Annotated in this window: 40 protein-coding genes (2 of these 40 only partly in view); 25 read left to right on the top strand and 15 right to left on the bottom strand. The window is 72.5% G+C overall.

From position 1 onward, the window contains the following. From ACIO3R_RS06275 to ACIO3R_RS06295, 5 genes are all read left to right on the top strand, one after another. Nucleotides 1-141: the end of a heme ABC transporter ATP-binding protein gene (locus ACIO3R_RS06275; RefSeq protein WP_402103794.1), read on the top strand. The gene continues 699 nt to the left of window position 1, outside the view; the window shows 141 of its 840 coding nt (coding positions 700-840); its start codon lies off the left edge, out of view; it ends in the stop codon at nt 139-141. 244 nt (nt 142-385) lie between these two features. Next, nucleotides 386-1,522: an iron uptake system protein EfeO gene (gene efeO / locus ACIO3R_RS06280; protein WP_385039684.1), complete on the top strand. Its 1,137-nt coding sequence runs from the start codon at nt 386-388 to the stop codon at nt 1,520-1,522. A 23-nt stretch (nt 1,523-1,545) separates the two neighbouring features. After that, on the top strand, nt 1,546-2,850 hold the full coding sequence (efeB, locus tag ACIO3R_RS06285) for an iron uptake transporter deferrochelatase/peroxidase subunit (protein WP_402103798.1): 1,305 nt from the start codon (nt 1,546-1,548) through the stop codon (nt 2,848-2,850). A 39-nt stretch (nt 2,851-2,889) separates the two neighbouring features. After that, entirely contained in the window at nt 2,890-3,861 is a 972-nt protein-coding gene (gene efeU, locus ACIO3R_RS06290) for an iron uptake transporter permease EfeU (RefSeq protein ID WP_385346550.1), read from the top strand. Continuing rightward, entirely contained in the window at nt 3,794-4,726 is a 933-nt protein-coding gene (locus ACIO3R_RS06295; protein WP_402104231.1) for a hypothetical protein, read from the top strand. Before efeU ends, ACIO3R_RS06295 begins: the two co-directional genes overlap by 68 nt. A 161-nt stretch (nt 4,727-4,887) precedes the next feature. Here the strand turns inward: ACIO3R_RS06295 and ACIO3R_RS06300 are convergent, their stop codons facing one another. Then, on the bottom strand, nt 4,888-5,634 hold the full coding sequence (locus ACIO3R_RS06300) for a bifunctional DNA primase/polymerase (RefSeq protein ID WP_385025433.1): 747 nt from the start codon (nt 5,632-5,634) through the stop codon (nt 4,888-4,890). Between the two features lie 309 nt (nt 5,635-5,943). Between ACIO3R_RS06300 and ddaH the strand changes: the two genes are divergently transcribed. Then, nucleotides 5,944-6,840 (top strand): dimethylargininase, encoded by an 897-nt coding sequence (gene ddaH, locus ACIO3R_RS06305; RefSeq protein WP_402103802.1) that lies wholly within the window; start codon nt 5,944-5,946, stop codon nt 6,838-6,840. Here the strand turns inward: ddaH and ACIO3R_RS06310 are convergent. Beyond that, the gene (locus tag ACIO3R_RS06310) at nt 6,837-7,835 is read right to left on the bottom strand and encodes a small ribosomal subunit Rsm22 family protein (protein ID WP_385025439.1); all 999 of its coding nucleotides are present in this window, start codon (nt 7,833-7,835) and stop codon (nt 6,837-6,839) included. The two genes, ddaH and ACIO3R_RS06310, sit on opposite strands and share 4 nt — an antisense overlap. A 153-nt stretch (nt 7,836-7,988) precedes the next feature. Between ACIO3R_RS06310 and ACIO3R_RS06315 the strand changes: the two genes are divergently transcribed. Beyond that, nucleotides 7,989-9,308, top strand: a complete 1,320-nt coding sequence (locus tag ACIO3R_RS06315; protein WP_402103805.1) for a hypothetical protein — start codon at nt 7,989-7,991, stop codon at nt 9,306-9,308. Nucleotides 9,309-9,348: 40 nt separating this feature from the next. Here ACIO3R_RS06315 and ACIO3R_RS06320 read toward each other — a convergent pair whose 3' ends face one another. Then, nucleotides 9,349-10,674 carry a multidrug effflux MFS transporter gene (locus ACIO3R_RS06320; RefSeq protein ID WP_402103807.1) on the bottom strand — a complete coding sequence of 442 codons (1,326 nt, stop codon included), beginning with the start codon at nt 10,672-10,674 and terminating at the stop codon, nt 9,349-9,351. A gap of 78 nt (nt 10,675-10,752) precedes the next feature. On the opposite strand from ACIO3R_RS06320, the gene ACIO3R_RS06325 reads away from it, so the two are divergent. Then, nucleotides 10,753-11,760 carry a Gfo/Idh/MocA family protein gene (locus ACIO3R_RS06325; RefSeq protein ID WP_402103813.1) on the top strand — a complete coding sequence of 336 codons (1,008 nt, stop codon included), beginning with the start codon at nt 10,753-10,755 and terminating at the stop codon, nt 11,758-11,760. 18 nt (nt 11,761-11,778) lie between these two features. On the opposite strand, the gene ACIO3R_RS06330 is transcribed toward ACIO3R_RS06325, so the two are convergent. Beyond that, entirely contained in the window at nt 11,779-13,413 is a 1,635-nt protein-coding gene (locus ACIO3R_RS06330; protein ID WP_402103815.1) for an alkaline phosphatase D family protein, read from the bottom strand. A gap of 319 nt (nt 13,414-13,732) precedes the next feature. On the opposite strand from ACIO3R_RS06330, the gene ACIO3R_RS06335 reads away from it, so the two are divergent. The 3 genes from ACIO3R_RS06335 (at nt 13,733) to ACIO3R_RS06345 (ending at nt 16,078) form a co-directional block, all read left to right on the top strand. After that, nucleotides 13,733-14,506 carry an SDR family oxidoreductase gene (locus tag ACIO3R_RS06335; protein WP_402103817.1) on the top strand — a complete coding sequence of 258 codons (774 nt, stop codon included), beginning with the start codon at nt 13,733-13,735 and terminating at the stop codon, nt 14,504-14,506. A 170-nt stretch (nt 14,507-14,676) separates the two neighbouring features. Further along, the gene (locus ACIO3R_RS06340) at nt 14,677-15,144 is read left to right on the top strand and encodes a lamin tail domain-containing protein (RefSeq protein WP_402103820.1); all 468 of its coding nucleotides are present in this window, start codon (nt 14,677-14,679) and stop codon (nt 15,142-15,144) included. A 61-nt stretch (nt 15,145-15,205) separates the two neighbouring features. Continuing rightward, the gene (locus ACIO3R_RS06345) at nt 15,206-16,078 is read left to right on the top strand and encodes a PhzF family phenazine biosynthesis protein (protein ID WP_385025460.1); all 873 of its coding nucleotides are present in this window, start codon (nt 15,206-15,208) and stop codon (nt 16,076-16,078) included. Here the strand turns inward: ACIO3R_RS06345 and ACIO3R_RS06350 are convergent. Both ACIO3R_RS06350 and ACIO3R_RS06355 read right to left on the bottom strand, forming a co-directional pair. Next, nucleotides 16,068-17,003, bottom strand: a complete 936-nt coding sequence (locus ACIO3R_RS06350) for an NAD-dependent epimerase/dehydratase family protein (protein WP_385025463.1) — start codon at nt 17,001-17,003, stop codon at nt 16,068-16,070. The two genes, ACIO3R_RS06345 and ACIO3R_RS06350, sit on opposite strands and share 11 nt — an antisense overlap. Beyond that, nucleotides 17,000-18,064 carry a ScbA/BarX family gamma-butyrolactone biosynthesis protein gene (locus ACIO3R_RS06355; RefSeq protein WP_385025466.1) on the bottom strand — a complete coding sequence of 355 codons (1,065 nt, stop codon included), beginning with the start codon at nt 18,062-18,064 and terminating at the stop codon, nt 17,000-17,002. Before ACIO3R_RS06355 ends, ACIO3R_RS06350 begins: the two co-directional genes overlap by 4 nt. Nucleotides 18,065-18,189: 125 nt before the next feature. Here ACIO3R_RS06355 and ACIO3R_RS06360 point away from each other — a divergent pair, with 125 nt between their 5' ends. The 3 genes from ACIO3R_RS06360 (at nt 18,190) to ACIO3R_RS06370 (ending at nt 20,320) form a co-directional block, all read left to right on the top strand. Then, entirely contained in the window at nt 18,190-18,852 is a 663-nt protein-coding gene (locus ACIO3R_RS06360; protein WP_363029180.1) for a ScbR family autoregulator-binding transcription factor, read from the top strand. Between the two features lie 147 nt (nt 18,853-18,999). Beyond that, nucleotides 19,000-19,389, top strand: a complete 390-nt coding sequence (locus tag ACIO3R_RS06365) for a VOC family protein (RefSeq protein ID WP_385025470.1) — start codon at nt 19,000-19,002, stop codon at nt 19,387-19,389. Nucleotides 19,390-19,558: 169 nt separating this feature from the next. Beyond that, the gene (locus ACIO3R_RS06370) at nt 19,559-20,320 is read left to right on the top strand and encodes a nucleotidyltransferase domain-containing protein (protein WP_385025474.1); all 762 of its coding nucleotides are present in this window, start codon (nt 19,559-19,561) and stop codon (nt 20,318-20,320) included. 77 nt (nt 20,321-20,397) lie between these two features. Here ACIO3R_RS06370 and ACIO3R_RS06375 read toward each other — a convergent pair whose 3' ends face one another. Further along, complete coding sequence (locus ACIO3R_RS06375) at nt 20,398-21,408, bottom strand: Ku protein (protein WP_385025477.1); 1,011 nt, start codon at nt 21,406-21,408, stop codon at nt 20,398-20,400. A gap of 571 nt (nt 21,409-21,979) precedes the next feature. On the opposite strand from ACIO3R_RS06375, the gene ACIO3R_RS06380 reads away from it, so the two are divergent. After that, the gene (locus ACIO3R_RS06380; protein WP_402103827.1) at nt 21,980-22,744 is read left to right on the top strand and encodes a LuxR C-terminal-related transcriptional regulator; all 765 of its coding nucleotides are present in this window, start codon (nt 21,980-21,982) and stop codon (nt 22,742-22,744) included. On the opposite strand, the gene ACIO3R_RS06385 is transcribed toward ACIO3R_RS06380, so the two are convergent. Beyond that, nucleotides 22,671-23,705 carry a threonine aldolase family protein gene (locus tag ACIO3R_RS06385; protein WP_402103830.1) on the bottom strand — a complete coding sequence of 345 codons (1,035 nt, stop codon included), beginning with the start codon at nt 23,703-23,705 and terminating at the stop codon, nt 22,671-22,673. The two genes, ACIO3R_RS06380 and ACIO3R_RS06385, sit on opposite strands and share 74 nt — an antisense overlap. Before the next feature lie 232 nt (nt 23,706-23,937). Between ACIO3R_RS06385 and ACIO3R_RS06390 the strand changes: the two genes are divergently transcribed. The 8 genes from ACIO3R_RS06390 to ACIO3R_RS06425 all read left to right on the top strand — a co-directional run bounded on the left by ACIO3R_RS06390 (nt 23,938) and on the right by ACIO3R_RS06425 (nt 35,438). Further along, nucleotides 23,938-24,792 (top strand): BTAD domain-containing putative transcriptional regulator, encoded by an 855-nt coding sequence (locus ACIO3R_RS06390; RefSeq protein WP_402103834.1) that lies wholly within the window; start codon nt 23,938-23,940, stop codon nt 24,790-24,792. After that, entirely contained in the window at nt 24,789-26,549 is a 1,761-nt protein-coding gene (locus ACIO3R_RS06395) for an AMP-binding protein (RefSeq protein ID WP_402103837.1), read from the top strand. Before ACIO3R_RS06390 ends, ACIO3R_RS06395 begins: the two co-directional genes overlap by 4 nt. Continuing rightward, nucleotides 26,546-27,286: a thioesterase II family protein gene (locus ACIO3R_RS06400; RefSeq protein WP_402103839.1), complete on the top strand. Its 741-nt coding sequence runs from the start codon at nt 26,546-26,548 to the stop codon at nt 27,284-27,286. The genes ACIO3R_RS06395 and ACIO3R_RS06400 overlap by 4 nt, the downstream gene beginning before the upstream one ends. Then, entirely contained in the window at nt 27,283-28,479 is a 1,197-nt protein-coding gene (locus ACIO3R_RS06405) for a cytochrome P450 (RefSeq protein WP_385025499.1), read from the top strand. The genes ACIO3R_RS06400 and ACIO3R_RS06405 overlap by 4 nt, the downstream gene beginning before the upstream one ends. 60 nt (nt 28,480-28,539) lie before the next feature. Then, nucleotides 28,540-30,165, top strand: a complete 1,626-nt coding sequence (locus tag ACIO3R_RS06410) for a tryptophan halogenase family protein (protein WP_402103842.1) — start codon at nt 28,540-28,542, stop codon at nt 30,163-30,165. Continuing rightward, complete coding sequence (locus ACIO3R_RS06415) at nt 30,162-30,695, top strand: flavin reductase family protein (RefSeq protein ID WP_385025505.1); 534 nt, start codon at nt 30,162-30,164, stop codon at nt 30,693-30,695. Before ACIO3R_RS06410 ends, ACIO3R_RS06415 begins: the two co-directional genes overlap by 4 nt. Next, the gene (locus ACIO3R_RS06420; protein ID WP_402103846.1) at nt 30,695-35,185 is read left to right on the top strand and encodes an amino acid adenylation domain-containing protein; all 4,491 of its coding nucleotides are present in this window, start codon (nt 30,695-30,697) and stop codon (nt 35,183-35,185) included. The genes ACIO3R_RS06415 and ACIO3R_RS06420 overlap by 1 nt, the downstream gene beginning before the upstream one ends. A 106-nt stretch (nt 35,186-35,291) precedes the next feature. Then, a complete protein-coding gene (locus tag ACIO3R_RS06425; RefSeq protein ID WP_385025511.1) occupies nt 35,292-35,438 on the top strand; it encodes a hypothetical protein in 147 nt (48 codons plus the stop codon). 11 nt (nt 35,439-35,449) lie between these two features. Here ACIO3R_RS06425 and ACIO3R_RS06430 read toward each other — a convergent pair whose 3' ends face one another. Further along, nucleotides 35,450-36,721 carry a cation:proton antiporter gene (locus tag ACIO3R_RS06430; protein ID WP_402103849.1) on the bottom strand — a complete coding sequence of 424 codons (1,272 nt, stop codon included), beginning with the start codon at nt 36,719-36,721 and terminating at the stop codon, nt 35,450-35,452. Between the two features lie 24 nt (nt 36,722-36,745). Continuing rightward, a complete protein-coding gene (locus ACIO3R_RS06435; RefSeq protein ID WP_402103852.1) occupies nt 36,746-41,542 on the bottom strand; it encodes a serine hydroxymethyltransferase in 4,797 nt (1,598 codons plus the stop codon). 107 nt (nt 41,543-41,649) lie between these two features. On the opposite strand from ACIO3R_RS06435, the gene ACIO3R_RS06440 reads away from it, so the two are divergent. Beyond that, nucleotides 41,650-43,152, top strand: coding sequence for an aldehyde dehydrogenase family protein (locus ACIO3R_RS06440; RefSeq protein ID WP_402103855.1), 1,503 nt, complete (start codon nt 41,650-41,652; stop codon nt 43,150-43,152). A 28-nt stretch (nt 43,153-43,180) separates the two neighbouring features. Here the strand turns inward: ACIO3R_RS06440 and ACIO3R_RS06445 are convergent, their stop codons facing one another. After that, entirely contained in the window at nt 43,181-43,921 is a 741-nt protein-coding gene (locus tag ACIO3R_RS06445) for an alpha/beta fold hydrolase (RefSeq protein WP_402103858.1), read from the bottom strand. Between the two features lie 93 nt (nt 43,922-44,014). Here ACIO3R_RS06445 and ACIO3R_RS06450 point away from each other — a divergent pair, with 93 nt between their 5' ends. Further along, a complete protein-coding gene (locus ACIO3R_RS06450; RefSeq protein WP_402103861.1) occupies nt 44,015-44,992 on the top strand; it encodes a helix-turn-helix transcriptional regulator in 978 nt (325 codons plus the stop codon). A 16-nt stretch (nt 44,993-45,008) separates the two neighbouring features. Here ACIO3R_RS06450 and ACIO3R_RS06455 read toward each other — a convergent pair whose 3' ends face one another. The 4 genes from ACIO3R_RS06455 to ACIO3R_RS06470 form a co-directional block, all read right to left on the bottom strand. Continuing rightward, complete coding sequence (locus tag ACIO3R_RS06455; protein ID WP_402103863.1) at nt 45,009-49,367, bottom strand: amino acid adenylation domain-containing protein; 4,359 nt, start codon at nt 49,365-49,367, stop codon at nt 45,009-45,011. Nucleotides 49,368-49,420: 53 nt separating this feature from the next. After that, nucleotides 49,421-50,890, bottom strand: coding sequence for an MFS transporter (locus tag ACIO3R_RS06460; protein WP_385025535.1), 1,470 nt, complete (start codon nt 50,888-50,890; stop codon nt 49,421-49,423). Between the two features lie 69 nt (nt 50,891-50,959). Then, nucleotides 50,960-56,680, bottom strand: coding sequence for an amino acid adenylation domain-containing protein (locus ACIO3R_RS06465; protein ID WP_402103866.1), 5,721 nt, complete (start codon nt 56,678-56,680; stop codon nt 50,960-50,962). A 60-nt stretch (nt 56,681-56,740) separates the two neighbouring features. Continuing rightward, nucleotides 56,741-57,671, bottom strand: partial view of a winged helix DNA-binding domain-containing protein gene (locus tag ACIO3R_RS06470; RefSeq protein WP_402103869.1) — the 3' portion only. The gene runs 251 nt beyond the window's last position; the window shows 931 of its 1,182 coding nt (coding positions 252-1,182); the start codon falls outside the window, past its right edge — the gene reads right to left on this strand; it ends in the stop codon at nt 56,741-56,743.

The following is a 57,671-nucleotide window of genomic DNA, read 5'->3' on the forward strand; positions in this document are numbered from 1 at the left end:
GAGGGGCGGATCGCAGTGGCGGGCCCGCCCGCGGCGGTCTTCACGAGTACGTTGCTCGGCGAGGTCTACCGGCAGCCGGTCGAGGTGTTCCCGCACCCGCGGACCGGGGTGCCGCTCGTCGTGCCGGACCGGACCGCTTGACCATCGCTTTACCATTGCCGGGCTCGCCCATGGGTCGGTCGTGATCACCCCGTTCCCGTGCCCGCGCAGTGAGAGCTGAATCACTGCGCGAGTGGGTATCGGTCAGGTAAGGCTCGGTTAAGTTAGGTCCGCCTCACCAGCCTTTGTCCGGCCTTACCCTTCTTCTCCTTCAGTCCTCTTCTCCTTCAGTCCTCTTCTCCTCCCTCACCCTCGTCCTTCTCCTTCATCCTCATGTGGAGCCCGTATGCGAGCCGTTCGTCTCTCCGTCGTCACCGCTGCCGCCACCGTGGCCGCTCTGACCGCCGTCACGGGCTGCGCCGAGAAGAGTGACGGGAAGGGTGACGGCGCCGTCCAGGTCGTCGCGAAGGACGACTCCTGCGAGGTGTCGAAGAAGAAGCTGCCGGCCGGGCACGTGGAACTGGCCGTGCAGAACAAGGGTTCCAAGGTCACCGAGGTCTACGTCCTGTTCCCGGACGACCGCATCGTCGCCGAGCGCGAGAACATCGGCCCCGGCACCAAGGCCACCATCACGGCGGAGATCAAGGCCGGTTCGTACGAGATCGCCTGCAAGCCCGGCATGAAGGGCCACGGCATCCGGCAGAAGCTGGAGGTCAGCGGAGGCACCGCGGCCAAGCGCAGCCCCGAGATGGACAAGGCCGTCGCCGCCTACCGCACCTACGTCCAGGACCAGGCCGACGAGACGCTGCCGAAGGCCAAGCTCTTCACGGACGCGGTCGCCGCCGGGGACATCGAGGCCGCGAAGAAGGTCTACGCCGACTCCCGGCTCGGCTGGGAGCGGACCGAGCCCGTCGCCGAGTCCTTCGGTGACATCGACCCGAAGGTCGACGTCCGCGCGGACGGCCTGGAGGACGGCCAGAAGTGGACCGGCTGGCACCGCCTGGAGAAGGCGCTGTGGCAGGACAAGAAGCTGGGCACCGAGGAGAAGGCCCTCGCGCCGGCCCTCTACAAGGACCTGCTCGACTGGCAGAAGCGGGTCGGCACGGCGGAGATCACCCCGACCTCGATGGCCAACGGCGCCAAGGAACTCCTCGACGAGGTCGCGACCGGCAAGGTCACCGGTGAGGAAGAGCGCTACAGCCACACCGACCTGGTCGACTTCAAGGCCAACGTCGAGGGCGCCGAGAAGTCCTACGAACTGCTGAAGCCGATCGCCTCGAAGAACGACGCGGCGCTGTCGGCCACCCTGGACAAGCGGTTCGCGGAGCTGAACAAGCTGCTGGACACCTACCGCAAGGACAAGTCCTCCTACGCGTTCACCTCCTACGAGAAGGTCGGCAAGGCGGACCGCAAGGACCTGTCCGACGCGGTCAACGCACTGGCCGAGCCGCTCTCCAGGCTCGCCGCCGCGGTGACCAAGTAGCGATACGGAGAGGGGTTCCGGGCATGTCAGAGGAGACGCAGAACACGGCCGACGCCGCCGGGAGCCCGGATTCCGGAGCTCCGGCCGCGCGGGGCCCCGGCGGCGCCCCCTCCAGGCGGGCACTGCTCGGCTGGGGCGGCGCCGGACTCGCGCTCGGTGCGGTGGCGGCCGGAGGCACCGTGGCCGCGGTCCGCTCCGACGACGCGCCGGTCCCGGCCGCGGACAGCGGCGCGGCGGTGCCGTTCCACGGTGCGCACCAGGCCGGGATCGCCACCGCCGTCCAGGACCGGCTGCACTTCGCCGCGTTCGACGTGACCACGAAGGACCGGTCCGAACTCGTCGCGCTGCTCAAGGAGTGGACCCGGGCCGCCGAGCGGATGACGGCCGGTCACGCGGTCGGCGACGGGGCGTACGGGGGCCTGGCCGAGGCCCCGCCGGACGACACGGGCGAGGCGCTGGGGCTCAAGCCGTCCCGGCTGACGCTGACGATCGGCTTCGGTCCCTCGCTGTTCGCCAAGGGGCGGTTCGGCCTGGAGGACAAGCGGCCCGACGCGCTCGTCGATCTGCCCAGGTTCCCCGGCGACAACCTCGACGCGGCCCGCAGCGGCGGCGACCTGTGCGTCCAGGCCTGCGCGGACGACCCGCAGGTGGCGGTGCACGCCATCCGCAACCTGGCCAGGATCGGCATGGGCCGCACCGCGATCCGCTGGTCCCAGCTGGGCTTCGGCAAGACGTCCTCGACGACGCCCGGCGCACAGACCCCCCGCAACATGATGGGCTTCAAGGACGGCACCCGGAACATCGCCGGCAGCGACACCGCGGCCCTGGACGAGCACGTCTGGGTCGGCGGGAAGGACCGGGCGGGCTGGATGACCGGTGGCTCCTACCTGGTGGCCCGTCGCATCCGGATGCACATCGAGACCTGGGACCGCGCCCCGCTCCAGGAGCAGGAGGACGTCTTCGGCCGCGACAAGGGCGAGGGCGCCCCGGTCGGCAAGGCCAAGGAGCGCGACGAGCCGTTCCTGAAGGCGATGCTGCCGAGTGCCCATGTACGGCTCGCCCACCCGGACAGCAACGCCGGGGCGACGATCCTGCGGCGCGGCTACTCCTTCACCGACGGCACGGACGGGCTGGGCCGGCTCGACGCCGGGCTGTTCTTCCTCGCCTACCAGCGCGACACCCGCAAGGGGTTCGTCCCGCTCCAGCGCCGCCTGGCGGCACACGACGCACTCAACGAGTACATCCAGCACGTGGGTTCCGCGCACTTCGCCGTCCCGCCGGGCGTCCGCGACAAGGACGACTGGTGGGGCCGTGCGCTGTTCTCGTAGTCGTTCTCAAGTACCCCGAAGCGGAAAGGGACCCGAATCGTGTTCAGCAACTTCCTGATCGGCCTGCGCGAGGGCCTTGAGGCCAGCCTGGTCGTCTGCATCCTCATCGCCTATCTGGTCAAGACGGGCAACCGGAACAAGCTGCTGCCGATCTGGATCGGTGTCGGCATCGCGATCGTCGTCAGCCTGGCGTTCGGCGCGGGGCTCGAGTTCGGCTCCCAGGAGATGACGTTCAAGGCGCAGGAGGCGCTGGGCGGTTCGCTGTCGATCCTCTCGGTCGGCCTGGTCACCTGGATGGTCTTCTGGATGCGGCGCACCGCCCGGCACCTGAAGGCGGAGCTGCACGGCAAGCTCGACGCGGCGCTCGCGATGGGTACCGGCGCACTCGTCGCCACGGCGCTCCTCGCGGTGGGCCGGGAGGGCCTGGAGACCTCGCTGTTCGTGTGGCGTGCGGTGCACGCGGCGGACGACGGCTGGCATCCGATGATCGGCGCGGTGCTGGGCATCGCCGCCGCGGTGGTGCTGGGCTGGCTGTTCTACCGCGGTGCGCTGAAGATCAACCTGGCGAAGTTCTTCACCTGGACCGGCGGGATGCTGGTGGTCGTCGCGGCGGGTGTGCTCGCCTACGGTGTGCACGACCTCCAGGAGGCCGAGTTCCTCGGCGGTCTCCAGAATCGGGCGTTCGACATCAGCTCCGCGATTCCGCCGGACAGCTGGTACGGCACGCTGCTGAAGGGCACCTTCAACTTCCAGCCCGATCCGACGGTCCTTCAGATCACGGTGTGGGCGCTGTATCTGATCCCCACGCTCGCACTGTTCCTCGCCCCGGTAGGGTTCGCACGGTCAGTGGGGGCGACGGATCAGAAGGCGCAGAAAGCAACGGATGAGAAGTCTGAGGCCGGTTCGGGCGGCGACGGGGCTCGTGGTGGCGACGGCGCTGAGCATGACGGCGAGCGGGTGCGTGACGGTGCACGGCGAGCTGGAAGTCGTGCCGGCGGCGACGAGAGCTGAGGCCGCGCAGGCGCTGAAGGACTTCACCACCGCGTACAACGCGGCGGACAAGGCCTACGATCCGGCGCTGGACGAGGACCAAGTCGGCGGCTCGCTCGGGGCGATCAACCAGGCAGGTCTGACGGCCCGGCGGAAGAACAGCCCGAACGGCAACGCGAACCACCGGTCGCTGGAGCTGACCGACGCGACCTACGTCATCCCCAAGAAGGCCGGCTGGCCTCGGTGGTTCCTCGCGGACACCGACTCCAACCGGGATCAGGACAGCGGCAAGCAGGACACCCGCTGGCTGCTCGTCTTCGTCAAGTCCGGTCCCGGAGCCGGGTGGAAGGCCGTCTACCTGTCGGTCGTCGCCCCGTCGCGGCTGCCGCGCTTCGCGAAGGACGGCGACGGCCGGGCCAGGCCGGTACCGGCGGACAGCACCGGCCTTGTGGTGTCCCCGGAGGAGTTGAGCGAGCAGTACACGGGCTACCTCCAGAAGGGGACGCCTGACGTGTTCACCCCCGGGCCGTCCACCTCGGTGTGGCGCACCGCCCGCCAGAACACCCGGCGGGCGGGGTTCTCGTACCAGTACATCGACCAGCCGCTGGACAGCGGCGCGTTCGGCCCGCTCGGCCTGGAGACGGCGGACGGCGGGGCGCTGGTCTTCTTCAGCAGCAAGCACTTCGAGCGCCAGACCGCGGCGAAGGGGCTGCGTCCGGCGGTCACCCCGGACGTGCGCGCGCTGCTCTCCGGCGAGGTGAGGAGCACCCTCACGAAGGAGCGAATCTCCAGCCAGCTGGTGTACGTCCCGAAGAAGGGCGCCGGCACGGGCAAGGTCACCCTGCTGAACCGCCTCCCGGGCCTGACCTCGGCCAAGGGCTCGTAACCCCCACCCAGAACCGAGCCCGGCCATTTCTCATCCGCCCCCGGCACAACCAAGCCCGCCCGGCGATTGAGGGCATCTTTCAGCCCGTCCGGCGTTTGAGGACGAAACCGGCCGTCGGACGAACGCGGCACCCGGTCACCCGGTCACGCCCAGGCCACCGCCTACCGGCTCAGCGGCCAGGCCACCGACTCGTGGTCGACATCACTCTGCTCCGCGGACCCCACGAACCGCGCACACGCGTCCGTCAGCGTCTCCAGCAGCGTCAGCGGATCCGGCAGCGGGTTCTCCGGACCCCGCAGCCACCGCACGTCCAGCTCGCCCGGAAGCCGCGCGGGCGGCAGCAGGACGTAGCTGCCGCGGCAGTGCCACCGCAGACCGGGGTGCTCGTCCATCGTCTCGGGGTGGCAGTCCAGCTCGCACGGCCACCACTCGTCCTCGTCCTCCGGCGTACCCCGCGTCGCGGTGAAGAAGAGCATCCGGTCGTCGCCGGAGGTGGCCACCGGGCCCACCTCGATACCGGCGGCGAGCAGCCGTTCGAGCGCCTGCGCCCCCGCCGACAGCGGGACGTCGAGGACGTCGTGGATCATGCCGGTGGCCGTGATGAAGTTGGCCTGCGGCTGGCTGCGGGCCCAGCGCTCGATCTGGGGGAGGTCGGTGGTGGACTGCGTCTGCCAGGCGAAGGAGATCGGATGCCGGGCGGGGGTGGGGCAGCCCATGCGTTCGCACGAACATCGGTAGCCCACCGGATGGGCCGCGGGTGCGATCGGCATTCCGGCCTCTGCGACAGCCAGGAGCAGTGCCTCCCGTGCGGTGTCGTCGACCTCGCTCTGCTGCGCTTTGGGTCGTCGGCGCAGCCAGTGGGAAAACTTGCTCTCTGAGCCGCGACTACGGCCGAAATCGGCGCCCATCTATCCCCTTACCTCAGCGTTGCCCCTGTCCATCGTCCCACCATCCTGCGCCTCGGGTGGCCAGAGTCCCGAAGCGGGGTGCGGAGATCGGCGGCACGAGGTGAGCCCTATCACATCCCTTGTCGGGAAATGACGGATGTGATTCAGGGCGTCGCGCGCCCGTGCGGGGCTGAGGGCGGGGCGCGGTGCGGGGCGTGGCCGACGACGGCGTCCGTGGACGCGTGGGTGGGCGGCGGGAGCCCTTCGTCCCGGTACTCCGCGGGAACCACCCGATCGGTTCACTGCGCGACGGGCCCCGGACGGCGCACCATGGGCTCACGCACACACCCGTGCGACGCACCGGCCGCAGCGGCCACCAATGCCGCCGCGACGATTCGTGAGGAGCCCTCGTTGCCTCGTGAAGCCACACCCCGCCGCTACCTGATGTGCGCCCCGGCCCACTTCAGGGTGACGTATTCCATCAATCCGTGGATGGACCCCACCAAGCCCGTGGACCTCCCCCTGGCGCAGACCCAGTGGGAGGACCTGCGCGACCGCTACCGTGCGCTGGGCCACACCGTCGACCTGCTCACCCCCCACCCCGAGCTGCCCGACATGGTCTTCGCCGCCAACGGGGCCACCGTGGTCGACGGCCGGGTGCTGGGCGCCCGGTTCGCGTATCAGGAGCGGTTCGCCGAGGCGGCCGCCCACCGCGACTGGTTCCGCGACAACGGGTTCACCGAGATCCATGAGCCCGCCCATGTCAACGAGGGCGAGGGCGACTTCGCGGTGACCTCCTCGTATCTGCTGGCCGGGCGCGGCTTCCGGTCGAGTCCGCTCTCGCACGACGAGGCCCAGGAGTTCTTCGGGCGGCCGGTGATCGGCCTGGACCTGGTCGATCCGCGCTACTACCACCTGGACACGGCACTGAGCGTGCTCGACGAGGCGGCCGACGAGATCATGTACTACCCGGCCGCCTTCTCACCGGGCAGCCGGGCGGTACTGGCCCGGCTCTTCCCCGACGCGCTGATCGCTCAGGAGGCGGACGCCGCCGCGCTCGGGCTGAACGCGGTGAGTGACGGGCGCCATGTGCTGCTGCCGCAGGCGGCGACGGGCCTGTTCGACCCGCTGCGGGCGCGCGGCCTCGAGCCGGTGCCGATGGACCTGAGCGAGCTGCTCAAGGGCGGCGGCAGCGTGAAGTGCTGCACCCAGGAGCTCCGCGGCTAGCCGGCCTGCTCCGGGGGCGGCCAGGCGTCGCCCCAGTCGGTGTCCCGGGCGGCCCGGTACAGCCCGCCGTGCCGCTTGGTGACCGTGGCCCGCTGGAGGGCCTCGTCGCGGGTGCACAGCTCCAGCAGCACCTGGCCCTTGCGGATCTGCGGTCTGCGGATGACCCGGGCGTCCACGGGCGACGGGGTGAAGCGGGTGGCCGCGACGTAGCTGAACTTCTCGTCCTCGTACGGCAGTGAGCCGCCCTTCACCTTGCGGTGCAGCGAGGAGCGGCTCACCCGGGCCGAGAAGTGGCACCAGTCCGTGCCCGGCTCGATGGGGCAGGCGTCGCTGTGCGGGCAGGGCGCGGCGACGGTGAACCCGGCGGTGATCAGCCGGTCCCTGGCCTCGATGACGCGGGCGTAGCCGTCGGGGGTGCCGGGCTCGACGATCACCACGGCCTGTGCCGCCCGGCCCGCGGCGTCGACGAGTGCGGTGCGGGCCTGCGGCGTCAGCTCGTTGAGCACGTAGGAGACGGTCACCAGGTCCGTGGCGGCGAGATCGAGGTCCTCGCCGATGCGGGCCCGCTGCCACTGGACGGAGTCCAGCGCGGGGACGCCGGAGGCGGCGGCCAGTTCGCGGCCGAGCGCGAGGGCGGGTTCGGCCCAGTCCAGGACGGTGGTCCGGGGCCCTTCCCAGGCCCCGGCGACCGCCCAGCTCGCCGATCCGGTGCCGCCGCCGACGTCGGTGTGGGTGGCGGGCACCCAGTCGGGGGCGGCCTCGCGCAGGGCGTGGAGGGCGGACCGTGCCGCCTCGAAGGTGGCGGGCATCCGGTACGCGGCGTACGCGGCGACGTCCGAGCGGTCGCGGAGCAGCGGGGCGTCGGTGGGGGTGGTCCCCCGGTAGCTGGCGATGAGCCGGTCGACGGCCTGGACCGCCTGCTTGGGCGGCAGCCCGTCGAGGAGTCCGGCCAGTGCCGCACGCAGGGAGTCCGCGGTGGGGAGGGTGACGTTCACCGACGAAGTGTAGGCGGAGCCGGGCCGGGCTCCACCGGCCCCTCACTCCGTGCGGGACGGGGACGGAACGTCCGCGGAACCGAACTTCGGACCGTCACCGGCCAGTTGCTACGCTGACCGGCGCGACGTCGGGGATTGCGCATCGGGGGGACCATGAGACAGAAGATCGTGCGCCTGACGCTGGTCGCCGGAGTGCTGGTGCTCGCTCTGCTGCTCCTGCTGGCCACCTGCGGTGGCGGCAAGGATGACGGCAAGGCGAAGGAGCCGGTGAGGAAGAGCACCGGTCCCGCGACGCGGCTGCCCGTCCCGTCCGCGTACACGACACAGCGTGGCTGGGAGCTCGTCGGCACCTCGCCCGACTACGCGGTCTCCCGGACGACGGGGCGGCTGGCGTACCTGGTGCGGGCCGCCGGGTACCAGTTCCGGCTGCGGACCATCGACTCGGACACCGGGCGGGCCGGCTGGAGCGGTGAGGCGTGGCGGCCGCCGGCCGCGAACCACTTCCCGAAGCTGCTCACGGTCACCGCGGACGACCACGAGTACTTCGTGACCTGGTCGTACGGGAAGATCGGCGAGAACGCGCTGACCCCGCCCGCCACGATCGTCTCGCTCGACGTGTACAGCGTGGAGGACGGCTCCCGGCAGCGCGTCGAGGTGCCGTGGAACACGGTTCCGACCGTCACCGCCACCGGCCCCGGCATCGTGATCAGCGACGGCCGGAGCAACAGCGTGGTGGTGTCCCCGAAGACCGGCCGGATCAGCAAGGTCCCCGCCGGGTCACTGAAGTACCCGAAGGACTGCCCGTCCTGCAAGCAGCTCACCGAGGTGCGCGGGCTGACCTCGAAGGGCCTGCTGGTGAGCGGTGCGCGGGAGTTCTGGGTGCAGGGCGGCTGGTTCAGCCGGAACGTCGCGCCCAAGGGCACCGACCGGCAGAGCGGCATCCCGACGTCCGTGGCCCCCGGCATGGTGCTCGCGAAGTGGAAGCCCGACAAGAAGTCGAAGAACGCCGCGACCCATGATCTGTGGACGGTGCACGACGCGGAGTCGGGCAAGCCCCTGGTCTCGGTGGCGTGCCACAAACCCGCGATAGAACCGGGCCAGTACCCGCAGGCCGTCGTCGCGCCCTCGGGCGGCTATCTGGTGGCCGGGAACCTCGCGTTCGACCTGAGCGCCAGGAAGGGCTACTGCTTCGAGGACGGCGCGGGCGCGAAGGCGCTGACGCTGGCGTCGGTGACCGACGACGGCACGGCGTACGGGGCGACGAGCGTGCGCAACGCGGCGGACGTGCTGGCCGGCGGCGGATACCCGGTCAAGGTCGAGGTCACCTCCGGCACCACGGACCCGCTGTCCTCGAACGTGCGGGTGCCCTCCGCGGAGGGCACGGAGGGGGTCGGCCTGTTCCGCTGGACGGACGAGAAGGACCGGCTGCACCTGATCGGCTACCCGCGGACGAAGTCGGTCCCGGAGGACTGACGGCCGTGCGCCTCACGCGCTCCGGCCGCCCGCTGCCCCGTCACGGCCTCGCGGCCACCTGCTGCCAGGGCCGGCACAGCCCCAGGAAGCACGCCATCGCGCCCACCGCGCACACGAGCTGCACGACGGCCATCGGTATGGCCGTCGCCTCCCCCGCGATCCCGACGAGCGGCGAGGCGATGGCACCGATCAGGAACGACGAGGTGCCGAGCAGCGCGGAGGCGGAGCCGGCGGCGTGCTTGGTGCGCATCAGGGCCTGCGCGTTGGTGTTCGGCATCGCGAGTCCCATCGCGGACATCAGGACGAAGAGCCCGGTCGCCACCGGTACGAGTCCGACGTCGCCGAAGACACCTGACGTCATCAGCAGCAGCGCCGTCGCGGCCAGCACGATGACGGAGAGCCCGAAGCCGAGTGCCTTGTCGAGGCTGATCCGGCCGACGAGGATCTTGCCGTTGATCTGGCCCACGGCGATCAGGCCGACCGAGTTGATGCCGAAGAGCAGGCTGAAGGTCTGCGGCGAGGCGCCGTAGATCTCCTGCACGACGAACGGCGAGGCGCTCACGTAGGCGAAGAGCGCGGCGAAGGCGAGGCTGCCCGCGATCATGTAGCCGCTGAAGACGCGGTCGGCGAGCAGTCCGCGCATGGTGCGCAGCGCGTCGCCGATGCCGCCGGTGTGGCGTTCCTCGGCCGGCAGGGTCTCCTGGAGCCACTTCCAGACGACCAGGGTGAGCAGGATGCCGACCACGGTGAGGACGGCGAAGATGCCCCGCCAGTCGGTGATCCGCAGGACCTGTCCGCCGATGACGGGGGCGATGACCGGTGCGACGCCGGAGATCAGCATCAGGGTGGAGAAGAACCTCGCCATCTCCATGCCGTCGTACATGTCACGCACCACCGCACGGGCGATGACGATGCCGGCCGCGCCCGCGAGGCCCTGGAGCAGCCGGAAGCCGATGAGGAGTTCGACGGTCGGGGCGAAGACGCAGATCGCGGTGGCGAGGACGTAGACGACCATGCCGAGGAGCAGCGGACGGCGCCTGCCCCAGCGGTCGCTCATCGGTCCGACGACGACCTGGCCGAGCGCCATGCCGGTGAGGCAGGCGGTGAGGGTGAGCTGGACGGTCGACGCGGGGGCGTGCAGTGCGTCGGTGACGGCGGGCAGCGCCGGGAGGTACATGTCCATGGACAGCGGCGGCAGCGCGGTCAGGCCGCCGAGGACCAGGGTGACGAGAAGTCCGGTGCGCCGGGCCGCCGCCGTGGCGGCCGGCCGGGGTGGAGAGGTGACGGGCCCGGCGGGAATTCCGGTCCCGGCGCCGGTGTCGGTTATGTGTGCTCGCTGGGCCCGGCTGACGCCGCTCTCCGGCATTCTCATCTCCATTGTTGTTGAATCCGCCTCTATGCTCTCAGCTCAGCCGGAATGGTCGATACCTTTTTGGGAGCATGCATGAGCAAAACTGTCCGTTGGGGCGTGCTGGCGACCGGTGGCATCGCGGCGACTTTCACCGCTGACCTGCTGGCGATGCCCGATGCGGAGGTGGTGGCCGTCGCCTCCCGTACGGATGCCTCGGCCAAGGCCTTCGCCGAGCGGTTCGGGATACCGAGGGCGTACGGCAGCTGGGCCGAGCTCGTGGCCGACGACGAGGTCGACGTGGTGTACGTGGCCACGCCGCACTCGGCGCACCGGGAGGCGGCCGCGCTCGCGCTGGAAGCCGGAAAGCACGTGCTGTGCGAGAAGGCGTTCACGCTCAACGAGCGTGAGGCGCGGGAGCTGGTGAAGCTCGCCCGGGACCGCGGCCTCTTCCTGATGGAGGCGATGTGGACGTACTGCAACCCGGTCATCCGGCGGATGACCGAGCTGGTGCGGGACGGGGCGATCGGCGAGATCCGTACCGTGCAGGCCGACTTCGGCTTCGCCGGTGACTTCGGCGCCGAGCACCGGCTGCGCGATCCCGCGCTGGGCGGCGGTGCGCTGCTTGACCTCGGGGTCTACCCGGTGTCGTTCGCGCATCTGCTGCTGGGTGAGCCGGACCGGGTGCGGGCGGACGCGCTGCTGTCCCCGGAGGGCGTCGACCTGAACACCGGGATGCTGCTGGGCTGGGACTCGGGCGCCACCGCGCTGCTCGCCTGCTCGATCGTCGGGCACCACCCGACGGCCGCCACGGTCATCGGGACGGCCGGGCGGATCGACTTCCCGGACAGCTTCTTCTATCCGCGGAGCTTCGTGCTGCACCGGGCGGGCGGCGAGCCCGAGGAGATCACCTCCGGGCCGGGTCCGCAGGGCCTGTCGGGGATGCAGTTCGAGGCGGCGGAGGTGATGCGGGCGGTCCGGGCGGGCGAGACGGAGTCCCCGCTGGTACCGCTGGACGGCTCACTCGCCGTGATGCGGACGCTCGACGCGGTACGTGACCGCATCGGCGTCCGCTACCCGGTGGACGCGCTCCAGGTGTACTGACCCGGGGCGCTGCCGGCCCTACGCCGGGGTGAGGCCCTGGTTGCCCACCTCCGTGACGAGGGAGGCGGCCGTCGTGACGGGGGAGCCGGGCGTGGTGACGGCGGCCACCGTGCGGTAGTCGGCCCGCGCCTGCCGCTCCTGGAGGGTGATGACGGCGTACCCGCGGCGCCCGTTGTAGAACTTCAGGTGCGGGTTGGCCCGCATCAGGTTGTTCCAGTTGGCCGGCTTCTCCGAGCCGTCCTTGCCGCTGGTGACGGACGTGGCGACGATCTCGGTGCCGACGGTGCGGGACGAGGGGTCGTCGAAGTCCCGCTTCAGGTCGAAGGCGTAGCCGACGTGGACGTCGCCGGTCAGCACCATCAGGTTGGCCACCCCGGCGGCCTCCGCACCCTTCAGGATCCGGTCGCGGGACGCCGGGTAGCCGTCCCAGGAGTCCATCGAGAGCTTGAAGGCGTCGGTCGGTACGTCGCGGCGCTGGGCGAAGGTGACCTGCTGCGGCACGACGTTCCAGGTGGCCCGCGAGTGGCGCCAGCCGTCGATCAGCCAGCGCTCCTGGGCGGCGCCGGTCAGGGTGCGCGCGGGGTCCTCGGACTCGGGTCCGGGAGTCTGCCAGCCGTCGCCGTACGCCTGGTCGCTGCGGTACTGGCGGGTGTCGAGGATGTCGAACTGGGCGAGCCGGCCGAACTGCAGGCGCCGGTAGAGCCTCATGTCCGGGCCGGTCGGCCGCTGCGGGGCGCGCAGCGGCTGGTTCTCCCAGTACGCGCGGTAGGCGGCGGCCCGGCGGATCAGGAACTCCTCCGGCGGCACGTCGTTCTCGGGGGTGTCCCCCGCGTAGTTGTTCTCGGTCTCGTGGTCGTCCCAGGTGACGACGAAGGGGTGCGCGGCGTGGGCGGCGCGCAGGTCGGGGTCGGACTTGTAGAGGGCGTACCGCAGCCGGTAGTCCTCCAGCGTGGCCGTCTCCCGGTTGAAGAGGGCGGGCAGGGTGCGGTCGGTGTAGTTGCGGGACCCGCCGGTCGCGCTCACGGCGTACTCGTAGAGGTAGTCGCCGAGGTGGAAGACGACGTCGACGTCCTCCTGGGCGAGGTGCTTGTAGGCGGTGAAGTAGCCGTCGTGGTAGGCCTGGCAGGACACGGCGGCCAGCCGCAGTCGGCTGTTGCGAGCCCCGTTGGCGGGGGCGGTACGGGTCCGGCCCACGGGGCTGGTCCACTTGCCGGCGCGGAAGCGGTAGTAGAGGACGCGGCCGGCGTCCAGCCCCTTGACCTCCACGTGGACGCTGTGGTGGAACTCCGGGTGGGCGGTGGCGGAGCCGCGCCGGACGACCCGGGTGAAGCGCTCGTCGCGGGCCAGCTCCCAGAGCACCTCGACGCGGGCACGGGGCAGTCCGCTGTCGGGCTCGTACGGGCGGGGCGCGAGCCTCGTCCACAGCAGGACGGAGTCGGGCAGCGGGTCGCCGGAGGCGACGCCGAGGGTGAACGGGTCCTCGCCGATCCGCCGGGTGTCCAGCTCGGCGGCGGCCGCTGCTCCCGCGGCCGGCAGGCCGACCGAGAAGGCGAGCGCGGCGGCGGCACCGGTGACGGTGAGAAAGCGGCGGCGGCCCGTGTGCCGGGCGGCGTCGCGCAGCTCCTGCTCCTGCTGGTGCGATGAGTGCGTCATCTGTCCCTCCCCTGACTGGTGTGGTGAGGGGAAGTCCACCGGTCCAGCACATCCGGCGGTTGTCGTGCTCGCGTCGCGCGGGCATCGCCGGGATGAGGAGTACGACAGGAATGGGTCCCCAGGGGCAAACTCCGCATATGCGGCCAGGACCATGATCATTACCTCTGGGCCGGATGGCCCGGGAATCGCCGGAACCCGGTGCCGGAATCACCCTCGGGAGTGCGAACCCGCCACCCGGAGGCACCTTTTGGGAGGGCCGGCGGGTTGGACGGCCGGCGCTCCTCGCCCCGCCGGACCCCTGGGCGTACGCTGCCGCACCATGAGCAACAATCTGTTGAACTCCGCGACGAAGACGGCTGTGGTCACGGGCGCGGGCTCCGGGATCGGCCGTGCGGTGGCTCTCGCCCTGACCGGCGCCGGCTGGTCGGTGGCGCTGGCGGGCCGCCGCCCCGAACCGCTCGCCGAAACCGCCGCGCTGGCCGGGGAGCACGCCCGGGTGATCACCGTCCCCACCGACGTCTCGCGCCCCGGGGAGGTGGACGCGCTCTTCTCCTCGGTGCGCGAGTCCTTCGGCCGCCTCGACCTCCTCTTCAACAACGCGGGCACCTTCGGTCCGGGCGGCGTGCCGGTCGAGGACCTCGCGTACGACGACTGGCGCACGGTGGTCGACGTGAACCTGACGGGGGCGTTCCTGTGCGCGCAGGCGGCGTTCCGCCGGATGAAGGAGCAGGACCCGCAGGGCGGCCGGATCATCAACAACGGCTCGGTCTCCGCGCACGCGCCCCGCCCGCACTCGGTCGCCTACACCGCGACCAAGCACGCGCTGACCGGCCTGACGAAGTCGCTGTCGCTGGACGGGCGCCCGTACCGGATCGCCTGCGGGCAGATCGACATCGGCAACGCGGCGACCGAGATGACGGAGCGGATGCGGACCGGGATCCTCCAGGCCAACGGCGAGCTGGCCGTGGAGCCGGTGATGGCGGCCGCGGACGTCGCGAGGACCGTGGTCCACATGGCGGAGCTGCCGCTGGAGGCGAACGTCCAGTTCGCCACGGTGCTCGCGACGGCCATGCCGTACGTGGGCCGAGGCTGACAAGAAGCGCCGGGAATCCGGTCGGAATCGATCTGTAGACAGACAGAACTGATCAGACATCACATCGGAACGGCCAACGTCTGCCGGAAGGGCACCCCGGCCGGTCCGGCAAGCGCGTGCTGCCCTTATGCTCACTGCTCTTCACCGGAACTCCATATAAGGAACACAGCATGCGCATACGCACGGCGGTGCCTCTCGCCCTGGCCGCAACCACCGCCCTCGCCGGTTCGCTGCTCGTCGGGGCACCGGCCTCGGCCGCCTCGCACCAGGGCGGAGTGCACCTCGGCAAGATCCAGTACGACAGCCCCGGCAAGGACACCCGCTCCAATGCCTCGCTCAACGCCGAGTGGGTCGAGATCCACAACAACACCAAGGCGAAGGTGCAGCTCAAGGGCTACAAGCTCAAGGACAACACCGGCTACACCTTCACCTTCGGCAGCTACAACGTCAGCGCGGGCAAGACCGTGAAGGTCCACACCGGCACGGGCAAGGTCAGCTCCGGCCATGTGTACTGGAACCGCGGTTCGTACGTCTGGAACAACACCGGTGACAAGGCGCGGCTGATCAAGCCGAACGGCAAGCTGCTGGACTCCTGCTCCTGGACGAAGTCGGGCAAGGGCACCAAGAACTGCCACTGACCGGCCGTCGCGGTCCGGGACCTGCGGGAATGTCCCGGACCGCGGCACGGTTGTGCGGCACATGAACGAGTTCGCCCGGCCCGGGATCCTGCGCTACACCGCCTTCTCCGCCGACCCGGAGGGCGGTAATCCGGCCGGTGTCGTACTGGACGCCTCCGGTCTGGACGCGACCGCGATGCTCGCCGTGGCGGCGGAGCTGGGGTACAGCGAGTCGGCCTTCCTGACCGGGCGGACCGAGGCGGCGGCGCCGGGCGCACGCGGCTACGCGATCCGCTACTTCAGCCCGAAGGCCGAGGTCCCCTTCTGCGGGCACGCCACCGTCGCGACGGCCCTGGCCCTCGCCGAACGAGACGGCCCCGGCGACCTGGAGTTCACCACCGCCGCCGGACCGGTGCCGGTCACCGTCGTCCGCGCGGGCGCCGAGCTGCGGGCCACCCTCACCAGCGTGGAACCGCACGTCACGGACATCGCCCCGGACGATCTGACGGAGGCGCTGGCCGCCCTGGACTGGCCGGCCACCGATCTCGACCCGGCCCTGCCGCCCCGTATCGCCTACGCCGGTGCCCGGCACCTGGTGCTGGCCGCCGCGACCCGTGAGCGGCTGGCCGCGCTCGACTACGACTTCGCGCGCCTGGAAGCACTCATGCACCGGCTGGACCTGACCACGCTGCAACTGGTGTGGCGCGCGTCGGACACCGTCTTCCACGTCCGCGACCCGTTCCCGGTCGGCGGTGTGGTCGAGGACCCGGCGACGGGCGCGGCGGCCGCCGCCTTCGGCGCGTACCTGCGCGCCCTCTCCCTGGTCCCGGACACCGCCGGGCTGACCCTGCACCAGGGCGAGGACATGGGCAGGCCCGGCACGCTCACCGTCACCCTGCGGGCGGGCGACGCCCGGGTACGGGTGAGCGGGACGGGCACCCGGATCAGCGGCTGAGGAACTTCCGGTACCAGGGGGCGTGCCCGGCGAAGGACGTACGGAAGTCCGGACCCGGTTCGCAGCCGAAGTCCCCCCAGACCCGCTCGTCGGCGAACCAGTGGTCCACGGTGAGCATCTCGAAATGGTGCTTGGCGTACGGGACACCGACCAGCCGGGCGCGGGCCTCGTCCAGTGCGATCTCCGTCCCCGCCCACGGCAGCTCCAGCTCGGTGAGGACCGCGGACAGCAGCTCAGAACACGTCACCGGCTCCGGATGGTTCACGTGGTAGACGCCGGCCGGGCGCTTCGGGGCGAGCGCCGCCCCGAGCAGCGCCCGGCCCAGCGTCCCCACGTCGATCATCGAGTGGCGGGCGTCGCAGCCGGCCGGCCCGGCCGACAGGTACCGCAGCAGGGCGACCAGTCCGGGGATCGCCCACCGGTCCCCTTCCCCGTGGACGATGTGCGGGCGCAGGACGGCTCCCCCGGCTTCGAGGACGTGCTGTTCGGCGGCTGCCCGGGTCAGGCTGGTGGCCGAGGCGGGGGCCGGTTCGGCCGTACCGGGGAGCAGCCCCGTGAAGGGGCCCCGGCCGTAGACGGACGCGGTGCTCAGCTGGACGATCCGGCCGACGTCGCCGCGTACGGCCTCGTCGACCAGGGCCCGGGTGCCGTGGTCGTTGACGGTCCGGGCGGTCCGTTCGCCTGAGCCGATGTGCGACGCGCAGTGGATCACGGCGTCGACGCCCTCGCAGACGCCGCGCAGCGTCCCGGGGTCGGCGAGGTCCCCGTACACCGTCTCGACGCCGGCGGCGGTCGCGGCCGAGGCGTCGAGCTCGGTGCGGTGGGTCATCAGCCGGAGGCTGACACCGGGTGTGGCGCGGGCGGCGGCGGCCACCCGGCTGCCGACGAATCCGGCCGCGCCGGTGATGAGGATGCGCGTGGTCATGAGCGGCGGCTCCGGGCGTCGCTGAGGCCGGTCTGGCGGAGATCCGGCGTGCGGAGAGTGCAGGTGAAGGCGGGTTCGTCGTCCTGGACGGCCCGTATGCGTACCCCGGCCGGCAAGGTGCCGTCGGCGGGGACGGGCAGGGCCTCGATCCAGCAGGGCCGGTCGAGTTCCACGTACTGGAGGAAGTCGGCCTGTATCGATGTCGGGAGGAAGGTGCGGCCGGGAGAGGCCGCCTGAGCGGCCTGCCGGGCGGCCTCCAGCAGGAGAATGCCCGGTACGTGGTCGTTGGCGTGGCTGAACAGGGTCGGATGGCCGGTGTCGAGCCGCAGCTCCCAGGTGCCGGGGGCCGCCGCGGGCGCGAGGACGACGTCCTGCTCGGAGGTCCTGCCCACCGTGCGCGGTGCGACGGCGGGCAGGAGGGGTATGCGCGCGTCGGGCGTCGCGCTGTGGTGACCGCGTACCCGCTGGTAGGCCCTGGCCGAGGTGCAGCTGATCCGCCCGCCGCCGGAGGCCAGCACGGTGCCGCGGCGGTGCAGGAGGAGTTCCAGCTGCATGGAGCCGAGGCTCCGGCCGCGGCGCTGTATCCGGGAGCAGGACACGTCCACCGTGATGTCCCAGGGGTCCTCGCCCAGAACGAGGCGCTCGGCCTCGGAGAAGTACCGCAGTTCCCACATCACGAAGGCGTCTCCGAGGGGTACGCCGAACTCGGCGTGTGCGATCAGCATGGTGGTCTGCCGCATGGTCTCCGCGATCAGCAGGGGGTCCTGGTGGCGGCCCGCGACCGGGGCGAAGAAGCGGTGGGACCGGGGCCAGTGGGCCGAGACCGAGAACTGGGAGTCGGTCAGCCGGGTCAGTCCGGTGGGGAACACGTCCTGCGCGTCGGGCCGGTGGACCAGCTGTCTCAGGTGCTCCGGCGAGCTCCCTCTTCGCACCGGTTGCTCCATTCCGGCGGCGGTGGCGGAGCCGGGGGCTCCGCAGGACGTCTCGGCGTGTCCGGTGTTCCCCTCGGCTCCGACATCCTCGACCGACACCGAAGCGCTGCGTGAGGTGATCTGAACCATGAAGTTCCCCCAGGAGGATCCGAGTCATAGAGCCGAGCCGCCCCGCAGTAAGATACTGACAGCCCGGTTTTACTTTCCAGCCAACCCCATGTGGCACCGACCCCGCCACCACTAGAGAGAAGCTGATGGCACAACAGGCGCGCGCGATCCAGACCCGCCGGTCGATCCTGGTGGCGGCCGCCGAGGTGTTCGACGAGCGCGGCTACAGCAGCGCCACCATCAGCGAGATCCTGGCGCGGGCGGGGGTGACCAAGGGCGCGCTGTACTTCCACTTCGCCTCGAAGGAGGATCTCGCGCTCGGGGTGATGGACATACAGCTGCACAGCGACCCGTTGCCTCCTCAGCTGACCAAGCTCCAGGAACTGGTGGACCAGGGGATGATTCTCTCCTACCGCCTGCGCCACGAGCCGCTGGTACGGGCCAGCGTCGGCCTGGCCATGGACCAGGCCGTGGAGGGCCTCGACCGTGGCACACCGTTCCGCGCCTGGATAGACCGGCTGGAGCACCTGCTGCGGGCCGCGAAGGGCCAGGGTGAGCTGCTGCCGCACGTCGACCCGGGCGAGACCGCGGAGATGCTGGCCGGATCCTTCTCGGGGATCCAGGTGATGTCCCAGGTCCTCTCCAACCGCGAGGACCTCGGCCGGCGCATCTCGGTCCTGCTCCACTACGTTCTGCCGAGCATCTCGACGCCGGCCGTTCTGGCCACTCTGGATATGGCCGAAGATCGCGGTGAGCGTCTGCTCCGCTCCCTCGAAACCGTACCCAGCCAGGTCGGCAGCCCCAACTGACCTTCTGAACCGGTCGCTTGGCGGCCGAAAGCAGACCGCATGGTCGGGAATGGGCCGCACGATCCTGCCGGTGCGGCCGGATCCACGGCTGTCCGAGCGGCCCGTATGGTCGGTGACACGAAGTCAGTTACGTGACAGGAGCAGCCGATGTCCGTCCACCGCGTCGTGCCGAACATCCCCGTCCGCGCGGACTCGGGCCCCGACGGCGAGGCCGGCGCCATGCGGGCGAATGCCGCGTTCTACGGGCTGCTGGGGTTGGAGGAGGTCATGAACCAGGGCTGGATCATGACCCTCGCCTCTCCCTCCCGACCCACCGCCCAGGTCAGCGTGATGACCGCCGACAGGACGGCACCGGTCACCCCGGACATGAGCGTGGAGGTGACGGACGTGGACGCGGTGCACGCGGCGCTGGTGCACGCCGGCGCGGAGATCGTGTACGGCCCGCAGGACGAGGAATGGGGCGTGCGCCGCTTCTTCGTACGTGACCCGAACGGCCGCGTCGTCAATGTCCTGAGCCACGCCGCGAGCGGTCACTGACCCCGTCGGCATGAACCCCGGGCATGGCGATCCCGGGCGGCGATTCGACGACGACGCGAACTCCAGCCGTGCCAGGCCGGGTTCATGCATCGGAGGCCCTCCGGCAGCGGGTCGTGAACACGCGGGAATTCCCCGGCGTACGGCGGGGCGCTCTGCGAAAATCCTGGCCATGACAGCGACCGAAACGGATCAGGTGCTGAAGCGGTTCGTCACCGAGGTGCGGCATTCCGTGCCCACGGTGGCCGTCTGGGCGCACGGCTCACTCGCGCTCGGTGACTTCCAGGAGGGGCGGAGCGATCTCGACCTCATCGCCGTGGTCGAGAGCCCGCCGGACGCGGCCAGGAGGGAGCGGCTGGCGGAGGTTCACCAGCGGCTGCTGGACGAGGAGCCGGCCGCGGCCCGGCTGCACTGCTCGTACATGTCCGGGGAATCACTCGCCGAGGCCGAGGCGGACCATGCCACCTGGGCACACGCCACGATCCTGGAGCGCCCGGTCACACCGGTCACCCGCCGGGAACTGCTCGACGGCGGACTCGTCCTGCACGGCCCGCCGCCCGCAGAACTGCTCCCGCCGCTCCTCCCGGGACAGCTGGAGGACTACATCCGGCGCAACCTGAGGGAGTACTGGCTCCCGGCCACCGCCAGACCTGACCTCTGGCTCCAGGACATCTGGGTGGACCTCGGCCCGCTGGTCCTGGCCCGCTCCGCGGTCACGCTGCGCGACGGGCGGATGATCACGAAGGGCGAGGCCCTGACGGAACTGCTGGACCTCGGCGCGCCCGAGGACCTGGTCCACGACATCCGCGAGCGCCGGTACGCGGTTCCCGTGCCGATCGGCGATGCGGAGCGCGTCCGACGGGGGGAACGGGCACGCGCTTTCGTGCGGGACGGCATCAGGAGCGTGCTCGCGACGGACGAAGGGTCCCCGTAGGACCTTGTCCGGGCCTGTACGGGCCCGTACGGGCCCGTAGGGGACTCTGGCGGGCCCCCGTCCGGGCCCTTGTCCGGTCAGGACGCGCTGCGCTTCTCGGCGGCGGTCTCCCCGGCCGCGGCCTTCTTCGCGTGGGACTTCTTCGTCGCGGACCCCTTCGCCCGCGTCTCCTCGGCCGTGGACTTCTTGGCGGTGGACTTCTTGGCGGTGGCTCGCTTCCCCGTGGCTCGCTTCGCCGAGGCCCGCTTCGCCGGGGTCTTCTTGCGCGACCGCATCGTGTGCACGGTCGCGTCGCCGTCGTCCTTGCCGCGGCTGTCCTTCGCGGCCTCGACGGAGGCGTTCAGGGCCGCCATCAGGTCCATGACCTTTCCGGATTCCTGCTCCGCGCCCTCGGCCGGCCCGGGAGCCTCCTTGCCCTCGGACTTCGCCTCGATGAGCTCCTCCAGGGCCTCGCGGTAGTGGTCCCGGAAGCCGGAGATGTCGTCGGCGGCCATGGTCTCGGTGAGCTGGACCGCCTGCTCGATCTCGTTGTCGTCCAGCTCCACCTCCTTCGGCGCGAGGGACTCCGGGCTGCGGATCTCGTCGGGCCAGTGCATGACGTGCAGCACGATCGCCTCTTCGCGCACGTGGAGCGTGCCGAGGCGCTCGCGGCCGTGCCAGGCGAATTTGGCGACGGCCACCCTGTCGGAGCGCTCCAGGGCCCGGCGGAGCAGGAGGTACGGCTTCGCGGCGACCTGGCCGTCGCCCGCGAGGTAGTACGAGTCGGCGATCCGGACCGGGTCGATGGTGTCCGCGCCGACGAACGCGACGATCTCGATCGCCTTGGCGGTCGGCAGCGGCATCCGGTCGAGTTCCTCGTCCGTGATCGGGACGGTCTCGCCCTTCGCGACTTCGTACCCCTTGCCGATCTCGTCCTGCGACAGCGTCTTGCCGTCGAGGTCGCAGACCTTCCGGGTCCGTACCCGGCCCATGTCCGACAGGTGCATCTGATGGAAGTGGATCGCGTGGTCCTCGGTCGCGCTGATGACCTTGATCGGGATCGTGACCAGCCCGAAGCTGATCGCGCCGGTCCACAGGGGCCGCGGCATACGTACCTCCAGGCCCCCCTGGCGGATGCGTTCTTTCGGGATCTCATGGTGGCCGGCCGAATGTCACGGCCGGTGGCCGCTCCATGGACAGTGTCTTGGCGACCCGGCCTTTCTGCCACTGGGCGATGCCGGGGGTACGCATGAGCCCGCCTGCCATCACCGTCAGTGTTCGTCGTGGCGGTGGTGAAGCTGTCGAAGGCCAGGCGGGGGCGTCCCGAGGGCCACTCCCAGGGCGTGACCCGGTAGGTGCCGTCGCTCGAACGGAGGGGCGGACCGAAGCGCGGCAGCCACCGCGGCACCCGCCACGGCGGAGAACCGCGGGGCTCCCCCAGAGCGGGTCCGCAGTCCGCGGTGGCCGGGACGCCGCTCGGCATCAGGACGGGAGGATCCCGCCAAAGATCATGGGCAGCGCCACCCTGAACGGCCGCACCGCGCCGGCTTGCGGCTTCGCCGTTCCGGCACCAAGTGGCCACGTTCGTGCGGTAGTCGGGGCGAAACTGGAGAAACGTTGCGCCTTGGAGGAGGCGGGACTACGCTGCCGTTCGGCTGCCGACACCGGGGGGTAGGCTGCATGGCAACTCAATCTATTCGTGCCCTGACACTCCAGGCTCAGATCCGGATTGTCGTCGTGGACGGTTACCACCTGTTCCGCACGGGTCTCGTATCACTCCTCACATCAGTTCCGTCCTTCGCGGTCGAGGCCGAGGGCTCGACGGGGGCCGAAGCGGTCACCCTGTGCCGATTACTGAGGCCGGACATCTTGATACTCGACATCGAGCTGCCCGGTCCCGATCCGCACGAAGTGCTGACCGACGTCTTCAGGAACAGTCCGGACACCAAAGTCCTCATCCTGAGCATGAACGACGACGGCGCGCAGATCCGCGAGCTGATAGGCCTCGGAGCGTCCGGCTTTCTGCACAAGTCGATCGACTACCCGGCGCTCAGGACAGCGATCCACTGCGTGGTGATGAACTCCGATCAACTCATCATCCATCTCCCGCAGAAGTCCCTTTTCGTTGACGACTGGGTCGCGCAGAAGCCGGCCGGTCTGATCTCCAAACGCGAGCTGGAAGTGCTCTCCCTCCTCGCCGAAGGCATGAGCAACGCCGAACTCGCCCAACGGCTGTTCATCAGCGTCAGCACGGTCAAGCGCCACCTCACCAACGTCTACCGCAAACTCGGCGCGGTCTCCCGGGTCGACGCGACGCGGCGGGCGGAGGCGGCGGGCCTGTTGCCGGGGCGCCGCCTCCGTGAGCGGTCGGCTATTTCAGGCTCGCCCTCACTTCCTCGACCAGGTCGTTCACATCTGCCGGAGCAGTGGCGTGAGACGTCATGAGGCGGGTCTCCCCGGTCGGCAAGAGGTCGAGGGCCCAGCGCGCGCGCACGTAGTCCGTCGCCGCGCGTGGCAGCGCGACGAAGACCGCGTTGGACTGCACCCGCTGGGTCAGCCGCAGTCCGGGCAGCGGCTCCAGCTCCGCCGCGAGGTGGTCGCACATGGCGTTCGCGTGCCGCGCGTTGTCCAGCCAGAGCCCGCCGTCCAGCAGCGCGCCGACCTGGGCGGCGAGGAACCGCATCTTGGACGCCAACTGCCCCTGCTGCCTGCGTAGATAGGGAGCCCGCTCCGCGATGCCGGGGGCCATGAGGAGCAGCGCGTCGACGCCGAGTGCCCCGTTCTTGGTGAAGCCGAGGCTCAACGCGTCGGCGAAGCGGGCGATGTCGGCCACCTCGCAGCCCAGCCGGGCCACGGCGTTGGCGAGCCGTGCCCCGTCCAGGTAGATGCGCAGCCCCCTGCGGTCGCAGAGTTCCCGCAGCTCCGCCAACTCCCGCAGGCTGTAGCAGGTTCCGAGCTCGGTGGCCTGCGTGAGCGCCACCACGGAGGGGCGCGGCGTCCGTACGTCCGTGCACCGGTCCAGTACGGCCTCGATCGCCGCCGGGGTGAGTTTGCCGTCCGGTGCCGGGGCCGGCAGGAGCTTCCGGCCCAGCATCGCCTCGACCGCACCGCACTCGTCCGCGGCGACGTGGGAGTGCTCGGCGCAGATGATCGCGTCCCCCGGTCCGAGCAGGACCGAGAGGCCGAGCACGTTGGCGGCCGTGCCGTTGAAGACCAGCAGCGGAACCGACCCCGGTCCGGCCAGGTCGCGGAGGCCCGCCTCGGCAGCCGCCGTCCAGCGGTCACCGCCGTAGGCGGGAGCCGGGCCGCGGGCGGCCGCCACGATCGCGGCCAGCACGGCGGGGTGAGCCTCCGCGTGGTTGTCGCTCGCGAAGTCCACGCGGGGGGAGGCGGACAGTCCGTTCATGGTGACGAATGCTCCGGCACCCCCGGGAACCGCGGCAAGCCCCCCTCGGCCCGGACCGCTCCCCCCTCACGCTCGACTTCGCTACGACCAGGGAGCACCACCCGGCCAGCAAGAGTGGTATCTCCGCCACTACGACCCTCGCGCCACCAGCAGCCGCTCGTAAGGTCGGAAACGGCCATGGCGATCCGCCGGGCGCCCGCGAAAGGAAGTGAGAGGGATGAGTCTTACGCCCATGCTTGCGAACGTGCCGGACGCCCCGCCCGCATACCTGTCGGTGTGCTTCTTCGGGCGGTTCGCCACCTCGGTGGGCGGGATCCCGGTCGAGCGGTGGAGGGCCGGAAAGTCACGCAGCCTGTTCCAGTACCTGATGCTGCACCGGAAGCGGGTGATGACCCGTGATCAGTTACGTGACGCGCTCTGGCCGGAGGCCGAGTGGCGCGCCTCCTCCAGTTCGCTGAAGGTCGCGTGCTGCGGGGCGCGCAGCACGCTCGGTGCCGGCAAGCAGCCGGAGGGGGCCGGGTCGCCCATCCGCCTGCTGCACCGGGACGGCGGTTACTTGCTCGACGCCGATGACGCCTGGTGCGACATCGAGGAGTTCCGGGACCGCGTCCACGAGGGAATGCAGCACCGTTCCCACGGCCGCCCGGATCAGGCCGCGGAGAGCCTGGAACGGGCGATCGCCCTTTACCACGGTGACTTCCTCGCCGGACAGGACGAGGACTGGATCGCCGAGGCGCGGGAGTACTACCGGTCGTTGGCGCTGGGCGCCCTCGACGTGCTGCGCACGAGCGCGATGGACCGCGGCGACGCGGACACGGTCGTCGCCCTCGGTCAGCGCACGTTGCAGATCGATGCCCTGCACGAGCCCACCTACCAGGCCCTGATCCGGGTCGCGGGTCTGCTCGGCCAGCCGGAGCAGGCGTTGCGCTGGTACCAGCTGTGCGAGCGCCGGCTGCGGCGCCTCATAGGCGTCGAACCGTCCGCCGACACCCGGCAGGCGCTCCAGCAGGTCCTGACCGGACGCGGCCGGTCGTTCGTCTCCGGGCCCCGCGGCGCGCGGCCGGTGGAAGGAAGGGCCCGAGCGTGACCACGACCTCTTCGGCCACGACGCCGCCCGTCGTCTCCCGGCTGCTCGGCCACCTGGCCCGGCACACCGCCGAACGTCCCGGCGAGCCCGCGGTGCTCACGTCCGGCGGCGGCCTCAGCTGGACCGAACTGGCCGCGTCCGTCGGGACGGCGTCGCGGGTGCTGCGCGCCCACGGCGTCGGGCGCGGCACCGCGGTGGCACTCGCCACCGGACGGGACCGGCACGCGGTCACCGCTCTCCTCTCCGTCTGGGCGCTCGGGGCGACGGCGGTGCTCATCGACGAGCGGCATCCGGCGGCACACATCAGCGACGTCGTCCTCAACTCCGGCACCGAGTGGATCGTCGCGGCCGAGCTGACTCCCGAGGTCCTCGGCAACGGCGTGCCCGTGCTGACGACCTCGGACCTGTTCGAGGAGCCCGGCGCGTCCACCGGCGTCGCGGCGGAGCCGGAGCCGGTCCGCCCCGACGATGTCGCCTATGTGATCCACACGTCCGGCAGCAGCGGCCGGCCGAAGGGCGTCGATGTCTCGTTCGCGAACCTGGAGGCGTTCCTCGACGCGATCGAGTCCCTCGGGATGCCGCGTGGCGGCAACGGCATCAACGCGGTGTCGCCCGCTTTCGACGGCTGGCTCTGGTGCACCCTGCTGTACCTGGTGTTCGGGAACGCGCTCGGCATCGTGGACCTCGCGCGGTCGGCGGCCGACGGGCCCGCCGCCGCGATCGCGGCCCTCGCCCCCCGGGTGGTGTGCCTGACACCGTCCCTGCTGGCCGTCTGCGGAGCGGGGGTGGGCAGTGCGGAGGCGATCGTGGTGGCCGGCGAGGCGTGCCCGCCGGACCTGACGGAGCGGCACGGGGCCGGTCGCCGGATGCTCAACGTCTACGGTCCGACCGAGGCCACCATCGCCGCCACCTGGGCGGACAGCGCCCGGGGCGACGACCTGGCCACGATCGGCACCGCGATCCCCGGTTACACCGTCCATGTCCTCGGCCCCGAGGGGCGGCCGGTGTCCGACGGGGCGCAGGGCGAGCTGTACATCGGCGGCCCCGGGGTCGCCCTCGGCTACCGGAACGAACCCGAGCTGACGGCACGGCACTTCGTGACCGACCCCGAGCGCGGCCGCCTCTACGGGACCGGGGATCTGGTCCGGCGCCGGAGCGACGGCCGGCTGGAGTTCCACGGCCGGGACGACACCCAGGTCAAGGTGCGCGGGTTCCGTGTGGAGCTCACCGAGATAGAGCGCCGGGCCGTCGGCCCGGGGGTGGCGCAGGCCGCTGCCTACCTGCTTCCGGGCGGCCGGACCATCGCCCTCTCCGTGGTGGCCGCCGAGGGATATCCGGGGGACGGCGAACTGCGCGAGCGGCTCGCCGCGGTGCTCCCCGCGCACCAGGTGCCGAGCCGCATCCGGTGTCTGGAGAAGCTGCCGCTGACCCCGAACGGCAAGACCGACCGGGCCGCGCTCGCCTCGGCGCACGCGGCGGCCGACGGGGCCGGGCCGCAGGCGCCGCAGGTCGCGGACGCCCTGCTCAGCACCGTGACGGAGGTCTGGAACTCGGTCCTCGAACACCCGGTGACCGATGCCGACGCCGACTTCTTCGCCTCGGGCGGCCACTCCCTGCTGGCCGCCGGAATGATCACGGCGCTGCGCCGGGAGACCGGGGTGTCCCTGTCGATGCGCGAACTGCTGGGCAACCCCACCATCCGGAGCTGCGCGGATCTCGTCCGTACCAGGCTGGACGAATCCACGGCGGTGTCATGACGTACCTGCGCACCTGGACGAACGACGTGCCGGCGGCCCGGCCCGTCCTGCTCTGCCTGCCGCAGGCCGGCGCCGGCGCCCTCCAGTTCCAGAACTGGCAGCAGCGGCTGGGCTCCCGCGCCACGGTGTGCGCCGTGCAACTGCCCGGCCGGGAGGACCGGTGGGGCGAGCCGGCGCCGTCCGACATCGCCGAGGTGGTGGCCACCGTGGTCGCGGAACTGGCGGGCGCCGGGCTCCTCGGCGGGCAACTGGTCGTCTTCGGGGACAGTTTCGGCGGACTGCTCGCGTACGAGGTGGCCCGTGCGGTCGGCCCGGCCGCGCTCGTGGTCTGTGTCTGCCGGGCGCCGGTCCACTGGTCGCGGCAGGGCGGGCTGCGCGAGGACGAGGTCGAGGAGCTGGCCTCCGCGAGTGTCGAGGGCTCGTCCCTGCCCTCGGAGCTCGTCGCCGAACTGCGGGAGATCGCCGCGGAGGTGCTGCGGCGTGACGCGGAGCTCTCGAAGACGTTCCGGACCCCGCCGGACGCGGAGCCGCTGCGCTGTCCCGTGTACGCGTGGGGCGCCCTCTCCGACGGGACGGTCACCCCCGCGCAGCTCGACGACTGGCGCGAGGTCACCACCGGGCCGCTGCACCGCCACGACTTCACCGGCGGGCACCGGGTCAGCCGCGACGACCCGCTCGCGCTGCTCGGGCGGCTGTCCGCCCTCCTGTCCGACCTCGTCGAGGAGGAACCCTCGTGACCTCGCAGGCACCGCAGGTGATCGACCTGCTCGATCCGGGCCCCTTCGCACGCGACGACTTCTGGGACACCCTGGCCTGGCTGCGCGCCCACGCACCGGTGTACCGGCACCAGGGCGACGGGGCGCCGTTCTGGGTGCTCACGAAACACCGTGACATCACCGCCGTGTACGCGGACTCCACCCATTTCGGTTCCCGCTTCGGCATGCGCATCGGCAGCGACGTGGCCGCCGTGGCGGCGGTCGCCCAACGGATGCTGATCGTCTCCGACCCGCCGCAGCACACCGCCGTCAAGCGGACGCTGATGGAGTGGTTCGGGCCCGCCCGGATGCCCCGGGTCGAGAGGCTCGTGCGGCAGGTGGTGGACGAGCTGGTGACCGACGACATCCTCGACCGGCCGCTGGACTTCATCGAGGTGGCCAAGCGGCTGCCGAACCACGTGGTGTGCGCCCTGATGGATCTGCCCCGGGCGGACTGGGACTGGATCGGCTCGGTCACCACAGAGGCGTTCGACGACGCGTCGGGCCGGCACGCCAACGGTGAGATCTTCCTGTACTTCGCCGATCTCCTCGCGACGCGCAGGGCGCGGCCGGGCGACGACTTCGTCAGCTGGGTCGCGGCCCACGGCCGGGTGGACTCCGACGGCGGCCGCCCGCTGACCGACGAGGAGATCATCTTCAACTGCAACGGGGTGCTCTCCGGCGCCAACGAGACCACCCGCTACGTCACGGCCGGGGCGCTGCTCGCCTTCGCGCGGTTCCCCGAGCAGTGGGACCGGCTGCGCGCCCTGGGCGCCGCGGGGGTGGCCCCGGCCGTCGAGGAGGCGCTGCGCTGGACCTCACCGGGGGTGCACGCGATGCGCACCGTCCTGAGCCCGACGGAGGTCGCCGGGCAGCGGCTGCGGCCCGGGGAACGGGTCACGCTGTGGAACGCGTCCGCCAACCGGGACGAGGAGGTCTTCCACGAGCCGGACCGGTTCCTCGTCGACCGGAGCCCCAACCGCCACCTGGCGTTCGGCCACGGCAGACACCTGTGCCTGGGCGCGCGGATGGCGCGCAGCGAACTCGCCGCCCTGTTCGGCCGGCTGGCCGGGCGCGTCGAGCGGGTGGAACTGCTCGGCACGCCGTCGTTCACACCGTCCAACTTCACCTGGGGAGTCAGCGCGCTCCCTCTCCGGCTCCACGGCCGTGCGTAACCACCGGGTAATCGCGGACGCCGACGATGCCGCGAGGACAACCATCTGACGGAGGTCACCATGGGGGAGCCCATCCGCAACATCGTCATCCTCGGAGGCGGGACCGCCGGCTGGATGGCCGCGTCGTACCTCGGGAAGGCGCTGTCGGGCCGAGCGGCCATCACTGTCGTCGAGGCACCGACGATTCCGCGCATCGGTGTCGGTGAGGCGACCGTGCCCAACCTCCAGCGGGCGTTCTTCGACTTCCTCGGCCTGCCGGAAGAGGAGTGGATGAGCAAGTGCAACGCCGGTTTCAAGATGGCGGTCAAGTTCATCAACTGGCGGACACCGGGGCCGGGTGAACCGGTCAGCCGGCACGACGGCAACCGGTCGGACCACTTCTACCATCCCTTCGGTCTGCTCCCCTCCCCCGACGGTGTGCCGCTGTCGCACTACTGGACGCGCAAGGACCTGGCGGGTACGACCAGCGAGCCCTTCGACTACGCGAGCTTCATCGAACCGCCGCTGATGGACGCCAAGCGCTCGCCGCGGTTCCTCGACGGCACGCGCTGCACGAACTACGCCTGGCACTTCGACGCGTCCCTGGTGGCCGCCTTCCTCCGGGACTTCGCCACCGTCAAGCAGGGGGTGCGGCACGTCGAGGGCACCGTCTCCGACTCCCGGGCCGACTCGCGCGGGTACATCGAGTCGGTCACGCTGGAGTCCGGCGAGGTGATCGAGGGCGACCTGTTCGTCGACTGCAGTGGCCTGCGCGGTCTGCTGATCAACAAGAAGCTCGACGAGCCCTTCATCGACATGAGCGACCACCTGCTGAACAACAGCGCCGTCGCGACCCAGGTCCCGCACGACGACGAGGCGGACGGGATCGAGCCCTACACCTCGTCGATCGCGATGCCCGCCGGGTGGACGTGGAAGATCCCGATGCTGGGCCGGTTCGGCAGCGGTTACGTGTACTGCGACTCGTTCGCGGACAAGGACGAGGCCGCCCGCGACCTGTGCGCGCTGTGGGGCCTGGACCCCGAGAAGACCGCGCTCAACCACATCAAGTTCCGGGTCGGCCGCAACCGCCGGGCCTGGGTGGGCAACTGCGTCAGCATCGGGCTGTCCTCGTGCTTCGTCGAGCCGCTGGAGTCGACGGGCATCTACTTCATCACCGCCTCGCTGTTCCAGCTGGTCAAGCACTTCCCGGAGCGCGACGTCGACCCAGTGCTGCGGGACCGGTTCAACCGCGAGATCGTCGACATGTTCGACGACACCCGGGACTTCCTTCAGGCGCACTTCTCGCTGTCCCCGCGCACCGACACACCGTTCTGGCGGGCCACCAAGGAACTCACCCTGGCCGACCAGATCAAGGAGAAGATCGAGATGTTCCGCTCCGGGGTCCCGGTCAACCCCCCGGCGACCGACGAACGCACCTACTACGGCAACTTCGAGGCCGAGTTCCGTAACTTCTGGACCAACGGCAGCTATTACGCCGTGTTCGCCGGGCTCGGGGTGCGGCCGCGCTCCGCGCTGCCGATCCTGTCCTACCGGCCCGACTCGGTCGCCGCGGCCGAACGGGCCTTCGCCGACGTGAAGACCAGACAGCGTCGACTGGTGGCCGAACTGCCGTCCGCCCACGCGTACTTGCGTCAGCTGCACCGGAGCGACGAGACCCCCGCCGGGGCGAGACGGCGGCCGGTGTGACCCGCACCCCGGCACCGCTCCTCGCGGCGGAACAGGCGTTCCGCCTGGTCATGGGTTCGCTCCCGGCCGGGGTCACCGTGGTCACCGCGCCGGCGGACGACGGTCCGCGGGGGATGACCTGTTCCTCGCTGACCAGCGTGTGTCTCGATCCGCCGACGCTGGCGGTGTGCCTGCGCACCGCCAGTTCGACGCTGGGATCCGCTCTCCGGCAGGGGGGCTTCGCGGTGAACCTGCTGCACGGAGGCGCCGAGCGCACGGCCCGGGTGTTCTCCACCGACGTACCCGACCGCTTCGCCCTGGTCGGCTGGCGCACGTCCGAGAGGGGGCTGCCGTTGCTCACCGAGGACATCTGCGCCTACGCGGAGTGCGAGGTGACCCGCGCCGTCGAGATCGGCGACCACACGATGGTCTTCGGCACGGTCACCGGCTCCGGTGTGCTGACCGGGGCGCCGCTCGTCTACGCGCACCGGTCCTACCGGTCCTGGGACGCCCTCCCCACCACCCCCGACCGCCCGGAAGGCGACCGCTGATGTCCACTCCTGCCGTAGAACCGCTGCCGGCGCTGCTCGCGGACCGGCCGGCCGGCCCCGACGACCCGCGCGAGCCGCACCGCCCCTGGCACGTCGAGCCGGCCGGCGACGGCCTCGGCCGCGACGCCCGGTGGTGGTCCGGCGTGTGGGCCGCCCTCCTCGCCCGGCAGAGCGGGCACGACCGGGTGTGGCTGGCCGGGCGGAGCGGCTGGTACGAGATCCCGGTGGCCCAGGACGCGCCGGTCGGTGACCTGGTCGCCGCCACGGCGAAGGTGCTCGACGGACCCGCGTTCCGGCCGTCCCGGCCGCCGGCCACCCCGGTGGCGCTGGTCGCGGGCGGGCCGGGGGAACACCGTGGCGCCGGCGACCTCGCGGTCGAACTCACGGACGGTGCCGTCGGCGTGGCCGGTGACGCCCGGCTGTGGGAGCCGGCGACGCTGCGGCGGCTGGCCGGACAGCTGCGGCTGCTCGGCGCGCGGGCGGCGGCCGCCCCGGGCACGCCGCTGAGCGCGGTGGACCTGCTGACCGACGCGGACCGGCGGCTGATCACCGAGGAGTGGAACCGCACCGCCGCCCCCTGGCCGTCGACCGGCTACCTCGAACTGATCGCGGAACAGGTGCGCACCCGCCCGGACGCCCCGGCGGTCGAACAGGGCGAGCACGTCTTCTCCTTCGCCGAACTGGACCGGCGCGGTGACCAGATCGCCGGTGAGCTGCGCCGGGCCGGGGTCGCGGCCGGGGACCACGTCGGGCTGTTCTGCCCGCGCGGCTCCGACTACGTCCTCGCCGTCCTCGGCATCCTGAAGGCCGGTGCGGCGATCGTCCCGCTCGACCCGGTCAACCCGGACGCGCGGATCGGGTTCATGCTCCGCGACAGCGCGGCCTCCGCGGTCCTCACCAGCGGCGGTCTCGCCGACCGGCTCCCGGACGGCCCGCCCGTCCTCGACATCGCGGGCACCGCGGCCGCGCCTGTCGAACCCCCGGACACCCCGGTGGTCGCGGACCCCCTCAGCCACCTCATCTACACCTCGGGCTCGACCGGGGAGCCGAAGGCGGTCCTGGAGCGCCTGCACGCGATAGAGAACCTGGTGCACTGGAGCGGCCGGGCCTACGGGGTGCGGCCCGGCGACCGCGCCTCATGGCTGTCCGCGCCCGGGTTCGGCGTCCAGATCATGGAGTGGATGCCGCACCTCGCGCTCGGCGCCACGGTGTGCGTCCCCGCCGCGGGACACGCCCTGTCCCCGGCGCAGCTGCGGGACTGGCTGGTCGCGGAGCGGATCACCCACACCATGCTGGTGGCCGCCCTCGCGGAACCGGCCTGGGCCCTGGACTGGCCGGCCGACGCCGCGCTGCGCATCATGGTCACCACCGCGGAGCGGGTGCACAGCTGGCCCCCCGTGGACACCGCGTTCCGGGTCGTCATGACCTACGGCACCACCGAGAGCACCAACGCCCTGACCTGCCTGGACCTGGGCGCGGGGATCGACCTGACCAGTCAGGCGACGCCCGCACACGTCAAGGCCGCGCATCCGGTGCCCGCCGGACGGCCGATCGCCAACGTCCGCGCCTATGTGCTCGACGAGCTGGACCGTCCGGTGCCACCGGGGCTGACCGGCCGGCTGGTGATCGGCGGGGCCGGCCTCTCCGCCGGGTACCACAACCGGCCAGAGCTGACCGGGAAGCTGTTCCGCACGGACCCGGTGACCGGCGACGGACGCGTCTACGAGACCGGCGACCTCGCCCGGTACCGCGCGGACGGTGCGATCGAGATCCTCGGCAGGGGCGACGCCCAGGTGCAGATCCGGGGCTTCCGGGTCGAGCTCGGCGAGGTGGAGACCGCCCTGGTCGGCTGCCCCGAGGTGGCCGAGGCCGTGGTCACCACCGTCCGCACGGGCCAGGGCGGCAGGCAACTGGCCGCCTACGTCACCACGGACGGCGGCGCCGGACCCGACGGCGCCGCGCTCAAGGCCAGGCTCAGCGAACAACTGCCGTACTACATGGTCCCGGCGACGGTGACGACGCTGCCGGAGATCCCCCGGCTGCCGAACGGCAAGACGGACCTGCGCGCACTGCCCGCCCCGGACACGGCGGGTCAGGGCGACGACGGCTTCGTCCCCGCCCGCAGCGAGACCGAGGCGGCCATGGCCCTCCTGTGGGCCGAGATCTTCGACGGCCGGACGATCTCGATGACCGACAACTTCTTCCACCTCGGTGGCCACTCGCTGCTGGCCTTCCGGCTCATCGACGAGCTGCGCGGCCGGTTCGGCACCGAGCTGTCCATGACGGAGCTGTACGCCAGCCCGACCGCGGGCGCGCTGTCCGCCGCCGTCGAGGCCGGCCTGTCGGGCTCGGCCGTCTTCGCCGGCCTGCCGCCGATCGAGCCGGCCCCGGCCGCGCGCTGCGAACCGTTCCCGCTGAACGACGGGCAGCAGGCGATGTGGATCGGCCGCGGCAGCATGGTCGAACTCGGGAACGTCGGCTGCCACGGGTACTTCGAGTGGGAGTCGGACGACCTCGACCTCGGCGCGTTCGAGCGCGCCTGGCAGAGCCTGGTCGAGCGGCACGACGCGCTGCGCACCGTCGTGCTGGCCGACGGCACCCAGCAGGTGCTCGCGGAGGTCCCCGACTTCGTGGTCGGGCACCACGACCTGCGGGAGGCGGCCGACCCCGAGCCGGAACTCCTGGCGCTGCGCGCGCAGTTGTCGCACACGATCCTCGACGCGGCGACCTGGCCGCTGTTCGATCTGCGGCTGACCCGGCTCCCCGGCGGCCGGACCCGCATCCACCTGGTGCTCGACTTCCTGGTCGCCGACGCCTGGAGCTACTTCCAGGTGATCGTTCCCGAGCTGAGTGAGCTGTACGCGGGCCGGGGCGCGGCGCTCGAACCCCTGCGGCTGACGTTTCGCGACTACGTGCTCGGCCTCGCGGCGAACCTCCCGGACAGCGACGTCTACCAGCGCTCCCAGTGGTACTGGCTCGACCGCCTCGAATCGCTGCCCGGCGCACCGCGACTGCCCGAACGCCCGGCGCATCAGGTCGAGTTGGCTCCCCGGATCGAACGGCACAGCGGTGTCCTCTGTGCGCAGGAGTGGGCGGCGATCAGCGCGCTGGCCGGCGAGCACGGCGTGACCGGATCCAGTGTGCTCGCCGCCGTCTACGCCGAGGTGCTGCGGTCCTGGTCCGCCGAGCCCTCGTTCTGCCTCAACTTCCCGCTGTTCAGCCGGCTTCCCCTGCACCCCCAGATCGCCAAGGTGATCGGTCACACGACCACGACGCTGCTCCTGGAGGCCACCGGCGTCGGGGAGACGTTCGCGGACCGCGCCCGGACGTTGCAGCAGCGGCTCTGGGCCGATCTCGAACACCGCCACTTCACCGGTATCCAGGTCCTGCGCGCCCTGACCCGGCTGCGCGGCACGCTCACCCCCGCGATGCCGGTGGTGATGACCAGCCTGGTCGGCTACCCGCCGGACCAGCGGGAGACCACGTTCGGCTCCGCGGTGTACGGCGTCTCCCAGACCCCCCAGGTCAGCCTGGACTTCCAGGTCTTCGAGACCGACGGCGGGGGCCTGCGGTTCAACTGGGACTACATCCAGGCCGTCTACCCCGACGGGCTGGTCGGCGAGATGTTCACCGCCTTCCTCGACCTGCTGGGCCGGCTCACCACGCCCCGGGGCTGGGGCGCCGGCGACTTCGGTTACGGGGTCGCCCGGCACACGGCCGCCGCCGCGGTCCCCGAGGCGGACGCGGGCGCGCAGCGCACCGGCGAGGCGTGGGAGCGGTACTGGGCGTCGGTCGACAGCACCGGCCGCGGCGGGGACGTGCTGTGGGACGCCGACGACGCCGAGGAGATGAGCTGGCTCCTGGACACCACGGCACGGCACCTGGACCCGGCGCTGCCGGTCATCGACCTGGGCTGCGGCAACGGCCGGTACGCCAGGGCGCTCGCCACCCGGTTCCGCACCGTGGTCGGGGTCGACGTGTCGCCCACCGCCGTCGCTCGGGCGCGCGAGGAGGGTTCCGGGCCCGGCGGCCTGTCCTTCGACGTCCTGGACCCCGGCGACCTGGACGCGGTCGAGGCGCTGGTGAAGCGGATCGGCCCGGCGAACGTCTTCATCCGCGCGGTCCTGCACGTCCTGGGCGAGGAGGAGCGGGCCGCGACGGCCGCCGCGCTGACCCTGCTCACCGGGGGCCGGGGCGGTGTGCTGATGGTCGAACCCGACTACGCGGCCGACTCGTTCGGCTATCTCGGCCACGTGGGCGGCGCCCGGGGCCGGGCCGCCCATCTGGTCAGGCCGCTCGAAGCCGCGGGGGTGCGCCACTCGACCCGGTTCGGCCCGGCGGACCTGGACCGCCACTTCCCCGACGCCCAGTGGCGGCGGCTGTCCTCCGGGCCCGCCCAGATGTACGCCGTCGACCCCGAGTCCGACGGCGGCACGATCCGCGTCCCGGGCTATCTCGCCGCCGTCCGCCCCCGGACCCCCGGCAGATGACAGGTCCGGGCCGAGGGGGGCGGACGCGGCGGAACAGTGCCGTGACGCCCCTCTCCGCCCCTACGACCGGCAGCTTCTGACGCGCCGGCGGTCACGACGGCGACGCGTGCCCGCGGTGGTGGCCGAGGACCGGGGCGGCGAACCGCACTCGCCCGTCGACGTCCTGGAGGGGCTCGGCCACACCCTGGGCGGGGTCACGCTGCCGGCCGGGCAGCCGCCGGCCGCCCCGTGGGTGCACGCGTCGGGCGCGTAACCGCCCTTCCCTCAGCTCTCCTTGCGGGCGGCGGACGGCACCGCCTCGGCGACGGCCGGCTCCGGGCGGCCGGACCCGGCGAGGAGGGTCAGCAGCGGGCTGGTCATGGCCGTCGTGATCAGGGCCACCAGCACCAGGACGGTGAAGAGCCGGCCGTGGATGATCCCGGCGATCAGGCCGACGTTCAGCGCGATCAGCTCGGTGAGCCCACGAGTGTTCAGCAGGACCGCGACGGTGGACGACTCGCGCCGCTCCAGCCCGTTGAACCGGCTCACCAGATAGCCGGGCACCAGTTTGCCGACGAGCGAGATCAGCAGGAGCAGGCAGAGCAGGAGCACGCTGTTCCGGTCGAGCGCGCCGATGTTCAGGGAGAGTCCGGTCACCACGAAGAACAGCGGCAGCAGGAGATCGGTGACTCCGTCCATCGCGCGCAGCACGTCGGCGTCGGGTGCCCCGTCGCGGCGCGGCATGAGCAGCCCGGCCAGGAAGCCGCCGAAGACCGCGTGCAGGCCCAGTTCCGAGGTGGCCCAGGCGCAGCCCGTCGCCAGGACGATCGCCAGGGGCAGCTGGGAGCTGAGCAGTGCGCCGGGCCGGTCGGTCCACCGGCTCAGCAGCGGGCGGACCACCAGGAAGCCGCCCAGTACGAGCAGGAGGGTCAGTGGGACGGTCAGCCGGAGCGGCAGGCCGTGCGACTCCCCCGGCATCGCCGCGGCGAGCGCGATCCACGCACCGATGTCCATGAGACCCGCGGCCGACAGTGCGATCACCCCGGCCCGTGTTCCGGCGATCCCGGCGTCCCGGATGATCGCCGCCAGTACGGGCAGCGCGGTGATCGACACGATGACGGCCATGAACAGCACGAAGGAGCGCGAGCCGACGCCGTGTTCTCCCACCGAGGTGAAGGCGGACGGCAGGAGCCGGACGGTGCCCGCGCCCAGGGTCATCGGGACGATCAGCGCCACGGCCGCCACCGACAGCGTCGTCCTGCTGCTCGCGCGCAGGGACCGGAGGCTGAGCTCGTAGCCGACCACGAACATGAAGGTGACGATGGCGACCTGGGCGAGCACGGACAGGAACGGCAGGGCCTCCGGCGGGAACAGCCGGCCGGTCACGTTCCCCGGGAGCCGGCCCAGCAGGGTCGGGCCGAGCACCACCCCGGTCAGGATCTGGCCGATGACGGCGGGCTGGCCGAGACGTCCGGCGAGCCCGCTCAGCAGCGTGGAGACGAGCAGGATGACGGCGATGTCGCCCAGTACGACCGTGGTGATGTCAGCGGTGCTCAACGTCGGTCTCCTCCCGGTACACGGTCATGGCGACGGCGTCACCGCGTACCCGGGGAGGGGGTGCTCGGCGCAGATCCGGCGGACCTCGGCCCGGATCTTGGCGGTCATGGTCGGGTGCACGGCCCCGGCGGCGTGCAGTTCCTGGACCACGTCCGCGACGAGATCGGCGCACTGGGCGGCCGTCTCGGGCGAGACGGCCCGCGCCGCCAGGGTGTTGGTGCCGAGCCTGATTCCGCCGGTGACCCGGGGCGATGTGTCGTCGCCGGGCACCCGGTTCCGGTTGACCAGGATCCCGCAGGCCTCCAGGGCCTCTTCCGCGGCCACGCCGGTGACGCGGTCGGGGCGGAGGTCGGCGAGGACGAGGTGCGTGTCGGTGCCGCCCGTGACCACGCGCAGGTCGCGGCGGTTCAGCTGGTCCGCGATGGCGGCCGCGGTGTCCAGCACCCGCGCCATCAGCGTACGGAAGCCGGGCTGGGCGGCCGCGTGCAGCGCCCTCGCCTTGGCCGCCACGTTGCCGAGGTCCGGTGTGCCCTGCACGAGCGGGAACACCGCGCGGTCGGCCAGCTTCCGCAGCGGCACCCGGCCGTCCGGTCCGGGCGTGTCCGCGTCCCTGCCGAGCAGGATCATGCCGCCGCGCGGGCCGTAGAGCTGCTTGTAGGTGCTGGTGGTGGTGAGGTGCGCGTGGTCGACCGGGCTCGGGTGCAGCCCGGCGGCCACCAGACCGGCGATGTGCGAGATGTCCGCGATCAGGTACGCGCCCACCGTGTCCGCGATCTCCCGGAAGCGGGCGAAGTCGATCTGCCGGGGGTAGGAGCTGGCGCCGGCGATGATGACCTTCGGCCGGTGCTCGCCCGCGAGTTCGGCGATCTGCTCGTAGTCCAGCAGGTCGTCGGCGCCCGTGCGGTAGCGGACGGAGCGGAAGTAGCGGCCGGTGACCGAGGCGGCCGAGCCGTGCGACAGGTGGCCGCCGCAGTCCAGGCCGAGGCCGAGGATGGTGTCGCCCGGCTCCAGCAGCCCCATGAGGACCGCGAGGTTGGCGGAGGATCCCGAGTGCGGCTGGACGTTGGCGGCCTGGGCCCGGAAGAGCGCGCAGGCCCGGTCGAGGGCGAGGCGCTCGACCTCGTCGGCGATCTCGGCCCCCGCGTGGTAGCGGTGGCCCGGGTACCCCTCCATGGTCAGGTTGGCCAGCGACGAGCCCGCGCAGGCCAGGACCGAGGGCGGGGCCACGCTGGAGGAGGCGACCAGCACCAGGGTGTCCTGTTGCCGGACGTCCTCGCGGGCGAGCAGGTCCGCGAGCGCCGGGTCGTCCTCGGCGAGCGCGCCCGGGGCCTGCCCGGCACCGGCGGCCGGCCGGGTGTCCGGCCGGGTGTCCGGCCGGGTGTCCGGCTCGACGGGCGGGCTCACGGCCGGATGTACGGCCCGATGTACGGCCGGCTCGGAGTCCGGATGCGCGGTCGGTCCCGCGGCGGGCACCGCCCTCGGCTCCTCGACCGGCGCCTCGGCCGGCTCCGGGCCCGGTGCCGCGTCCGGCTCCTCCAGTGTGTGCAGCAGCCGGGCGACCCGAAGCGCCTGCGGTCCGGCGGCCGGGTCGGCGGCGATGGCCGCCGCGAGGTCGCTGATCCCCGGATTGCCGAACACGGTGCGGACCGGGACCGGGGCGCCGAGCAGTTCCTGCAACCGGGCGGCCAGCCGGGTGCCGCTCAGCGAGTCGCCGCCCAGCCGGAAGAAGTTGCCCGTCGTGGGCACCTCGTCGAGGCCGAGCAGCTCGCCGACACAGGCCGCGACCAGCTCCGCCAGCAGCCCGGAGTCCGTCCGCGGCGCGGGCTCGGCCGGCTGTTGCGGAGCGGCCGCGAGGCGTGCGAGCGCCAGGCGGTCCACCTTTCCGTTGGCAGTGAGCGGCAGTTCGGGCAGGAGCCTGATCGCCGCGGGCACCATGGCGGCGGGCAGTTCAGCGGACAGGTGCCCGCGCAGCGCGTCCGCGCTGAGGCTCGCGCCCGTCTCCGGCACCACGAAGGCCTGGAGCCGCACCACGTCGGCGCTGCTGCGCGGCGCCGTCACGACGGCGGTCCGTACCCCGTCGGCGCTGTTCAGCACCGCCTCGATCTCACCGAGCTCGATCCGCTGCCCGGCGACCTTGACCTGGAAGTCCTCCCGGCCCAGGATCTCGATCTCACCGTCGGGCAGCAACCGCCCGAAGTCCCCGGTGAGGTAGGCGCGTTCACCGGTCGACGGGAGCGTGACGAACTTGGCCCGGGTGCGCTCCGGGTCGCCCAGGTAGCCGATGGCCAGGCCCAGCGGGCTCGCCACGGCCATCTCGCCGCGCGCCCAGGCCGGGCGCGGCCGCAGGTCCCGGTCCACGATGTAGTACCGCTGATTGGTGATCGGCTTCCCGTAGGGGATGCTCGTCCACTCGGGGTCCACCGTGCCGATCGGGTGGAAGAGCGACCAGCAGATGGTCTCGGTGGGTCCGCCCGATCCGACGACGCTCAGCCCGGGTGCCTGGGCACCGGCCCGGCCGGGCAGGTTCAGCGGAATCCAGTCACCCGACACCACCGCGAGCCGGAGCGTGTCCAGCGGCCGGTCGTCGCGCGACTCCGCCTCGCCCACCAGCAGTTCCAGCAGGACCGGGACCGAGTTCCAGAACGTCACCCGCTCGTCCCGCACCAGCTCCGCCCAGACGTCCGGTTCCGCGCGCCGGAACGGCGGCGGGACGACGACGGTGGCCCCGCAGGCCAGCGGGCCGAAGACGTCGTAGACCGAGGCGTCGAAGTGCAGGCCGGAGAGCGCGAGGAGCCGGTCCGCCGGGGTGACCGCGAACCGCCGCCGCACGTCGCGCACGAGGTTCGTCACCCCGCGGTGCCCCACCACGACGCCCTTGGGTTCCCCGGTGGATCCCGAGGTGTAGATGACGTAGGCGGGGTCGTCCGGTCCCTGGACGGCGGTGAGCGGGGCGGTGGACGCGGTCTCGAAGTCGGTGTCGGCCCGCAGCACGCTCACCCCGGCCGGCAGGCCGAGCCCGTCCGCCAGCCGGGACTGAGTGAGGACGGTGCCGGCCCCGGCCGACTCCAGCAGCCGGGCGATCCGCGCGGGCGGTGACGCCGCGTCGAGCGGCAGGTAGGCGCCGCCCGCGGCCAGGATGCCGTACACGGCGGCGTACTGCTCCCAGCCCTTCTCCATCACCACGCCGACCAGGTCCCCGGGCCGGACACCCCGCTCGCGCAGCGCGTTCCCGATGCGGCGGGCGTGCAGGGCCAGTTCGCCGTAGGTCAGCCGCCGGCCGGGCGCGACGACGGCCTCCGCGTCGGGGGTCCGCCGGGCCTGGGCGAAGAACCGCTCCTGCAGAAGCACGGCGGGCACCGGCTCCGCGGTGTCGTTGGTCTCGTTCCAGACCGCCCGGTCCCGCCTGCTGCGCAGGTCGAGGAAGGGTGCGTCCCAGACGCCGTGCCCCGGCTCGTCCGCCAGCATCCGCCCCACCAGGTCCTCGAACGCCTCGAACGCGCCCGCGACGACGCCGGGCGCGAAGGCGCCCGACCGGTGGTCCCACACCAGCCGCAGCTCCCCGTCCTCGGTCCGGATCTGGAAGTCCAGCGACACCTGCGGGGTCTGGGTGATCGAGTGGACCTCGGTGCCGAACTCGGTGATCGACCGGGCGGACGGCAGCCCGAGCAGGCTGGTCACCACGACCGGCATGGCCGCGGCGGCGAGGCCCCGGCGCCGGGCCAGTTCACGCAGCACCTCCACCCCGTTGACGCTCGCGTGCCGGGTGTCGCCGCGCAGCCGGCCGGCCAGGGCGACGATCCGCTCGGCCACGGTCCGCCCCTCGGGGCGCGCTTCGAGCAGGATCGCGTTGGTGTAGTCGCCGATGACGTCCTCGATGCCGGGGACGTCGAAACGCTGGAAGACCGGCACGTTGAGGGTGAAAGCGGGCTCCGAGCTCCAGCCTCGGAGCACTTCCGTGAACGCGCCGATGAGCAGTTCCGTCTCGGTGAGGCCGTGTGCCAGGGCCCGTTCGCGCAGCACCGCGAACTCCTCTGCGGGATAGCGGACCGTGCACCGTTCGAACTTGCCCGGTCCCTGCGCGGTGTACCGGGCCGCCGGCAGGTCGGGCGCGGGCGGCAGGGCGTCGAGGCGCTCCTGCCAGTAGCTCCAGTCGGCCTGCCAGCGCGCTCCCCCGCGCACGTCCTCCTCCAGCCAGCGGGCGAAGTCCCGGAACGTGAGCTTCTGGGGTGCCAGCGGCGCGTCCGGGTCCTCGTACAGCGCGACCAGGTCGGGAAAGAGGTTGAGGAACAGGCTGCTGGCGTCCATCAGCTGGAGGTCGATGCCGAGCTGTACCCGGACCCGGTCGGGGAGCAGCACCACCCGCAGGTCGAACATCGGCCAGGTCCCGGGGTCCAGGACGCGGTGGCCCCGCTCGTCCCGGCTCTCCTCCAGCCGCCCTGCCGCGTCCGGGTCCGCACGCAGGTCCTCGACCGAGATCGGTACGGGTCCCGGCCGCTCCAGCACGTACTGGGTGCCGTCCGGGCGCACCACCGTGCGCAGCCCGGGGTGGTGCGCGACCAGCCGCTCCCAGGCGCGGCGGTACCGGGTCAGGTCCAGTCCGGCCCGCTCCCACTCGAAGTATCCGTAGCACCCGACCTCGCCCAGCTCGACGGCGTCGGCCCGGCCGACCCACAGCGCCTGCTGGGTGGGAGTCAGCGGGAACGGTTCACCGACGGCGTCCGGTTCCGGCACCAGTGGCGGCAGCACGGCTGCCTCGCCGCCGGCCTCTGTACCGCCGTCCGGCGTGCGGAGCGTGCTGTCCCCCGGGACACTGATCGTCATCGCGACTCCTCGAACGTGACGGCGGTCAACAAGGCCCGACTGTAGGAATCGCAGTTACCCCGGGGTTACGTCACCGGCTGATAACCGGCGGGGCGGAGGCTGCGTCCATGGAGAGTACGAGCGCAGTGATTCCCGCGGCGGCCCGTCGTTCCCGCTCGGTCCAGTGGATCGACGGCGACTGGCGTGCCGCGCGGTGCGACGAGGCCGTCCCGGTCGTGGATCCGGCGACCGGTCTCACCCTCGCGGAGGTCCCGGCGGGCGGGCAGGCGGATGTGGACGCGGCTGTCGCGGCCGCCGCCCGAGCGTTCCCCGTCTGGTCGGGCACGCCCCTCGGGGAACGCCTGCGGTACCTCGACCGGCTCGCCGAGCTGTTGGAGGAGCACGCCGACACCGTGGCCGGCGTGCTGACCGCGGAGACCGGGATGCCGGTGGCCCTGGCCCGGCACGCGCAGGTCTCCTTCGGACTGGAGGCTCTGCGTTCCTGTACCGAGGCCGCCCGGGAGCACGTCTGGGAGCAGCGGACCGGCAACTCCCTGGTCCGCTCCGAGGCCGCCGGGGTCGCCGGGTGCGTCACGCCGTGGAACGCGCCGGTGGCACTGAACCTGCAGAAGGTCCCCGCCGCGCTCGCAGCCGGCTGCACCGTGGTCCTCAAGCCGAGCGAACTGGCGCCGCTGAGCGCCTACTTGCTGACCGAGCTGCTCGCGGAGACCGGTCTGCCGCCCGGGGTGTTCAATCTGGTCTGCGGGACCGGTCCGCAGGCCGGCGAGGCGCTGGCCGCGCACCGGGACGTCGCCGTCGTGTCCCTGACCGGTTCGATCCGCGCCGGACGGCGGGTCAGTGAGCTGGCCGCGCCCCGGGCCGCCCGGGTCAATCTGGAGCTGGGCGGCAAGAGCGCCTCGCTCGTGCTTCCGGACGCCGATCTCGACGCCGCGGTGACCGCGACCGTGCAGCAGGCGAACTTCAACACCGGCCAGGTCTGCTTCGCCTGGAGCCGTCTCCTGGTCCCGGCCGCCCGGTACGAGGAGGCCGTGGCGCTCGCCGCCGGGGCGGCCGGGGCGCTGCGGGTCGGCGACCCCTGGGACCCGGCCACGCAGATCGGTCCGCTGATCCGCCCAGAGGCGGCCGCGCGGGTGCGCGGCATCCTGGACGAGGCGGTCGCCGGCGGGGCGGCCCTGGTCACCGGCGGCGAGACCCCTCCCGGGGCGGACGGCGGGGGCTATCTCACCCCCGCCGTCCTGGCCGGCCTGCCGCCGGGGGCGCGGGCGGTCGTCGAGGAGGTCTTCGGCCCGGTCGTGGTGGTGCTGCCCTACCGGGACGAGGACGACGCGGTCCGGATCGCCAACGACACCGACTACGGCCTGTCGGGTGCGGTGTGGTCCCGCGATGTCGCGCACGCCACCGCGGTCGCCGCACGGCTGCGGACGGGCCGGGTGGACGTCAACGGCGCCCCGTTCAACACGCGTGCCCCCTTCGGCGGCTACAAGAGCTCGGGCAACGGTCGCGAGCTCGGTGCCTGGGGGCTGGCCGCCTTCTGCGAGACGAAGGCGATCCAGCTCCCTCCCACCGAGGAGGGCCCGGCCGGGCTCACGCTCAGCTCCACCGCGGGCTGAACCGCCGTCCGTCGGGGGCCGGCAGCCGTCAGATCCCGGACAGCAGCTCCGCCAGTTCCTTGGGCCGCGAGAGCATCGGCCAGTGTCCGGTGGGCAGTTCGGTCATGGTCCAGCCCGGCTCCGCCAGCATCGAGAAGGCCGGCAGGCCGACGCCCACCATGGCCTCGACCTGCTCGACCGTGAAGGTGGAGGCGATCAGGGTGCGGGGGGTGCCCGGGATCTCGGCGGGCCTGCGCGCGGGTCCCAGGACCATCGCGGCGGGCTGCGCGGAGGCGTGGCGGCGCATCAGCGCCAGGTCGCGGTCCGAGAGACCGGCCAGTGCGACCGGGTCGCGCCGCCGGTCGTCCTCGTCGAAGGGCCGGGCCGGCAACAGCCACCCCTGTCCCTCCTCCTCGATCTGCCGCCGCTGGTGCGCCTGTACGTCGGGCGGGAGGAACTCGATCTGCGCCATGCCGTCCGGGAACGGGGCGGTGTCCACGTAGACGATCCGGCGCAGCCGTTCCGGCAGCCGGTCGGCGGCCGCGGTGCCCGCGATCGTCGCGCCGCTGTGCAGGACGAGCACCACCTCGTCCAGATCGCCGATCGCGTCGGTGATGTCGGCGACATGGGTGCCGACGCCCACGTCGGAGGTCGCCTCACCGGCCCGCTCGCCCTGTCCCGTCAGCGACACCGTCCGCACCTCGTGCCCGGCGTCGCCCAGCAGCCTGCCGACCTCCTCCCAGACCCACGGACCGAAGAAGAACCCGGGAACCAGCACGTATGTCGACATCCACGCTCTCCTCGCTTCGCCCAACTCCCTGACGCACTGAAAGGTAGACTCGTATCAGGACGAAACCGGTCCGGATAGCCGCGAGGGGGCGGAGTGTCTGTGCCGAAGGAGCGGCCTACGGCGCGCGTCCTGGCGATGCTGGAGCTTCTGCAGGACCGGCCCGGTATCAGTGGCGGCGATCTGGCCAGGCGGCTCGGTGTGAGTGAGCGGACCGTGCGCCGCTACGCCGCTCAACTCGTCGATCTGGGCATTCCGGTCACAGCCGAGCGCGGACGGTACGGCGGTTACTGGCTGCCGCCCGCCTTCCGGCTCCCCCCGCTCGCGCTCACCGACGGGGAGGCCGCCGCGGTCGTCCTGGGGCTGCTGGGCGGCTCTCCGCACGGGCTGCCCCACAGCACCGCGGAGAGCGCCCTCGCCAAGATCAACCGGGTGCTGCCCGAGGCCGTCGCGGACCGGGTCACCGCCCTGCGCGACACGTTCGCGAGCGCCCCTCCCGCCGCGCAGGCCGCCGCGCCCGACCCCCGGACCGCCCTGGACCTGGCCACCGCGGCGCGCGACCGCCGCCGGGTCCGCATCACCTACCAGTCGTGGCGGGGCGAGACGTCCGCACGCGACCTGGACCCGTACGGCCTGGTCCTGCACGGGGGCCGCTGGTACGTGACGGGGCTGGACTCGCGCCGCTCCGCGATCCGGGTGTTCCGGGTCGACCGGGTCCGCTCCGTCCAGCCCGCCGCGGATCCGCGGGCCGCCCCGCCGCCGCCCGGCCACGATCCGGCCGCGCACCTCGGGGAGGCCCTCGGCGAGGTCGCCGGCAGGCACCGGGTCCGGGTGCTCCTGCACACCACCCTGGACCAGGTGGCCCGCCGTGTCCCGCCGGCCGCGGCGACCCTCGTCCAGACCGCGGAGGGAATTCTGCTGGACACGCGCGCCGAGCGGTTCGACACCATGGCCGGCTATCTGGCGGGGCTCGGCTGCCCCCTCACCGTCCACTACCCGGACGAGCTCCGCGACGCCCTCGCGCGGTTGTCCGACCGGCTCGCCTCCTGGGCCGCCCGTACCCGCGAACCGTGAGGTCCAGGACCGGCGTTCAGTGTCTGACGGCCGTGATCATGGTGTGTTCCATGGGCAGTCCCCCGACGGCACCGACCTGGTCGAAGCCGGCCGCGCGCAGCATCCGTTCGTAGTCGGCGACCGGGTAGGCCATCCCCTCGCCCGTGGCGATCACGTTCAGGAAGAGGGAGAGGGAGGTGGCGATGACGCCGCCCGCCTCGTCCGGCGCCGTGTTGCACGAGTAGATCAGTACCCGGCCGCCGGGGCCGAGCGCGTCGTGGGCCTTGGTGAGCAGTGTCTCCACGCGCCGGGCGTCGAAGACGTCGAGCACGCTGCTGAACAGGATGGTGTCCATGCCGGCCGGGAACGGGTCGGTGAACATGTCGCCGGGCTGGAAGAGCACCCGGCCGTCCACCTCGGGCGGCAGCTCGCGAGCGGCGAGCCGTGTCACCGACGGCAGGTCGAACACCGTGACCTTGATGCCCGGGTGGTGCCCGGCGATGGCGGCCGCCTTGGCACCGCTGCCCCCGCCGACGTCGAGCAGGTGCCCGGTGCCCTCCAGGTCCGCGGTGTGCAGCAGGCCGTGCATCTCCTGGTGGGCGAACGCGGCGATCGACCGGTGCAGGATGGCCTCGGTCTCCGGGTCGGCGCCGAGCCGTTCGTAGACCGAACCACCTTCTCCCGCATGGACTTTGAGCCCGTCGTTGGTGCCCGAGCGCAGGGCCTGCGTCGTGTGGGCCATGCCCGCGTAGTCGGTGCGGTGGCGGGAGAGGAAGATGTTGCGCCAGCTCTCCGGGCCGCGCGGTGCGAGCAGCCGCTCCGCGACGGGCGCGTTGCGGTACCGGCCTTCCACGGGGACCAGGAGGTCGATCGCGGACAGCGAGGCGAGCAGGACGCGCATCTTGTGCGGGTCGACGCCGGCCTGGTCGGCGAGTTCGCCGAGGGTGGCCCCCGGGTGCGCGGACAGGTGTCCGAACACGTCCAGCTCCAGGCCCGCGACGACGGCGTTGAACAGCGTGTGCCCGTGGGCGACGAGCAGGAACCGCTGGTAGGCCTCGTCTTCGGAAGAGATCGCCATGGTGGTGTGTTCCCCCTGGGTCGGTTCTGGCTTGTCGAGTTCGTCCAGCAGCGTCGCCACCTCGTCGTCGCTCATGGCGTCGACCTGGCGTTCGAGTTCGTCGGTGGCGTTCTCCTCGTCGACCAGCGCGGCCAGCGCTTCGACGGTCGGCGCGGCGAGGAAGGTGGCGAGGCCGATCGCGGACCCGCGGCCGGTCATGACCCGGTGCAGCATCTTGACCGCGAGCAGGGAGTGGCCGCCGGCGCCGAAGAAGTCCTCGTGCACACCGACCCGTTCGCGCTCCAGCAGTTCGGCCCAGAGTCCCGCCAGCCACTCCTGTGTCGGGGTGGCCGGCGGATCATTCGCGTCCTCGCCGACGGCGAGGACGGTGTCCGTGAGGTCCCGCCCCGCCAGCACGCGCCGGTCCACCTTGCCGCTGGAGGTGTGCGGGAAGGTGGACAGGGCGACGATCCGGGCGGGCAGCATGTACGCGGGCAGCCGGGCGCCCAGCGCGTCCCTGAGTTCCGCCTCGGTGGTCCGTACGCCGTCCGCGAGCCGGACGTACGCCACGAGCCGCAGGTCGCCGTCGCCGAACTCCCGTCCCAGGGCCACTGCTTCACGTATCCGGTCGTCGCGTTCCAGTGCCTCGGCGACCTCGTCCGGCTCGATGCGGTGTCCGCGGATCTTCAGCTGGTGGTCGGCGCGCCCGTGGCAGGTGAACGATCCGTCGGCGTGCCGCCGGAAGAGGTCGCCGGTGCGGTACAGCCGCTCACCGGTCACCGGATGCCGCAGGAAGCGCTCGGCGGTCAGCTCCGGCTCGTCGAAGTAGCCCCGGGCGAGCCCGGCGCCCCCGAGGAACAGTTCTCCCAGCACCCCAGAGGGCACCGGTCGCAGCTCCTCGTCCAGGACGTGCGCGGTCGTCCCGGCGATCGGCGGGCCGATCAGCGCGACGTCGCCGTCCCAGCGCTGGACCAGCGAGTAGACCGTGGTCTCCGCGGGGCCGTACAGGTTCCACACGGGACCGACGGCGTCGAGCAGCTCGCGGGCGAGTTCGGGAGGCAGCGCCTCTCCCCCGGAGAGCACGGAGCGCAGTGCGGACAGGTCGGCGCCGGCGTCGAGGAGCATCCGCCAGGTGGACGGGGTGCCGTGCTGCACGGTCACGTCCCGCAGGAGGGCCGCCAGCCGGTGGGCGTCCCGTGCGTCCGCGCGCGAACAGACGGTCACCGTCGCACCGACGGCCGGCGGCAGGAACAGCTCGATGACCGAGCCGTCGAAGGGGAGGCTGGCCAGCGCGAGGGTCGTGTCGTCGGCGCGCATGACGTCGAGCCCGGCCATGGCGGCGAGGAAGTTCCCCAGGCTGCGGTGGGTGACCGCGACGCCCTTCGGACGCCCCGTCGAACCGGACGTGTACATGATGTACGCCAGCCGGTCCGGGTCCTCGGGTCCGGGGCCGCGGGTGAAGGTGACGTCCGGGAGCCCGCGGACGTCGAGCGTCGGGGGCGCCGTGCGCCCGAAGTCCGGCAGCGGGGCCTGCGCGGTCAGCAGCAGCCGCGCACCGCTGTCGCTCAGCAGGCGCGCAAGCCGCTGCGCCGGGTACTCCAGCTCCAGCGGCAGGTACACCCCGCCGGCCTTCCAGACGCCGAGCACGGCCGGCAGCAGCTCGATCGACCGGCCGGTGCCGACGGCCACCACGGGCTCCGTGCCGGAGACCCGCTCCCGGACCGCCGCGGCGACGGCGTCCGACGCCGCGTCGAGCTCGGCGAAGCTGAGGACGGCGCCGTCGCAGCGCACGGCGGGCGCGTCGGGCCGCAGCGCGAGCTGACGGGCGAGCATCTCGCCGAAGGTGGCGGCGAGCGCCGGCCGCGCGGGCACGGCGGCCTCCCGCAGGGCCGCCAGCCGTACGGCCTCGGGCTCCAGCGGGTACCGCCCGACCGGCAGGCCGGGCTCGGCCGCGATGCCGGCCAGCAGGGTGGCGTACCGGTCGAGCAGCAGCTCGGCGGTCGCGGCCTCGTAGAGGTCGCAGTTGTAGTCGAGCCGTCCGCCGACGGCCTCGCCCGACTGCTCCACGGTCAGTTCGAGGTCCAGCCGCGCGGTGTTGTTGCAGAACGCCACCGAGCGCAGGCCCAGTTCGGGGGTGACCGCCACGTCCGCGTCCCCGAGCGGCAGGCTCCCCATGCTGAACAGCACCTGGTAGAGCGGATTGCGGCTGGTGTCCCGCGCGCCACCGAGCCGGTGGACGAGCGACCCGAACGGCAGGTCCTGGTCGGCCAGTCCGGTCACCAGGCCGGCCTGGACCCGGTCGACGAGCTCGCCGAACCGGGGCCCGCCGCCGGAGTCGATCCGCATCGGCAACGTGTTGGCGAACGGGCCGATCAGCGCCTCTGTGCCCGGCCGGACGCGCCCGGACACCACCACCCCGGTCACCGCGTCGTCCAGCCCGCTGTACCGGGCGACGAGCACGTGCAGGGCCGCCAGCATGACCGGGAACAACGTGACCCCGCGCTCCCTGGCCAGCTCGCGCAGGTCCGCGGCGACGGAGGCGGGCAACTGGAAGGGCAGGCTCCGGCCGTTGAAGGTCTGGACGGCGGGGCGGGCGCGGTCCGTGGGGACGGACGCCGGCCCGGCTCCGGCCAGCCGGGCCCGGTGGGCCTCGATGCGGTCGGCGGCCTCGTCGAGGCGGCCCCACTGCCAGGCGGCGAAGTCCGCGAACCCCGTGGTCAGCGGCGGCAGCGCGGGAACGGTACCGGCCAGCCGGGCCCGGTAGGCCGCGCTCAGCTCCTCGATGAGCACACCGACCGACCAGCCGTCGGCGGCGATGTGGTGCACGATCCACAGCATCAGGTGGTCCCGCGGCCCGAGCGGGATCAGCTCGCTGCGGACCACGGGACCGTTCTCCAGGTCGAACCGGAGCCGGGCGCGCTCCTGCGCGCGGGCGAACGCCGCCCGCACCCGGTCGGCCCCCGTCGCGCCCGGCACCGTCACGACGGACAGCTCGGGCGGCGGCCCGGGGACGGCCATCGCGGTGCCGTCCTCGAACCGGTACCGGCAGGAGAGCACCGGGTGCCGCTCGGTGACGTCCGCCAGCGCCCGCCGCAGCGCGGGCACCGACAGCGGTCCGGTCAGCCGGAGCGCGAAGGGCACCACGTACGGGGCGCCGTCGCCGGACCAGAGCCGGTCGAGGAAGAGCTGATGGGCCTGGCCGGGTCCGGCGGGCGCCTCCTGGGCTGCCGGACCTGCCGGCCCTTCCCGGCCCACCGGTCCGGCGGCCGCCTCGCGGCCGAGGAACGCGGCACGCTCGTCGGCCGTCATCCCGGCGAGCCGTTGGAGCGCATGTCTCATGGAGCTCCTCCCCATCGGGTTTCCCCGCCTCCGGCCGGTGCCGGGCGGTGGCGCTACGCGGTGAGCGGCACGGCCGCGTCGCCGTCGGCGCCCGCGGGCCTGATCGTGCGGTTGGCGATCAGATAGCAGACGACCGCGCCCACCGCGAGCACCACACCGGCGATCACGAAGGAGAGCGACCTGCCCTGCTCGGCCGCCTTCGCGGCGCCCGTGCCGGAGACCTGGAGCGCGTGCGCGTGGCTCAGCCCGATGGTCATGATCACCGAGAGGCCCACCGACTGACTGATCTGCTGCAGTGACGTCAGCACCCCGGAACCGAGGCCCGCGTTCTCCGGGGAGACCCCGTCGAGCGCGGACAGCTGGAGCGCGGGGGCCGCGAGCCCGGATCCGAACGCGGCGAGCGCCATCCCCGGCAGCAGTCCGGTCACGAAGTCGGCGTCCGGGCCGAGCAGGCTGAAGAGGAAGATCCCGACCCCGATGACGAACAGCCCCGTCGAGAGCAGGAGACGCGATCCGAGCACCGGCATCAGCCGGGTGGAGAGCACCAGCCCGGGAGCGAACAGGACGGTGTACGGCAGCCAGGCCAAACCGCTCTCCAGCGGCGAGTAGTTCGCGGTCTGCTGCATGTAGAGCACCACGAGGAAGAACATCACCGAGGTGGACACCGCCATGAACGCCTGCCCCGCGTACCCGGTCAGCCGGGTACGGCTGGTGAAGAACCCCAGCGGGATGAGCGGGTTCTCGCTGCGCAGCTGCACGACGGTGAACACGGCGAGGGCGACGAGGCCGCCGATCAGGGAGACGAGCACCGCGCCCGAACTCCACGGGTGCGTGATGCCGTTGAGCAGCCCGTGCACCACGGCGATCATGCCGCCGGTCAGCAGTACGGCACTGAGCCAGCTCGCCCGGCGCCCGCCGGACTCCGCGGTCCCCTTGGTCTCCGGCACCAGCTTGAGGGTCATCACCAGCGAGATCACGCACGGCGGGACCCCGATGTAGAAGATCCAGTGCCAGCTGGCCAGGTCGGTGAGGACGCCGGACAGCAGGACGCCGGAGGCGGCGCCGAGGCCGGCCAGCCCGCCCCAGATCCCCAGCGCCTTGGTCCGCTCCCGCTCGTCGGTGAAGAGCAGCGCCACCATGGACAGGGCGGTGGGAGCCGCGAGCGCCTCGCCGATGCCCTGTGCGAACCGGCTCCCGATGAGCATGGCCGACGAGGTGGACAGGGCGGCCGTGAGCGAGGACACGGCCAGCAGCGCCGCGCCGGCGGTGAACACGCGGCGGCGTCCGATGAGGTCACCGAGCCGGCCGCCGAGCAGCAGCAGACCGCCCGCGGCGATGAGGTAGGCGTTGACCACCCAGGTCAGCTCGGACTGGCTCAGGTCCAGGTCGCGTTGGATCGACGGCAGCGCGACGTTCACGTTCGTCGCGTCGAGGAAGACGATGAACTGGACGAGAGCCAGCCCGATCAGCGCCTTCCAGCGAAGGGGGTTCGGCGCTGGTGCGGCCTCGGTGTCGCCAGCCATCGGTGCTCCCGGTTCGTCGTGCGCGGTCATGATTCGTGGGACGCGCGGTACGGTACGAGCGACCAGTTATCAGCCGGTTACGCCGGTCGGGAATTCAGCCGGATACGCCGGTCGGGAGTTCAGCCGGTCCGTCAACTCCCGCAGCGTCGCCAGCCGGTAGACCTCCTGGACGGCCGCCCGTGCCAGGCCCCGGGCGCGGAGTTCCGCGACGAACCTGCTGATGGTCACCGAGTCGGCGCCCACGTCGAAGAGGTTGTCGTCGCCGCGGACCCGCAGCCCGGTGAGCTGCTCCCAGATCCCGGTCAGCAGCTCCTCCGACGCCTCCGGGACACCGGGCTTCTCCGGGACACGGGGTTTCTCCGGGAAACCGGGTTTCTCCGGGACACCGGGCGCCGGGGCCGAGCCGGGCAGCGGCAGCCGCGCCCGGTCGAGCTTGCCGTTCACCGTCAGCGGGAACGCGTCGAGCGCGGTGACCGTGGCCGGGACCATGTACGGGGGCAGCAGCGCCCGCACCCGCTGCCGGGTCGTCAGCGGGTCCACCCCGGCGGGCGTCACATAGGCGTCGAGACGGGGGGCTCCCGGCGTACCGCCGATCACCACCGCCGCGGCGGTGACGCCGTCCGCGGCGAGCAGCGCGGCGCGTACCTCCCCGGGTTCGATGCGGTAGCCGCGGAGCTTGACCTGCTCGTCCAGCCGGCCGAGGTGCTCGATGGTCCCGTCGGGCAGCATCCGGCCGTGGTCCCCGCTCCGGTACACCCGGGTGCCGTCCGGATCCACGCCGAACCGTTCGGCGGTCAGGCCGTCCAGGCCGAGGTAGCCGAGCGCCACCCCCACTCCGCCCACATGGATCTCCCCCGGCACGCCCAGCGGCAGGAGCCGGCCGGTCCGGTCCCGGACGGACACCGACTCGCCCGGCAGCGGCACGCCCACCGAACGGGACGCCGTCGCGGCGATGCCCGGTGTCACCGTCATCCAGGTGCTGTGCACCGTGGTCTCGGTGATGCCGTAGAGGTTGACCGGCCGGCACCGCTCCAGCGGGTAACGCCGGAACCACGGCAGGAGCATCCTGGTGTCGAGCGGCTCCCCGCCGAAGGTGACCAGCCGGACCGCCAGCCGGCGCGGGGCGTCCCGGTCGGCGTCGATCAGCATGCCGAAGGCGGTGGGCGTCTGGTTGAGAACCGTCACCCCCTCGTCGGCGAGCAGCCGGTGCAGCTCGTCCGGGGCGCGGGTCACCGGCTGCGGCACCACGACGAGCCGGCCTCCGGTGGTCAGCGCGCCCCAGATCTCCCACACGGACATGTCGAACGCGACCGAGTGGAAGAGCGCCCAGACGTCGGAGGCGGCGAAGCCGAACGCGGTCCCGGTGCCGGCGATCAGCGCGGTGACGCTGCGGTGCGCGACGGCGACCGGCTTCGGCGCGCCGGTCGAGCCCGAGGTGCAGATGACGTAGGCCGCGTCGCTGGCGCCACCGGTGTGGGCCGGCGGTGTCGGGGGCCGGCGTCCGGCGAGGGTGGCGAGCGAGGCGGGCGACACGGTCCGGCAGGCCCCGGGCGGGAAGTCCGCCGACGCGGTCACCACGAGACGGGGGTCGGCGGCCTCGACGATCCGCGCCAGCCGCCCCGGCGGGTTGTCCGGCTCCATGGGCAGGTACGCCGCTCCGGCGCGCAGCACCCCGAGGAGCACCACGACCAGCTCCCAGCCCCTGGCCATGCAGACGCCGACGCGGTCGCCCGGCTCGACGCCGAGTTCCCGCAGCGCCCCGGCGACCCGGTTCGCGGCCCGGTCCAGACCGGCGTAGCTCAGGCGGCTGTTCCGGTCGGTGATCGCGGTGGCGTCCGGCGACTCGGCGGCGCGGGCGGCGACGAGGGCGTCGATCCTCCGGTGCTCGGTGGGCGGTACGAGTCCGGTGCCCAGTCGCCGGACTCGTGATCGGTCCGCCGCGTCCAGCAGCTCGATCCGGTCCAGCCGGCTCTCCCCGGCGGCGAGTTGTCCGGCGACGTGAGCGACGGCGCTCGCGAACCGCTCCGCGGCTGCCGGGCCGATCAGGTCGCCGCGGACGGTCGCGGAGAGGCCGCTGCCCACGGTCAGGGTGAGCGGGAACTCGGTCCGCGCCGCCTCGTGGAACCGGACCTCGACGACCGGGGTGCCCTCGCCCAGCAGCCCCGCGAGGAGGGGGCCGCGGCGCGGCCAGGTCCCCTCGATCGCCTCCTGCGCGACGGCGAGCGGTCCGGCGGCCGGGCCCGCCGGGTCGGTCGGGAAGGCGACCAGGGCCGGGTGCTCGGCCGCCGCGCTCTCCCGCACCGCCAGAACGGTGACCGGCAGGCCGTGGTACCGGCCCAGCACGACGGCGGCCGCCGCGAGCACACAGTGCCGCGGGATCGCACCCGGTTCGTGTGCGCTTGCGATCGGCCCCGGCTCGTACGTGCTCGGGACCGGCCCCGGCTCGTACGTGCTCCGGGGGGCCGGTTCGACGCGCTCCGGGAGCCCCCACTCGGGGCTCGGCGACGGCGCGGCGAGCAGCGCGTCGATCCGTTCCCCCAGGCCGTCGTCCAGCCATTGGATCAGCTCCAGGACCGGCCTGGAGTCGTCCGCCAGGTACATGTGGCCGCCGGCTGTTTCGAGGGAGCGCAGCGGCAGGGTCGTCGCCTCCTGCCAGCGGGCCGAGTCGGCGGCGCTCACCAGGCCGTCGGCCGTTCCGCGCAGCACGGTGACCGGCACGTCGAGCGGGGTGACCGAGGTCCGGCGGTAGTTCTCGTACATCTCCTGGTCGGCGCGGAGCACCGGGAGCAGCAGCGCGGCCATCTCCTCGTCGGCCATGGCCGGGTGACGGTATCCGGCCAGCTCCTCCAGCCGGGTCAGGAACTCCCGGTCCGGCAGCCCGGTGGTCCGCCGGAGCCGGGGCACGGTGGGGCCGGGGGTACCGCTGATGATCAGATGCCGGAGCCGTACGCCGTGCCGCAGGAGCAGTTCCGCCAGCTCGAACGCGACGGTGCCGCCCAGGCAGTGGCCGAACAGCACGGCCTCGTCCCGGCCGTCCAGGGCCGAGAGCACCCGGGGCAGCAGGTCGGCGGCCGCCGCGGCCACCGTGCGGTGCGGCGGCTCGCCGAACCGTTTGTCGTGCCCGGCCAGATCCGGTGCGATGATCTCGAAGCCCCCGTCGGTCTGCCAGGGGCGGAAGAACGAAGCGCCCGCGCCGGTGTGCGGGAGGCAGACGACGGGCAGCCTGGCCGCCGCGACGGCGGGGGACGCCGCGCTGATGACCCGGGCCAGCTCCGGGGCGTGATCGCGGGCGAAGTAGTGACCGCCGTCCGCGATGAGGTCGAGCCGCACGGCGTCGGCGAACACCGACCAGCCGAGGTATGCGCGCTCCGGGTCCGGGGTGACCGGATCGGCGGTTCCGAGCACGCAGTGCAGCGGGGCGCGCAGCCGTGGTCCCGGCGTTCCGTGCGCCGCGGCCTGGAACCGCGTCGCGCCGGCCATGTCGTGCCGTACCGCGGCGAGCACCTGCTCGCGATCGGCGTCGTCGAGGGCGCCGTCGAAGCCGCCGATGGCCTTGATGTAGGTGTAGAACTCCTCGCCCGAACTGTCGGTGACGCGGGCCAGGTTCGCCTCTGCGTCCGGGTCGGTCAGGCTGGCACCGACATGGACGGCACGCAGGTCGGCTCCCCGCGCCTCCAGTTCGCGGGCCACCGCCACCGCGAGGGACGCGCCCGCGCAGTGCCCGTAGACCACGAGGGCGCCGGTCACCCGCTCCTGGACCTCGTCGGCCAGCCGTGTGACGGCCGTGCCGAACTCCAGGAACGCGCGGTCGTCGCCCTCGTGGCCGGGAAGACTCGCCGCCCACAGCCGGAAGCGCGGGGGCAGGGCGTCCGCGAGCGGCTGGTAGGCGGTCGCGGCCCCGCCGGCGTAGGGGATCGCGATGACGGTGAGGTCGGCCCCGGAGCCGTCGCTCGTGAGCGGCCAGAGCAGTTGGCCGTTCGGCTGCGGTGCCCCCTCGGCGAGGTGGGCCGCGAGCGCGCCGGCGGTCCGGTGCCGGAACAGCTCGGCGAGCGGTACGCCGCCCCCGAGCAGCCTGCGTACCTTGAGCGCGGCGAAGGAGTTGCCGCCCAGGTCGAAGAAGTCACTGTGCGGATGGACGTCGTCCGTGCCCAGTACCTCCCGCCAGACATCGCGGACCCGCTCCAACGACTCCGAGGACTCCAACGGCTCCGAGGACTCCGAGGACTCCGAGGACTCCGACGTCAGCGAAGCCCCCGGAGCAGGATCAGCATGAGCGGGAGCAGGAGCGGGAGCGGGAGAGGCGGACCCGGAAGCCGATACGGCCGTGCTCACCCGTGCCGGGGGGCGCGGCGGGCCGGGCAGCAGCAGGTCGTCGATCCCCAGGTCGGGGTGTTCCGCCACCGCCTCGGCCACCCGCGCGTAGAGCGCGGCGAGCCGGGCGGCGGACGCCGGGTCGAACAGGTCCCGCGCGTAGACGAGGTCCAGCACGAACGCTCCCGCGTCGGCGCGCACCATGAAGTTGAGGTCGAACTTGGCGGCCCTCAGCTCCGGGACGAGCCCCTCCGCGGTCAGTCCGTCGTACGCCGGCAGGCGTTGGTACGCGGTGGACTCGCCGTCCCCCTCCTCGAACTGGACGTGCACCCGGATCAACGGCGTCCGAGTGCCTGACCGTTCCGTCCGCAGGGCGTCGACGAGCAGTCCGAAGGGCAGTGCGCTGCCCGCGTAGTCGGCCACCAGGTCCTGGCGGGTACGGGAGAGCAGCTGGCGGAACGTCGGATTGCCCGAGAGGTCGGCACGGACCGGGAACGCGTTGGTGAACAGCCCTATGAGGTCTCGTAATTCGGGCTGCTGGCGCTGGGCCACGGTGGAGCCGAACAGCAGGTCCCGCTGCCCGGTGTGGCGGGCGAGCACCACGCCGAGCAGCGCGGCGACGGTCATGAACCGGGACGCGCCCTCGCCCCGGGCGATCCGGTCGAGGCGGTCCACGGTGGGCGGGGCAATGGCCGACCGGCACAGGTCGCCCTCGGCCGCCCGCGCCGGATCGTCGGGACGGTCGGTCGGCAGCGTGATCCGCGCGCCGTCCAGCCGGGTACGCCAGTAGCCGGTCAGGCGGTCCACTTCCGCCGCGTCGAGCCGGTCCCGTTGCCAGCTCGCGAAGTCCGCGTACTGGACGGGGAGCGGGGGCAGCCCCGAAGGGGCGCCGCGCAGGGCCGAGTTGTAGGCGTCCGCCAGTTCGGCGTGCAGGAGCGGCACCGACCAGCCGTCGCAGGCGATGTGGTGGACGGCGAGCAGGAGCAGGTGCTCCCGCGCTCCGAGCCGGAGCAGTTCCGCGCGCAGGAGGGGGCCGGTTCCCAGGTCGAACCGGGCCGCCTGCGCCGCGGCGAGCCGCCGGGACACCTCGTCGGCAGCCGCACCGGTCAGGTCGCGAACCGGCAGCGGCACCCGCGTGGCCGCCCCGATGACCTGGTACAGCGTGCCGTCGCGCTCGGTGAACGTGGTGCGCAGCGCCTCGTGCCGCGCGACCACTCTGCTCAGCGCGGCGCCCAGTGCGTCGGTGTCGAGGGGGCCGTGGAGCGAGACGGGCAGTGGCACGGTGTACGCCGAGGCGCCCTGCTCCAGCTCGGCGACCATCCAAAGCCCGGCCTGCGCGTACGAGGCGGGGACGAGCGGCCCGGCCGGGTCACGCCGCGGAATGCCGGGCCGTCCCGACCGGCGCTCCGCGAGAGCCTTGAGCAGCCGAGCCCGTTGCGGTGACCGCGCGGGTGACCCCGGGGCAGGGATAGTCGCCACCTGTTCTCCTTGGACTCGGCACATCTCCCGAGACCGTAGAAGGGGGTGGTTAGCCCGAGGTTATGCAGCGAGGAAGCGTGAGATGTCGCGGACCTCGGCGTCGAAGGCCTTCGTGTTCAGGGCCTCCGCGTTCAGGGCCTTCGCGTTCAGGGCCTTCGCGTCCGTGACCCCCGAGTCCGAGTGCGAGGCCCTCGCGCCGGCGTCGTCCGGGGCGGCGTCGAACAGGTCCAGGGCGACGCCGCGGGTCCGGTCGCGGCGCCACACTCCGCGGACCAGTCCGTCCACCACCGCGGTGGGGCTGATCTGGCCGCCTCCCGGCCAGACCGTACGGGCGTGCTCGGGCTCGACGGACAGTCGGCGGTCGGTGAATCCCACCAGGTAGTTGTCGTAGGCCGGCAGCAACCGGACATCGCCGGTCGGCTCCAGACCGGCCGGCGCACCGGCCGACAGCGCGTAGTCGTCCTGGCCGTCGACGCGGCACGGTTCGGTCGCACCGGCCGCGAGCAGCTTCTTCCACACCGGGCGGACGGCGGGCAGCCCGAGCCCCGACCAGGTGGCGAAGTCGGCCACCGTCGCCGGACCGTGCGCCGCGAGGTATCTGCTCAGCAGCTCCGCGACCGCGTCCGCCCCCGAGGGGCCGGCCGAGTCGGGCAGCCAGTCCTTCGCGAGCACGTAGGTGGCGGAGCCGTCCTCCCGGACCGGGCCGAAGCAGGCGGTCCCGAGCAGAGCGGACCGGCGGACGAGGTGGAACGGGACCTGCCCGGTGGCCCGGAGGCCCGCTTCGTTCATCCGTGCCGCGAGCTCGTCCCGGGTCAGGGGGCCGTCCGCGAGGGCCTCGGTGATCACTCTTTCCCCGAGGGTCAGTTCGGCCGGCCCGAGCTCCAGCTCGCGGTACCGGCGCTCGCTGCGGCTCAGCAGTCGCGGAGCGAGGAGTTCGCGGAGCCAGACCGCGTCACGGGCCGGGACCAGGTACAGCGTGCCCCGCATGAAC

Source organism: Streptomyces sp. NPDC087428 (assembly GCF_044744085.1).
In the GTDB taxonomy this organism is placed as follows: Bacteria; Actinomycetota; Actinomycetes; order Streptomycetales; family Streptomycetaceae; genus Streptomyces.

Bases quoted from the DNA above. Each gene is read 5' to 3' on its own strand.
- efeO (WP_385039684.1), top strand. From the start codon at position 386: ATGCGAGCCGTTCGTCTCTCCGTCGTCACCGCTGCCGCCACCGTGGCC.
- efeB (WP_402103798.1), top strand. From the start codon at position 1,546: ATGTCAGAGGAGACGCAGAACACGGCCGACGCCGCCGGGAGCCCGGAT.
- ACIO3R_RS06295 (WP_402104231.1), top strand. From the start codon at position 3,794: ATGACGGCGAGCGGGTGCGTGACGGTGCACGGCGAGCTGGAAGTCGTG.
- ACIO3R_RS06300 (WP_385025433.1), bottom strand. From the start codon at position 5,634: ATGGGCGCCGATTTCGGCCGTAGTCGCGGCTCAGAGAGCAAGTTTTCC.
- ddaH (WP_402103802.1), top strand. From the start codon at position 5,944: ATGGGCTCACGCACACACCCGTGCGACGCACCGGCCGCAGCGGCCACC.
- ACIO3R_RS06315 (WP_402103805.1), top strand. From the start codon at position 7,989: ATGAGACAGAAGATCGTGCGCCTGACGCTGGTCGCCGGAGTGCTGGTG.
- ACIO3R_RS06320 (WP_402103807.1), bottom strand. From the start codon at position 10,674: ATGCCGGAGAGCGGCGTCAGCCGGGCCCAGCGAGCACACATAACCGAC.
- ACIO3R_RS06325 (WP_402103813.1), top strand. From the start codon at position 10,753: ATGAGCAAAACTGTCCGTTGGGGCGTGCTGGCGACCGGTGGCATCGCG.
- ACIO3R_RS06330 (WP_402103815.1), bottom strand. From the start codon at position 13,413: ATGACGCACTCATCGCACCAGCAGGAGCAGGAGCTGCGCGACGCCGCC.
- ACIO3R_RS06335 (WP_402103817.1), top strand. From the start codon at position 13,733: ATGAGCAACAATCTGTTGAACTCCGCGACGAAGACGGCTGTGGTCACG.
- ACIO3R_RS06340 (WP_402103820.1), top strand. From the start codon at position 14,677: ATGCGCATACGCACGGCGGTGCCTCTCGCCCTGGCCGCAACCACCGCC.
- ACIO3R_RS06345 (WP_385025460.1), top strand. From the start codon at position 15,206: ATGAACGAGTTCGCCCGGCCCGGGATCCTGCGCTACACCGCCTTCTCC.
- ACIO3R_RS06350 (WP_385025463.1), bottom strand. From the start codon at position 17,003: ATGACCACGCGCATCCTCATCACCGGCGCGGCCGGATTCGTCGGCAGC.
- ACIO3R_RS06355 (WP_385025466.1), bottom strand. From the start codon at position 18,064: ATGGTTCAGATCACCTCACGCAGCGCTTCGGTGTCGGTCGAGGATGTC.
- ACIO3R_RS06360 (WP_363029180.1), top strand. From the start codon at position 18,190: ATGGCACAACAGGCGCGCGCGATCCAGACCCGCCGGTCGATCCTGGTG.
- ACIO3R_RS06365 (WP_385025470.1), top strand. From the start codon at position 19,000: ATGTCCGTCCACCGCGTCGTGCCGAACATCCCCGTCCGCGCGGACTCG.
- ACIO3R_RS06370 (WP_385025474.1), top strand. From the start codon at position 19,559: ATGACAGCGACCGAAACGGATCAGGTGCTGAAGCGGTTCGTCACCGAG.
- ACIO3R_RS06375 (WP_385025477.1), bottom strand. From the start codon at position 21,408: ATGCCGCGGCCCCTGTGGACCGGCGCGATCAGCTTCGGGCTGGTCACG.
- ACIO3R_RS06380 (WP_402103827.1), top strand. From the start codon at position 21,980: ATGGCAACTCAATCTATTCGTGCCCTGACACTCCAGGCTCAGATCCGG.
- ACIO3R_RS06385 (WP_402103830.1), bottom strand. From the start codon at position 23,705: ATGAACGGACTGTCCGCCTCCCCCCGCGTGGACTTCGCGAGCGACAAC.
- ACIO3R_RS06390 (WP_402103834.1), top strand. From the start codon at position 23,938: ATGCTTGCGAACGTGCCGGACGCCCCGCCCGCATACCTGTCGGTGTGC.
- ACIO3R_RS06400 (WP_402103839.1), top strand. From the start codon at position 26,546: ATGACGTACCTGCGCACCTGGACGAACGACGTGCCGGCGGCCCGGCCC.
- ACIO3R_RS06410 (WP_402103842.1), top strand. From the start codon at position 28,540: ATGGGGGAGCCCATCCGCAACATCGTCATCCTCGGAGGCGGGACCGCC.
- ACIO3R_RS06420 (WP_402103846.1), top strand. From the start codon at position 30,695: ATGTCCACTCCTGCCGTAGAACCGCTGCCGGCGCTGCTCGCGGACCGG.
- ACIO3R_RS06435 (WP_402103852.1), bottom strand. From the start codon at position 41,542: ATGACGATCAGTGTCCCGGGGGACAGCACGCTCCGCACGCCGGACGGC.
- ACIO3R_RS06440 (WP_402103855.1), top strand. From the start codon at position 41,650: ATGGAGAGTACGAGCGCAGTGATTCCCGCGGCGGCCCGTCGTTCCCGC.
- ACIO3R_RS06445 (WP_402103858.1), bottom strand. From the start codon at position 43,921: ATGTCGACATACGTGCTGGTTCCCGGGTTCTTCTTCGGTCCGTGGGTC.
- ACIO3R_RS06455 (WP_402103863.1), bottom strand. From the start codon at position 49,367: ATGAGACATGCGCTCCAACGGCTCGCCGGGATGACGGCCGACGAGCGT.
- ACIO3R_RS06460 (WP_385025535.1), bottom strand. From the start codon at position 50,890: ATGGCTGGCGACACCGAGGCCGCACCAGCGCCGAACCCCCTTCGCTGG.